Origin of the sequence: Rhizobium sp. PvP014, assembly GCF_017876855.1 — a bacterium.
Taxonomy (GTDB): Bacteria; Pseudomonadota; Alphaproteobacteria; order Rhizobiales; family Rhizobiaceae; genus Neorhizobium; species Neorhizobium soli.
The window spans coordinates 2,334,172-2,388,679 of the sequence record NZ_JAGIOT010000002.1 but is presented as its reverse complement, the minus strand read 5'-3'; the positions used below and the strand labels follow the sequence as shown (position 1 = coordinate 2,388,679).

The window sequence follows — 54,508 nt, the reverse complement described above, 5'->3', positions numbered from 1 at the left end:
GGAACGGCAACGGTCGTGCCCTGCGCTGTCTGAACGGTCGGCGTTGCAGCCTGTGGTGCCGGCGCCGATGGAACGCTGGCGGTCTGGGCGCCACGCAACTGCGTATTGGCAATCGAGCCGGTCGTCGTTGCAGGCAGGCGGTCCTGCTTTACCATCATACGCTCGTTGATCGAGGCTGTACGGGCAGACGTCGGGCTAGCGGAGGCAAGCACGGTGGTCGCCGGCTTCTCGCCGCCCGAGGCCATGCGCTTTTCCATCATCTGCTTGAATTCCGACTGGCTCAGCAGCTTGCCGGCTTCCAGCGAGGTGCCTGTCGGCGCATAGGCGAGTTCACGGCCCTTGCGCTTGCCGGCAACGACGGCCTTGCGCTCGGCTTCCGTCGGTTCGTACCAGACCTTGCCGTCATACTTGTCCATCGCCTTCTGATAGGCGAGTTCGTAGGTCTTGGAATAGGACGACAGTGCGGATACCAGCGTCGGCGGCGTCGACATGGTCGGGCAGGCGGCGGCCGGTGCGAACTTGCCGTTGCTGTCCGCCTGCTGGTTGAAGACGTATTTCTTTTCGCAGACGTTCACTTCCGGCGGGCGCTTCGTCACTTCGAAATTGTCGTAGCCGGTCTTGATCATCTTCCAGAAGTCATAGTTCTGGTTGTCGCGGTGGCGCACCATGTTTTCCGCGCTCATGCGGAAGGGAAGCGCCTGCAGCTGGATCGAGGTCTGGCCGCCCTTAAAGGCGTCGCGTGCAAAGGCGTAGATTTCCAGAACCTGTTCGTCGGTCATGGAGTAGCAACCCGACGACGAGCAGGCGCCGTGGATCATCAGATTGGTGCCGCTGCGGCCGTTGGCGGCGTCGTAGCGGTTTGGGAAGCCGGTGTTGATGGCGAGGTAATACTGCGAATTGGGGTTCAGGTGCGCAGGGGTCAGGCTGTAGAAGCCTTCCGGCGCCTGACGGTCGCCTTCCTTCACCTTCGGTCCGAGCTTTCCGGACCAGGCGCAGATGTCATAGCTCTTGATGACGTCGAAGCGGTTGTCGGCCTTCGCCTTCCAGATCTCGAGCTTACCCTCTTCCTTGAGGATGCGGATCATGATCGGCGACTGGCGCGGCATGTTCCTCTTTTGCATCTCGGCAACGATGCTGGAAGGAAGAGGCTGCTCCTTCTTGTTCTTGACGGTCGAGAGATCGATCTTTGCAGAGTCCAGCGTATCGTTACAGCCGGTCAGGGCCGTTGCGACAAGAAGGGCGAAGGCGATGTGTTTCAGGCGCATCGAGACAAACCACATATCAGGAATGGCGAACAAAACCGTACGAGACACGATCAATAAGACGGTAAGCTTTACATCTTCTTAAACGCTTGCACGCGGCTGTCTAGCGAAACCGCCGCGGTTTTCACCGCACACCGGCAATTGCCAAAGTCCTATACCGGCGATTTTGGCAATTTCAGGGGCAGACGATCGGTTTTACGCCTAATCCTACAGGTTGCGGCCGATATCGAGGAATTTCTGCCGGCGCTGGTTGCGCAACTCGATGCCGGAGAGCTTTCCAAGTTCTTCCAGAGCCGAAGCAATCACCTTGCCGGTGGCAGCAATAACGGTTTCCGGGTCGCGATGCGCGCCGCCGATCGGCTCCGGAATGATCTCGTCGATGATGCCGAGACCCTTCAGGTCGTCGGAGGTGATCTTCATGTTAGTCGCAGCTTCACGGGCGCGGGTCGAATCGCGCCACAGGATCGAAGCTGCACCTTCAGGCGAAATCACCGAATAGATCGAGTGCTCGAGCATGTAGACTCGGTTGCCGGTGGCGATGGCAATCGCACCGCCGGAGCCGCCTTCGCCGATGACGATCGAGATCAACGGGACTTTCACGCCAAGGCACATTTCCGTCGAGCGGGCGATGGCTTCCGCCTGGCCGCGCTCTTCCGCGCCGACGCCCGGATAGGCGCCTGCCGTATCAATCAGGGAAATGATCGGAAGACCGAAGCGGTCGGCCATTTCCATGATGCGGATCGCCTTGCGATAGCCTTCAGGACGCGGGCTGCCGAAATTGTGCTTCAGGCGGCTCTTGGTGTCGTGACCCTTTTCCTGGCCCATCAGCGCGACAGGCATACCGTTGAAACGGGCAAGGCCTGCCTGGATCGCCGCGTCCTCACCGAAATTGCGGTCGCCGGCAAGCGGCGTGAAATCGGTAAACAGCTTTTCGGCATAATCGACGAAGTGCGGGCGCTGCGGATGGCGGGCAACCTGCGTCTTCTCCCAGGCGCCGAGCTTGGAATAGATGTCCTTGACCGCTTCCTTCACCCGGCCTTCAAGGCGGGTGATCTCGTCGGTCGTGTCGATGCTTTCATTCTCGTCCGTGAGCTTCTTGAGCTCGTGGATCTTGCCCTCGAGGTCAGAGATTGGCTTTTCGAAGTCGAGATACGTTTGCATGAGATCCGGTTTCCGGTTGTTTTTCTCTTGAGGAACGTAGCGTTCCAATTTTCGATTGGCGCTTCTAATCCCGGTTTTTGGCCTGTTTTGCAAGAGGGTGATGTGTTTGCACCGTCTGGCGAAGCCGTTCTTCCAGGACATGGGTGTATATTTGAGTGGTGGAAATGTCTGAATGTCCAAGCAGTTCCTGTACCACTCGAAGGTCGGCGCCGTTTGCCAAAAGATGGCTTGCAAAGGCGTGACGCATCACATGCGGCGAGATCGCAGCGGTTTTTAAGCCCGCCCGCGCCGCCAGTCCCTTGAGGTCGCGGGCAAAAACCTGGCGGGGAAGATAACCTTCCTTGCTGCTGGAAGGGAAGAGCCAGATGCTCTCCGCATCTTTTTCGCGGCTGGCACGCATTTCGCCATAAACCTTCATCGCGGCGATCGCCGAGCGGGACAGCGGTACCAAGCGTTCCTTGTTGCCCTTGCCGCGCACCATCAGGAACCGACCTTCCTGGTCCAGCACCTTTGCCGGCAGTGAGACGAGTTCGCTCACCCGCATCCCTGTTGCATACAGAAGCTCGAGTAGCGCCAGCATGCGGGCGCGGGAAATCTGATCGGGTCCCGGCTGTGCCGCTTCCTCGATGGCAAGACTTAAGAGACGTGTCACGTCTGCCTCGGTCATGATCTTGGGCAGCGAACGGCCCTTCTTCGGGGCGTCCAGAATGGATGTCGGATCGTCGGTCCGAAGGCCTTCGGCATAGAGGAACTTGTAGAATTGCCGCATGGCAGAAAGGCGCCTTGCCTGCGAGGACGCGGCAAAGCCCTGCTTGCCGAGATGGCCGAGATAGGCCGACAGATCGCCGCTTTGCGCAGACGACGGCGTCGATTTGCGGGTTGCGAGGAAGGAATGCATGTCCTCCAGATCGCGTTCATAGGAGGAGAGCGTGTTCATCGCCGCACCGCGTTCGGCGCTCATCATTTCCAGAAAGGCTTCGATGTGAGCGCGAGACAGGTCGGCCATTGGTTCGTCCTATCCTTGTCAGGCGGTCAGGGCTTCTGGGCGGGCGGGTTCAGCCGTTCGGAGGGCACGCGCACGGTGACATCGCGTTCGCGCGGCTCCACCAGAAAGACCAGTGCCACCATGCTTCCGTAGATGATGCCAGCGATCACCGCGAGCACGAATAGAAACCGGAACAGGGTAGGCATCGAGAACTCCGCTTCGTTGCGCTGCACTATATCCGTAAATGTTTATAGATCGACAAGAAGAAACGGTGAGGGCGGTGTTTCAGGCGCCGCGCGGCTTGACGCCCATCCCGCATTTGTCGATACCGTTTCGCAAACGGACGAGACGATGAACGAAGTTGCATCCATTGCGGAACAGTCGCTCAAGCAGCGGGCGAGCGCGGCACTCGGTGGCCGCAACCTGACCCTTGTCGGCCTGATGGGAGCGGGCAAGTCGGTGATCGGAAAGCTGGTCGCCCAGGCTCTCAACGTGCCCTTCGTCGATACCGACGCGGAAATCGAAAAAGTCTCCCGCATGACGATCTCGGAGCTTTTTGCCGCATACGGCGAAACGGAATTCCGGGCGCTGGAAACGCGGGTTATCGAGCGGTTGCTGAAGCAGGGACCGCGGGTGGTCTCCACCGGCGGCGGTGCCTTCATCAACGAGGCGACCCGCGCGCAGATCAAGGCCGGCGGCGTTTCGCTGTGGCTGAAGGCGGATCTGGATGTTCTGTGGGAGCGCGTCAACCGGCGCGATCACCGCCCGCTTCTGAAAACCGAAAACCCGAAGCAGACGCTGGAGAACCTGATGATCCAGCGCTACCCGATCTATGCCGAAGCCGATCTCACCGTGCTGTCGCATAATGTCCGCAAGGACGTGATGGTCAACGAGGTGCTAAAAGCGCTGGCCGGGCTTCCCAAGGCCGGCCTTGCAAAGACAGGTGACATGCCATGAACGAAACCTCCCGTGCTTCCGAACGCCTGGTGCATGTGCCGCTCCAAGGGCGCGCCTACGATATTCTGATCGGCCCCGGCCTCATCGAGCGCGCCGGCGGCGAGATCACCTCGCGGCTGAAAGGTCGCCGTGCAGCCATCGTCACGGACGAAAATGTGGCGCCGCTCTATCTCGAAGCGCTGATGGACAGTCTGCAGACCGACGGTATCGAAGCCGTGTCGCTGACGCTGCCGGCCGGCGAAAAGACCAAGAGCCTCGAACACCTGTCAACCGTCTGCGACATGGTTCTGTCGGCGCGGATCGAACGTAACGATGCGGTGATCGCGCTTGGCGGCGGCGTGATCGGCGATCTCGCGGGTTTTGCGGCAGGCATCGTGCGGCGCGGCGTGCGCTTCGTGCAGATCCCGACCTCGCTTCTGGCGCAGGTGGATTCGTCCGTCGGCGGCAAGACGGGCATCAACACCCGTCACGGCAAGAACCTGCTCGGCGTCTTCCACCAGCCGGATCTGGTTCTCGCCGATACCGCAGCACTCGACACGCTGTCCGAGCGAGAGTTTCGCGCAGGTTATGCCGAGGTCGCCAAATACGGGCTGATCGACCAGCCGGATTTCTTCGAATGGCTGGAAAAGAACTGGAAGGCCGTGTTCTCAGGCGAGCCCGAGCGGATCGAGGCGATTGCCAGAAGCTGCCAGTCGAAATCCGATGTGGTGGTCGAAGACGAGCGCGAGACCGGCCGTCGCGCGCTTCTCAATCTCGGTCACACATTTGGCCATGCGCTGGAAGCCGCCGTCGACTATGACGGGAAGCGCCTCGTTCATGGCGAAGGCGTCGCGATCGGCATGGTGCTGGCCTACCAGTTTTCGGCCCGCATGAACCTTGCAAGCCCTGATGATGCCAGCCGGGTCGAGGCGCATCTGAAAGCCGTCGGCCTGCCGACCCGGATCAGCGACATTCCAGGCGAATTGCCGCCGACGCAGAGGCTTCTCGATGCGATTGCGCAGGACAAGAAGGTGAAGAGCGGCAAGCTCACCTTCATCCTCACCCACGGGATCGGCCAGTCCTTTGTTGCCGACGATGTACCGTCTTCCGAAGTGCTGAGCTTTCTTGACGAAAAGCGGAGCCGATGAGCGCGAAACGCAGCCTGCCATCGCGCTTGCTGAACGCGGTCATCCGCCGCCTGCTTCGCATGTCCCGCCTGACCCTGTCGCCGGAAACGCTCATTTTTGCGGACCGGGACGATCTGCATTCGGCCCTCGAAGCACGCCACCGGGACCGCGATCCGGTGCAGCGGGACCGTAACCGGCTGAGCGGTCTGTTCGAGCTTCAGGAGCTCGAAGTCTCCGACGTGATGCGGCACCGCACCGTCATGCGCGCCTTGAACGCCGACGATCCGCCTGAGGTTCTGGTGCGCACCGTGCTGGAAAGCCCCTATACCCGCATGCCGGTGTGGCGCAATTCGACCGAAAACATTATCGGTGTGCTGCATGCCAAGGACCTGTTGCGCACACTTGCCGACGTGGAGGCCGACGGGGCCCCTGTCGATGTTGTGAAGATCGCCCAGCGGCCGTGGTTTGTGCCCGATAGTACCAGCCTCAAGGACCAGCTTGCCGCATTCCTGAAGCGAAAGGTGCATTTCGCCGTCGTGGTCGACGAATATGGCGAGGTGCAGGGCATCGTCACGCTGGAGGATATTCTCGAGGAAATCGTCGGCGATATCGCAGACGAGCATGATATCGAGGTCCGTGGCGTGCGCCAGGAAGCCGACGGCTCGATCCTGGTCGATGGCTCGGTGCCGATCCGAGATCTCAACCGGGCGCTCGGCTGGAGCCTGCCGGATCAGGAAGCGACGACCATCGCCGGTCTCGTCATCCACGAATCAAAGCTGATCCCCGAAGAGCGTCAGGCCTTCACCTTCCACGGCAAGCGCTTCATCGTCCTGAAGCGCGAGAAGAACCGCATCACGCGGCTCAGAATCCGCCCGGCAGTTGAGACGGCTCTACCAGGCGAATAGGTCTCCGCTACCAGCGCGTCGCTTCGCCCGGTGCCGCGGCTTCCACCGCCAGCGCGTGCAGGCCTGCGTCGAGTTCGGGCTTCAGCAGGGCATTCACCGCCCGGTGCCGGTCGAGACGGCTCTTTCCCGCAAATGCCGGAGACACGATCCGCACCCGCATATGGGTCTCGCCTGTCCCTGTAATATCCGGCTGATGTCCGGCGTGATGCTGGCTCTCGTCGATCACCTCGAGCCGGTCGGGGGCAAGGTTGTCGCGAAGCGTGGCTTCGATGCGGGCTCTTACGGTCATGTTCGGCTTCCTTTGATGGCAGACAGGGCGACGCAGAAGGGCATCTCAGAAACCAGCAACAAACCGGTTTGTCAATTCTTGTCCCGTCTTCTCGGCGGCCCCATAATAGGAGCCTTATGAAACTCGATTCCAAATATTTCGACCGTATCCGGACGCGCCGGAACAGGCAGCAGGAAACGGCTGCGCAGGCTCCGACCTGCCAGTGGGACGGGTGTAACAATCCCGGCGTCCACCGTGCGCCCGTGGGTCGAAATGCGGAAGGACAGTTCTTCCTGTTCTGCTTCGAGCATGTGAAGGAATACAACAAGGGTTACAACTATTTCTCCGGCCTGTCGGATGGCGAGATTGCGCGCTACCAGAAGGAAGCGATCACCGGTCATCGCCCCACCTGGACGGTTGGCGTCAACAAGGCGGCGAAAGACGGGCCATTGCATTCGAGCGCGCGCTCCAGTGCAGGCGGCGCCAGCGGAACTGCTTACGCGCAGCAGCGTTTCAAAGATCCGTTCGGCTTTGTTTCCCAGGCCCGTGCGGGCACCGGCGGACGGTTCGAAACGCAGGGACGAAAGCTGAAAACGCTGGAAGCCAAGGCTTTCGATACGCTGGAACTGGCGGCAAACTCGAATTCGACCGATATCAAGCGGCGCTACAAGGAACTGGTCAAGAAGCACCACCCGGATGCCAATGGCGGAGACCGCGGTTCTGAAGACCGTTTTCGCGCTGTCATTCAAGCATACCAGTTGTTGAAGCAGGCGGGTTTCTGCTAAGCCGTAAAAACATATGGCAGCGAGGATGAAGGCCGGGCATTTGCCCGTGCCCTGGAGTTATGATGAGCAAGATCGACTTAGACATTTCCAACCTTCCCGACACCACAGTATCTGTCCGGGATGTTTTCGGCATTGATACCGATTTGAGGGTTCCGGCCTACAGCCACGGCGACCCTTACGTTCCGGACCTCGATCCGGACTACCTGTTCGACCGCGACACGACGCTCGCTATCCTCGCAGGCTTTGCCCATAACCGCCGCGTCATGGTGTCCGGTTTCCACGGGACCGGCAAATCAACCCATATCGAGCAGGTTGCCGCCCGCCTCAACTGGCCTTGCGTGCGCGTCAACCTCGACAGCCACGTCAGCCGTATCGATCTCGTCGGCAAGGACGCGATCGTCCTGAAGGACGGCAAGCAGGTTACCGAATTCAAGGACGGCATCCTGCCCTGGGCCTACCAGCACAATGTCGCACTTGTGTTCGATGAGTACGATGCAGGCCGTCCCGACGTGATGTTCGTCATTCAGCGCGTGCTGGAATCGTCGGGCCGCCTGACGCTTCTCGACCAGAGCCGCGTCATCCGTCCTCACCCGGCATTCCGCATCTTCTCGACCGCCAACACGGTTGGTCTGGGCGATACGACCGGCCTTTATCACGGCACCCAGCAGATCAACCAGGCACAGATGGACCGCTGGTCGATCGTGACAACGTTGAACTACCTGCCGCACCAGAAGGAAGTCGATATCGTTGCCGCGAAGGTGAAGTCGTTCGGCAAGACGGCGGAAGGTCGCGAAACCGTATCAAAAATGGTGCGCGTCGCCGATCTGACCCGCTCGGCCTTTATCAACGGCGACCTGTCGACCGTGATGAGCCCGCGTACGGTCATCACCTGGGCCGAGAACGCTGAGATTTTCGGTGATGTCGCCTTTGCCTTCCGCATCACCTTCCTCAACAAGTGCGACGAGCTCGAGCGTACGCTGGTGGCTGAACAGTATCAGCGCGCCTTCGGTGTCGAGCTCAAGGAAAGCGCCGCCAACATGGTTCTCGGCGCTTAACGTCGTCAGGGGCGTGACCTAACGCGCCAAGCGAAGGAAATGCAGGCCATGTCAGGTCGAGGAGACAATCTAAAGCCCAAGTCCAGCGGCATGGTCGATACCGAGCCATTGCGCCGGGCGATCACCGGTTGCGTCCGGTCGATTGCCGGCAATGGCGAGGTCGAGGTGTCGTTCGCCAACGAGCGGCCCGGCCTTGCCGGAGATCGCATTCGTCTGCCTGAGATCTCCAGGCGCCCGACGGCCCATGAACTGGCCGTCACCCGTGGCCTCGGCGATTCCATGGCGCTGCGGATTGCCTGCCACGACACGGCCATGCATGCCAATCTGGCGCCGCAGGGGTCTGATGCGCGCACCGTGTTTGATGCGGTCGAACAGGCCCGGATCGAATCGATCGGCGCGCTGCGGATGACCGGCGTTGCCTCCAACCTCAACTCGATGCATCAGGAAAAATACGCCAAGGCGAATTTTACTGGCATTGAGCGTCAGGAAGACGCACCGATCGGCGAGGCGATCGCCATGCTGGTGCGCGAGAAACTGACCGGCGTTAAGCCGCCCGAAAGCGCCGGCAAGGTGCTCGACCTCTGGCGTCCGTTCATCGAAGACAAGGCGTCCGGCGATCTCGACAATCTGAGAAATGTCATCGAGGACCAGCAGGCCTTCTCCAAGGTCGTGCGCCGCATGCTGTCATCCATGCAGATGGCCGAGGATCTCGCGAGCGACGACAGCGAGCCGGAGGAAATCGACAACCAGAACGACGAGGAACAGCCGAGCAGCGGCGAGACCGAGAACGAGGAGGTCGAGGAAGAAGCCGGCTCTGATGCCGCGCCCGCCGAACAGAGCGATGTTGCCGACGACGACATGAACGAAGGCGAGATGGACGGCGCCGAAATGTCGGACGAGGAGATGTCCGACGAAAGCGACGATCACTCCGAGACCCCAGGCGAGACCCGCCGCCCGAACAGCCCGTTCGACGATTTCAACGAGAAGGTGGATTATCACATCTTCACGCAGGAGTTCGACGAGGAGATCACCGCCGAAGAGCTGTGTGACGAAGCGGAACTCGACCGGCTGCGCGCTTTCCTCGACAAGCAGCTCGCGCATCTGCAGGGCGCCGTCGGCCGTCTGGCCAACCGGCTGCAGCGTCGCCTGATGGCGCAGCAGAACCGCTCCTGGGATTTCGACCTGGAGGAGGGCTATCTCGACCCGGCCCGCCTCGTGCGCCTGATCATCGACCCAATGCAGCCGCTTTCCTTCAAGAAGGAACGCGATACGCAGTTCCGCGATACGGTCGTGACGCTGGTGATCGACAATTCCGGCTCCATGCGCGGCCGTCCGATCACGGTTGCGGCAACCTGCGCCGACATTCTTGCGCGCACGCTGGAACGCTGCGGTGTGAAGGTGGAGATCCTCGGCTTCACCACCAAAGCCTGGAAGGGCGGCCAGAGCCGCGAGAACTGGCTTGCGAACGGCAAGCCGGCGACACCCGGCCGTCTCAACGATCTGCGCCATATCGTCTACAAGTCCGCCGATGCTCCGTGGCGCCGCTCGCGCCGCAATCTCGGACTGATGATGCGCGAAGGCCTGCTTAAGGAAAACATCGACGGCGAAGCGCTGATGTGGGCGCATAACCGTCTCATCGCGCGGCCGGAACAGCGCAAGATCCTGATGATGATCTCGGATGGTGCGCCGGTCGATGATTCGACTCTGTCGGTCAATCCGGGCAACTATCTGGAGCGGCACCTGCGCGCCGTCATCGAACAGGTCGAGACCAAGTCGCCTGTCGAGCTTCTGGCGATCGGCATTGGCCATGATGTGACGCGCTACTATCGCAATGCCGTGACCATCGTCGACGCAGACGAGTTGGCAGGTGCGATGACCGAGCAGTTGGCCGAACTCTTTGCCGATAAGTCGTCGGCACAGGGCGCCCGTGGCGCGCGTGGCGCCCGCATGCGACGAGCAGGCTGAGGGCTTCGGTGAAGTCCTTGCGCGTGGCCGTTGCTGCGGCACTGATGTCGACCGTAGTGTTCGCTCTGCCGGCCGGTGCCGCAGGTCCTGATATAGAGGCGAGCGTCCATACCATCTCCCGTTTCAAGACGGGCTCTGACGCCACCCGTTTCGGCAAGCTCGAATTTCTGGGCGGGCTGCAGTTCTCCTCAAACGACAGCATGCTGCAATCGCTTTCGGCGATCCGATTCCGGCCGGACGGTAAGAGTTTTGTTTCGGTGCTCGATACCGGTCACTGGCTGACCGGGCAGATCGAACGGGATGCGGAGGGCCGTCTCTCGGGTCTCAGCCGCCTGCAGGTGTCGCCACTGCTCTACAGAGGCGGGCGGCCGGGGTCGAAGTTCCATTCGGATGCGGAGGGTCTTGCCCTGCGTAAGGGCGAGGCGGTGGTGAGCTTCGAGCAGCTGCACCGGATCGAGACCTATCCGGATCCTGGTTTCGAGGCTTCAGGCCCGACGCGCACCATAGACTTCGTCTTTCCCCGTAGGGAATTGCGGATGAATGCCGGCATGGAAACGCTGGCACTCTCGCCTGAAGACAGCCCGCTCAAGGGCTCGCTCGTGACGGTCACGGAACACAGCCTCGATCAGAACGGCAACATGTTTGCGGCCATTCTCGAAGGACCGCTGAAGGGCGTTTTCAAGATCGTCCGTCACGACCCCTATGACGCGACCGATGGCGCATTTCTGCCTGACGGCGACTTTCTGCTGCTGGAGCGCCGTTTCAGCTTCCTCGGCGGCCTCGGCATGCGCATCCGCCGCTTCGATGGCGCGCAGATCCGTCCGGGTGCCCTAATCGACGGCGAAGTCCTGCTGGAAGCGGACATGACCTACGCGGTCGACAATATGGAGGGGCTGGACGTGATCACAGCGCCGGACGGCCGCCCGCATCTCATCCTCGTCTCGGACGACAACGGCAACTTCCTGCAGCGCAACCTGATGCTGGAATTTCGGCTCGCGGAATAAGAAAGGGAAGCTTCAGGCTCCCCTTGATTATGTCACACGGTCTTTGCAGTGACCTGCGGCATCGGCCGCAACACGGTCATCAGCGCGCCATAGGGCAGCAACAGCACGATTCCGACGAGGATCTTGACCACGAGGTCGCCGAGCGCCCAGGAAACCCAGCGCGGGGCTTCGGTCGAGAGTGCGCCCAGAATCGGAGACCAGCCGACGGCGAAGTCGTCATTGGCGCCGAGGAAGGCGAAAACAGGGGCAAAGGCCAGCGAGAAGAACAGCAGCGTATCAAGCGCCGATCCGAGCAGGGAGCCTGCCAGCGGCGCCTGCCACCAGGACTGGCGACGCAGGCGGTTGAACACCGAGATGTCCAGAAGCTGGCCGACCAGATAGGCGGTGCCCGAGGCGATGGCGATGCGCGGAGCGGATGCCCAGAGCGACAACGTTACGCCGAAGATAAAGCCGACCAGAACCACACGGCGTGCGATTGTCGTCCCGAACTGGCGGTTGGTCAGGTCAGTGACGAGGAAGGCGAAGGGATAGGTGAAAGCGCCCCAGGTCAGGAGATCGCCAAGGGCTACTCCGAAAAGGCTTCCTGTGACAGGGAACTGTACGAGGAAGTTCGAGGCGACGACGACCGCTGCCATCAGCAGGGCATAGATAAGGGTATAGCGTTTCGCTTGCATTTTTTTATCCTGGGGTATGCCACCAGTTGCGGATATGACCATGAGAAAGGGCTTGTCCCGTTATCCGGTCAAGCCCTCTTCAAAGCCGGTGATGTCGAAGGTGCTGATTAAGCAGCAGCAGTCGCTGCTTCTGCAGTCTTCTTGGCAATCTGGCGACGCAGAAGACGAGCGCGCATGGACAGCTCAGTCTCGCTGGACTTCAGAAGGAAAGCGTCAAGACCGCCGCGATGCTCAACGGAGCGAAGCGCGTGAGCGGAAACCCGCAGACGGAAGCGCTGGCCGAGCGAATCGGAGATCAGAGTGACCTGGCACAGGTTCGGCAGGAACCGACGACGGGTCTTGTTGTTGGCATGGCTGACGTTATTGCCGGTCATTACGCCCTTGCCGGTCAGTTCGCATACACGAGACATGGGATACACCTTTGTTCTATTCTGCAATCGGAAGCAATTTCCGGGCAATGCCCGACATGCCGATCCAATTGGTCCTGATTGGAAAGTTGCGGTTCTATAGTCAGTGAGGTCCGGCGCGTCAAGCCAAAACCTTGCGTTTCGGACTCTCAAGGCGTCGCTTGGTGCTTTTGCGGCTGGCGCGTCGCTGTTTTCTTGCCATTATGGTCAGTCACACTCGTCAGGCAAGTCGCTTCCATCTCATCCGTCAGGGCCGTTCATGCTTTCTCGCACATATCTAGCCGTCGCCCTGTCCTCTCTTGTGAGTTTCGGTGCAGCAACGCCTTCGATGGCGGCCGAAACGCGGCAGGTCAGCCAATACAGTATCACGCTCGGGATATTGCCGATCGCGACGGCGAGCTTTTCGAGCGAATTCGACGGCGGGCAGTACAAGATCAACGGCACGTTCAAATCCGCCGGTATCGCCGATATCATCAGCAAGGTTTCTGCGGAAACCAGCGTGACGGGTCGCATCGAGGGCCAGAAGCTTCAGGCCGACCGCTACAATCTTGTCTACAATGTCGGAAAGCGGAAGCGCGTCTACGATATCTCCTACAGCAACGGCAATGTGACGGATACGAAGATCACCCCGCCGCCGCGTCGCAACCGGGAAAACTGGGTGCCCGTGACGGACAAGGATCTTCGCGCCGTGCTCGACCCGTTGAGCGGGCTGATCTTTCCGGCGGATGCCAAGATCTGCCCGAACCGGTTGCCGATCTATGACGGTGAATCGCGCATGGATCTGGTGCTGTCACCGATGGGCACCAAGCCGTTTGCGGCGGAAGGGTTCAAGGGAGAGGCCATCGTCTGTTCGATCCGCTACACGCCGAAATCCGGGTTCCGTCGCGGACGCACAGATATCGAGTATCTGCGCAAGACGCCGATGGAAATCTGGTTTGCCAAGGCCGAGGGAGCAAATGTATATGCTCCCGTCTATGCCCGTATCCCGACCAGGATGGGGCCGCTTTACGTGACGGCCGTGAAGATCGGCGATTAGAAGATCGGCTTATGCCGAAGGAGGCATAGTGAAGATCCGGGGGACGCTGATCGGTTTTACGGCCATTCTCATGTGGTCGCTTTTGGCGCTGATGACGGCGGCGTCCGGCAAGGTTCCGCCTTTCCAGATGAACGCTATGACGTTTGCGATCGGCAGTCTGCCGGGGCTGATCCTGTTCGCCTTCAGGCCGCAGCGCATCCGGTTGCTCAAACAGCCCGCCAAGGTGTGGATCATCGGGATCGGCGGATTATTCGGCTACCACTTTCTGTACTTCACGGCGCTGCGCAATGCGCCGGCCGTCGAGGCGGGACTGATCGCCTATCTCTGGCCGCTGCTCATCGTCGTCGGCTCGGCGCTCCTGCCGGGCGAGCGGCTGCGCTGGTACCACGTCGCCGGTGCGGTTGCCGGGCTTTGCGGCACGATTGCCATCGTCTCGCGCAACGGCCTGTCGTTCGACGGTGCCTATACGCTGGGTTATGGCACAGCCTTCATCTGCGCCTTCACCTGGGCGGGGTACTCGCTGCTGACCCGCAGCTTCGATCGTGTCTCGACCGACGTGGTGACGGGGTTCTGCCTCGCCACATCGCTTTTGTCGCTTGTGTGCCATCTGGCGCTGGAGATCACGATATGGCCGGCGGACACCAGCCAGTGGGCGGCGGTCGTCGGCCTTGGCCTGCTGCCGGTTGGCGCTGCCTTCTACGCTTGGGATTACGGCGTGAAGAACGGCGATATACAGGTGATCGGCGCCGCAAGTTATGCCGCGCCTCTGCTCTCGACCTTGATCCTGGTGCTTTCCGGCTTTGCCGAACCGGACTGGCGTATTCTCGCGGCCTGCGTACTGATCACCGGTGGAGCGGTGCTTGCTGCACGTGATATGCTGCGGCCGAGGAAACCAGTTCGGCTTCCGGTGGAGTAAGGTATGTCGGCGGCAGACAACGAACGCGTGAAGTATGTCGCCAACGCATTTGATCGTGCGTCAACGTCCTCCCTGACAGTCGGCGTCTTCGCGCCTATCGCTGCGGCGATCTATGCGCCGGCAAGCTCGGTCGGGAACTTATGGGTGCTTTCAATCGCCGGCCCCTGTTGGCTTTTCACGGCAGGCATACTACATTTCGTAGGAAGGTTCATTTTACGGAGGCTGCTATGACTGGCTTGCAGATCTATGCATTCATCGTTTTGCCGCTCTCGATCGCGGCGGTTGGATCTGCCTACGCGTATTTTTTCGTGAAGAGTGAAGAGCGCAAACGCAAGATTCCTCCTGCTGAATAAGCCGATCCTTTCCCGGCGCCCTTAACCCGGCTCCCAGCCAAGCGCTGCCATCTCGAAGCTCGCGAATTCGAATCCTGGCGCGACCGTGCAGCCCACCAGCGTATAGGCGCCGAGGGGTTCTGCTGCCTGCCAGACATCGGCCGGCACTACCGCCTGTGGCGCTCTCCGTTCAATAGATCCACACCGAGCCGGATTTCCTCGACGGTCTTTCCATCCGAGATCTTCAGAAGCAACGGATCGCCGGCATAATAGTGCCAGACTTCCGCTGCGTCGCGCACCCGATGCCAGTGCGATTTTTCGCCGGCCTGCAGCAGATAGTAGATCGCCGTCGAGGCACCGCGCCCGGTGCCGTCTCCATCGCGAAACGTTTCCGCATACCAGCCGCCTTCCGGGTGGCGCTGCATGCCGAGCGTGGTGATGATCTCTTGTGGCGACATCGCTTTAGAAATTGTCCTTGCGCTTGCGGATTTCGGCAAACACTTCCTCGTTGGTTTTGCCTTCCATGATCAGGTTGCGGCGGATCGCGGGATCGGCGGGGCGCAGGAACGGGTTGGTTTCCTTTTCCAGGCCCATCATCGTCGGAATGGTGAACTTTCCGTCGGCGCGCAGTTCTTCGATCTCGGCGGCGCGGGTCTTCAGCCGCTCGTTGTCCGGATCGATCGTCAGCGCGAAGCGGGCGTTGGAGAGCGTGTATTCATGGCCGAAATAGATCGCCGTCTCATCGGGCAGAACCGCGAGCTTCTGCAGTGAAGACCACATGTCGCTGGCGGAGCGTTCGAACAGGCGGCCGCAGCCGAGCGCAAACAGCGTGTCGGCGGCAAACAGGATCTTGTCGTCCGGAAAATGGAAGCAGATATGGCCGGCCGTGTGGCCTGGCGTTTCGATGACGCGAACGAGATGGTCGCCGAAATGGAACTCGTCGCCATCTGCGACTGTCCGGTCGAGGCCGGGGATCGCCACCGCCTCGTTGACGGGGCCGATGATCTCCAGTCCGAACTTCTGCTTCAGCACAAGGTTTGCTTCCACATGGTCGGTGTGGTGATGGGTGGTGAAGATGTGGGTGATCGTCCAGCCGCGACGGGCGGCGGCGTCGATGATCGGCTTTTCTTCCGGCGCATCGATTGACGCAGTCAGTCCGCTTTCCGGATCGTGCACGAGAACGCCGAAATTATCGCTCCGGCAGGGAAAAACTTCGAGTTCCAACGGCTTCATTCTGCCTCACCTCTTGCTCAATTCCACTTGGCAGACAATGTAGAGACTGGTGCCTTGAAGTCCAACCACCTTCAGCGAGCAATTAATCTTGTCCGTCGATATCGTCGATCTGCGTGAGTTCTATCATTCTGCTCTTGGCCGGTTTGCCGAGCAGTCGATCGTCGTGGCCTTGTCGTCGCTCTGGGCGCGCCTGCCGGAGGAGCGTCTGGTCGGGCTTGGATACGCGGTACCCTATCTCGATCACTTCCGGGCCGATACCGAGCGCACCTTCGCTTTCATGCCGGCCGGGCAGGGGGCGGTGAACTGGCCGCCGGGCGAGCTTTCGAGCACGGCTTTGGTGTTCGACGAGGAATTGCCGCTGCCGGACAGTTCGGTCGATCGCGTGCTGCTGGTGCATTCGCTGGAATTTGCCGAAAATCCGCGTGAGACGCTGAAGGAAATCTGGCGGGTGCTGGCGCCAGGCGGGCGCCTGGTGATCGTCGTTCCCAACCGTCGCGGCGTCTGGGCCCGCATGGAACATACGCCCTTCGGCTCCGGTCGCCCCTATTCGCGCGGGCAGTTGACGACGCTGATGCGCGAGACGAACTTCACGCCAGGCGCCAGCGCAGAGGCACTGTTTTTCCCGCCGTCGAAGGCGCGGACGATCATGAAGATGCGGCAGGTGTTCGATCGTATCGGTCGCCGCTTCTGGCCGGTGTTTTCCGGCGTCATAGTGCTGGAGGCGCAAAAGCGGCTGTATCAGGGTCTGCCGGTGGCAGCCCGCGCGTCGAGACGTGTGTTCGTGCCGGTCATGGCACCGCGCGGCGTGCCGACGACGCGGACGCAGCCCGAGACACCCAAAGGCTCTTAAAACCGGCTCGACATTGGGCCTTTTGAGCTTTAATGCCTGAGCATACCCTGCCCACAGACATTACCGAGAAGGTCCAATCGATGAGCATCGTTGCGAGTGAGCCCGTTCCGCGTCCAGGCATTCTGGATATCGCCGCCTATGTGCCCGGCAAGGATCATGCTCCCGGCGTTGCGCGCGTGTTCAAGCTCTCGTCCAACGAAACGCCGCTTGGTGCGAGCCCCGCTGCGATCGAAGCCTTTCGCGAGGCAGCCGGTCACCTCGAACTCTATCCGGATGGCCAGGCCTTGGCGCTGCGCGAAGCGATCGGCTCGGTGCACGGGTTGAACGCTGCCAACATCATCTGCGGCAATGGTTCGGATGAACTGCTCGGCCTGCTGTGCCATGTCTATCTCGGTGCCGGCGACGAGGCGATCATCACCCAGCACGGGTTCCTGGTCTACAAGATCCAGATCACCGGTGCCGGCGCCAAGGCGATCGAAGTGCCGGAGAAGGATTGCACCGTCGATGTCGACGCGATCCTCGCGGCTGTGACGGAAAACACGAAGATGGTGTTCATCGCCAATCCGGGCAATCCGACCGGCACCTATGTCCCGGTTTCCGACATCCGCCGCCTGCATGCCGGCCTGCCGAAAAACGTCATCCTCGTTCTCGACGCGGCCTATGCGGAATACGTGAAGAAGAACGATTACGAGGCCGGTCTTGAGCTCGTTTCGAACAGCAAGAACGTCGTGATGTGCCGGACCTTCTCGAAGGCCTATGGTCTTGCGGCGCTGCGGATCGGCTGGATGTACGGCCCGGCCGCCATTCTCGATGCGCTCAACCGCGTCCGCGGACCGTTCAACCTGAATGCGCCGGCGATTGCCGCAGGTGCTGCGGCCATCCGCGATCGGGCTTTCGTCGAAAAGGCCGTCGAGCACAACACGCTCTGGCTCGACAAGCTGACCCACGCATTCGAAACGCTCGGGCTCAAGGTGACGCCGTCGGTCACCAATTTCGTGCTGATCCATTTCCCCGATGTGGACGGCAAGCGTGCGCCGGATGCCGATGCGTTCCTCACCAGCCGTGGCTATATCCTGCGGGTCGTCAAGGGCTATGGCCTGCCAAACGCGCTGCGCATGACGATCGGCTCGGAAGAGGCCAATCGCGGCGTCATCGAAACGCTCGGCGAATTTCTGGCACGCTGACAGCAACGGGACCGACATCATGACCCATCCGCAGTTCGATCGGATCGCTCTGATCGGCATCGGCCTGATCGGCTCATCTATTGCGCGCGACGTGAAGGAGCTCGGGCTCGCCAATCACGTCGTCATCTCGACACGCAGTAGCGAGACGCTGAAGCGGGCGGAAGAGCTGGAGCTTGGCACGGAATACACAGCCTCTGCAGCCGATGCGGTGAAGGATGCCGACCTCGTCATCGTCTCCGTTCCTGTCGGTGCGTCTGAAGCGGTCGCCAAGCAGATCGCGGGCAGCCTCAAGCCGGGCGCGATCGTCACCGATGTCGGCTCGACCAAGGCGTCTGTCATCGCGCAGATGGCGCCGCATATGCCTGATGGCGTGCATTTCATTCCCGGTCACCCGCTGGCCGGTACCGAAAAGTCCGGTCCGGATGCGGGCTTTCCGGGTCTGTTTCGCGATCGCTGGTGCATCTTCACGCCGCTTCCCGAAACAGATCAGGCGGCGCTCGATCAGTTGAAGGCCTTCTGGGTGGCGCTCGGTTCGCGCATCGACGAGATGGATCCCGAACACCACGACAAGGTGCTCGCGATCGTTTCGCATCTGCCCCATATCATCGCCTATAATATCGTCGGCACGGCGGATGATCTGGAAACGGTCACCGAATCGGAAGTCATCAAGTATTCCGCCTCCGGTTTCCGCGATTTCACGCGTCTTGCGGCCTCCGATCCCACCATGTGGCGGGACGTCTGCCTGCACAACAAGGATGCGATCCTGGAAATGCTGGCCCGGTTTTCGGAAGATCTGGCCTACCTGCAGCGCGCGATCCGCTGGGGCGAGGGCGACAAGCTGTTCGAACTGTTCAGCCGCACCCGCACCATCCGCCGCTCCATCGTTCAGGCCGGCCAGGATGTGGACGCGCCGGACTTTGGCCGGCACGCACTGGATGTGAGGAAATAAGCAGGCCGATTGTCTTAGATCCGCGGAATTTCGCCGATCTCGATCAGCCCGCCGGCCAGAACCTTGCCGCGCCGGATGGTGATGTCGAGTGAGGCATTTTCACCACCGCCGAGCGCTGCCAGCATGTTTGCCGCGGTCTTGATGGTCGATGCGAGATCCGGAAACACTTCGCCGAGGCTCTGCTGCCACGCGTCGATCTTTTCCACGCGCAGTTTGAGCTTGCCTGACATGCGCCCTTCGTCATCGAAGGAGAAGGGGCCGGAGATAGTGGCAACCCGTCCCTCGCCAAGATCGGCCTTCAGGGAACGAAGCTCGCCCTTGGTATTGTAGAGTGCCGTGCCGTTCGGATCGCTGCCGTCGATCATGCCGGCGCGACCGGCAAGCGTCACGTCCACGAGAGCGTTGAGCTTGGGCAGAAGCTCTGCCACGCCCTCGGCTGTCGTCGAGGTGCCGTCGAGCGAGATCGCGGCATCGAGATCGTCGCCGTTCTGGCGCAGATGGATTTCCGTCCGGTCGGTGGTGATGTCGAAGGGCTGGGTGTTCGTCGCGGAAACGACGCTTGCGCGCGAGCCCTCGATGACCATCGACGCCCGCTCGACGCCTTTCAGCTTGGCAGCGATACTGGATTGCAGCGATTTCCAGGTGGTGGATACGGAGAAGCCATGGCTGGTGCGGACTTCAGAGGGTGCGTCGAGTTCCCAGACGATGTGACCAGGCGCATAGACCTGGGCTGCCGAGCGCAAAGCGCCGAACGTGCCCGAAATGCCGTTTTCACGGTCATCCACCGTCACCTTGGAGCAGAACAGGCCTATCCGGAAAGGATAGCCGCGATATTCGGCATCGGTGCATTCGGCGACGATGCCGCGCTTCTGCTGGCTGCCCAGGAGCGCCAGCGTGTTCTGCTTCAGGACCGATGCGGCATAGAACCAGCCTGCCGTATAAAGGGCTATCGCCAGAATGACGGCACTCGCCAGGATCCATAGTTTTCTGCTGACGCCGCTTCGGCTTGACGCTGCCATGTTGTTCTCCCAAAGGTCTTTTCGCAAATCTCGATGACGGCATGGCGTGCGATATGGACGAATTTTGGGTGTTTGGCTACGGATCGCTGATGTGGAACCCGGGCTTTCCGTTCGAAGAGAAGGCGCAGGCCCGCGTTTACGGCTTTCGCCGGTCGCTGTGCATCTGGTCGACAGTGCACCGTGGAACGCCGGATCGTCCGGGTCTGGTCATGGGGCTCGATCGTGGCGGATCGTGCAGGGGTGCGGCCTTCCGGGTGGCAGGTGACGCATGGGACGATGCGATCGAGTATCTGCGTCGTCGCGAACTTGTCACCAATGTCTATCTCGAAAAGATCGTGCCGATCACGCTGATGGACGGGCGGCAGGTGAAGGCCGTCACCTATGTGGTCGATCGTTCGCACCGGCAATATGCCGGTGCGATGGATGTCGAGAAAGCAGCTGGCATCGTGCGTCAGGCGGCCGGCCAGTCCGGCCCAAACGATGCCTATGTGTTCAACACCGTCGAGCATCTCGCCCAGATCGGTATTCGCGACCTGTGGCTGGAAGGGGTTGCCGCAGCGCTTGCGGGCTGAAGTTCCCCGCTCAAACCGGCGTTTGTTGCGCTTTCAGTTCCGCCAGACGTTTCGACGCCGTCGGCGGCAGCGGCAGATGCGGGTTCGCCGCCACGGTTTCGACCAGCAACTGGTCGCTTGCGGTTTCCAGCGTTTCGATCAGGTGCTTGTAGAAGGCATCCGGCTCCATTCCAGGCGGGATGGCCGGAAGGATGCGGACTTTGAAATGGCCCGGATATTTTACCAGCTTGCGGCGTCCCCAGAACAGGCCCCAATGGGCAACGACCGGGACGACCGGAACCTTCGCATCGCGATAGATGCGGGCGATGCCGTAACGATAGTCCGGCTCGGCGCCAGGCGAGCGACGGGTTCCCTCAGGGTAGATGATCAGCTGGCGGCCGCTCGCCATCTCTTCCTTGGTGCGCTTCATCACCTCGACCATGACCTTGCCGCGGGCGCCGCGATTGACCGGGATCATCCGCTGCCTGGCCAGGTACCATCCGAACAACGGGATCCACAGAAGCTCGCGCTTCAGGATATAGACCGGGTCGGGATAGTGGGGCATCAGCGCAAAGGTGTCCCACACAGACTGGTGCTTGGGCGTAAAGATGCAGCCGCCTTCCGGAATGTTCTCGAGGCCCTCGATTTCGAAAGTGGTACCGACGATCTTGCCCATCAGCCAGTTGCTGGACGAAGCCCAGCCCTTGGGAACGCTGAATGCGGCCTTGCGCGATGCGAGGAAATAATAGGGAGCAAACACGATCATCCGCAGGATCATGTTGGCGTAGAAGGCGGTATTGAACACGACGGAGCGGATGAGAAGCATGGAACGGGCTTTCTTGCAGACTGCCCGTTGCCTACACGAGAACTCGAGCGGACAAAAGCGCGAGATCGACGGCCTGCTCAGATCAGGGAGATTTTTTCGGCACCGACCCGGTCGGATCGCCGTCGGTTCGAAGCCCGCTGCCCTTCTGCATGCCCACCCAGTCGCGAATGGTTGCCAGCACCACCTTGACGTATTCCGACAGCATCGTGCGCAGAGTATCCGGCTCGGCGAACCAGGCGCGGCGGGCGAGATCTGCATTGATGACCGGATAGGGAATGAATTCCGTCGCGGGATCGGCGCGGCGCAGTTCGTGCAGACTGCGCAGCATGTGGTAGTTGTTGGTCACGACGAGCACGGATTTGTAGTCTTTGTCGTGGATCCAGCGGGAGATCTCGTTGGCATTGCCGATCGTATCGATCGCATCATAACCGATATCGACGCAGCACTTGAAAAGGTCGGGCGAGGCCTGCGTGACCTTGCGGATCTGCGTTGGCGTGGTGGATGGATGCGCGCCGGAAATCAGAAGCCGCCTGCCGGCCCCGTCGCGCAGCAGACCGAGCGCCTGTTCTATGCGCAGATATCCACCTGTCAGAACAACGATTGCATCGGCCTTGACGCCATCGGGCGCTCGCAACGATGTGACCGCGTCCGCGAACCAGAGGAAACCGCCGACGACGATCGCAACGCAGATGAACGCCACCATGACGATCCGTCTTGCTATTCGTCTAAACGTGCTCCGGCGCGAGAGCAAAGCCCTTCGTCTCCGGTCCGAAGTCCGGTCGTCCGTCACATCGGGAGGGGTCTGGCCGAGTGTCATGATTTCGTTGATAGACCTAGATTTCGTTGTCGCCTAGCCCCACAACGGGTTCACTTCAAAAAACACGTGCGGGTTATGATTTCGGCGCGCCATCCGCCCGTGCCGGATCGGAGCGGATCAGGTCGATCTCGTCGATGGTTTTCATCACCGTCAGGCGGGCGGTCAGCGTCGTCAGAAGGGCGATCACCAGGATCGTCGCGAAGATCCCGAGATAGCCGCCGAAGCCGATCGTGAAGGATCCGAACAAGGCGGTCGCCTGCTCGCTCTGGGGCGTCGCGCGCGAATTCGACTGCCACAGATTGGCGGCCGCAAACAGCAGTGCGGCCAGCGCGCCGCCGGCTGCCGATCCCTTGATGCTGATCTTCAGGAAATGCTTCTGGAATTCGCGGGCGACGAAACCGCTTTCGGCGCCGACGAAATGCAGGACTTCGATGATATGCCGGTTGCCGGACAGGGCGCCGCGGGTGGCAAACACGACGGTCAGGATCATCGCGGTAAAGACGAGGATCAGCACACCCATGCCGATCAGCACCGTGGTGCGCGCCATCGAAACCAGCCGGTCCACCCAGGTACGGTGGTCATCGAGAAAGGCTTGCGGCACTTCGGTCTTCAGGAGGTCGCGCATGGCTGCGAAATCGGGCGGGTTCTGCTCGTCGATCGTGATGATCACCAGCCGCGGCACGGGCAGGTCGGCAAGGTCGAGGCCGGTGCCGAGCCAAGGTTCCAGCAGCCGCGCGGTGGCGCTGTCATCCATGATCGTGCCGTCCCGGGTGCCGACAAAGGTCAGTGCGACATCGCGCGCCTTCTTCAGCGCCGCATCCATGTCGAGGCCATCGTCCGGCTTGATCTGGATGGTGATTTCGCGGGCGATCTCGCTCTGCCAGCCGGCCGCGGTGGCGCGCACCATGCTGACCCCGCCGAGCGTCAGGCATGCGAGGAAGGCCATGATGGCGATCACCACCATCAGCGCATTGCCCTGGATATTGGAGGGAGGCAGGATCGGGGCTGTCGGGCGCACGCGCATCGAGGCGCGGCGCGGACCCTGGTCGGTCGCTGTCTCGGCGCCTTTCTCCTGCCAAGCGTTTGCCGGTGCCGGTGCTTTCTCCGTCTTAGCCGGTTTGGTCTTCTTGGGAGGGCGCGGCTCATTCATAGATATCAAGCCGCCCTTCGGTGAGGATCATCCGCCGTGCATCGACCTGATCCATCAGCGCCAGATCGTGCGTCGCGATGACGACGGCGGTGCCGAGCCGGTTGAGCTCGAGGAACAGGCTGAGCAGCCGGCGGGCCATGGGCGGGTCGACATTGCCGGTAGGTTCGTCGGCGAGCAGTATTTCCGGACGGTCCATCAGCGCACGGGCAATCGCCGCACGCTGCTTCTCGCCGCCGGACAGGACGGCCGGCAGCACATTGATGCGCTCGCCGAGGCCGACCCATTTGAGGAGCTCGATCACGTCATTGCGATAGGACGCCTCGTCCTTGCCGCGCACCCGAAGCGGCAGGGCGACGTTCTCATAGGTGGTCAGATGGTCGAGCAGGCGAAAGTCCTGATAGACGATGCCGATTCGCCGGCGCAGCATCGGCAGCTCGCTGCGAGGGATCTGCGACAGCTCACGGCCGAACATGCGGATGATGCCGCGGGTGGGGTAGAGCGAGGTGAAAAGCAGGCGCAGAAGCGTCGTCTTGCCGGCACCCGATGGGCCGGTCAGGAACTGAAATGACCGTTTCGGGATGTCGAACGTCATGTCCCGGAGAATCTCCGGGCCCATGCCGTATCGCAATCCAACATTTTCGAAATGAATCAACGGAAGACCAAATCCCTGAACCCTTCAGATTCGCACCTGACCATCTCTTAACGATGAAGGTAAACGAAAGGTAAGCGCCGGTCAAAAAGGGCTTATTTCGGGCGCTGTTTGCAAACGGTTAACCAATCTAATTTACGACTAGGGGGGATTCGTTTCAATGGCCGCCTCTTTCGATATCGGGGGACAAGCGGCGCCGAAGAGGTCCGATGAACACGTTCAGCAGCCGCGCCGGCAAGACGATTGTCCGCATGGACATCCTGCCGCCCGAAATCACAACAGGCCCCAAGGGCCGGGTGAAGGCGCGTGGTCCCGTGGTGGATGCGCAGTTCGTGCCCGTGACTGATGGCGGGTGGCAGCGGTCCAGACCGCGTTCGCACAACGACAATTCAGACAACAGGACCAAGAACCGGGCGACCGGCAAGCCTGCAGAGAGGGTGAGATCCGGTGCTCCGGCCTCGGTGCCGAATGGCTTCGTCGGCAAGGTCGAGCGCGTGCTGAATACGCTTTCGGCCGATCTGTTCTGCGCTCTTGTGGCTGCCGCTTTCGTGCTGGTCTTTGCGAGTGCCGGTGGCTTCTCGTTCCTGTTCAACGACAGCGGAGAAGCCCAAGCCGAGCCATCGCTCGATATCACTCACATCACCATGACGCCACGCGATGCGGATGGCATGCGGGTTCTACTGATCAACGGAATCGTCGAGAACCGGACCAGTGACGCAAAGACCATGCCCGCGATCCGGGCCGAATTCATGGCTGGCGACACGCTGGTCGCCTCGACATTGATTGCCCCGCCGGCTTCCGCCATTGCTGCCGGCCACAGCCGCGGGTTTTCTGCGCGGGTGCCGCATCCCGGCGGAAAACTCCCGGATTTGCGCCTGACCTTTGCGGAACGGGATGCGTCCCGCCTCTGATTGTGCTATCGCGGCGCTTCCGATCTATCAGGAGTATCCGTATGCCCGTCGTCCGCGGCAAAAACATCGAGCCGCTTTTCACTGCCGAACAGATCGCCGAGCGCAATCACCAAATCGCAGCGCAGATCGCGACCGGTCCCACGAAGGATCTGCTCGTCATCGCCGTCCTCAAGGGCTCGTTCATTTTCGCAGCGGATCTTCTGCGCGCGCTGCATGAGACGGGCCTTGCACCGGAAGTGGAGTTCATCACACTTTCGAGCTACGGCACCGGCACGGTCTCGCAGGGCGTTCGCATCGTCAAGGATATCGACAGCGACGTGAAGGACCGCGATGTTCTTCTGATCGACGACATCCTGGAATCCGGCCGCACGCTGAAATTCGCTAAGGAACTGCTCTATGAGCGCGGCGCCCGCCATGTTTCGCTGGCCGTTCTTCTCGACAAGAAGGTGAAGCGCAAGGAAGAGCTTGAGGCGGATTACGTCGGCTTCGAATGCCCCGACTACTTCGTCGTCGGCTACGGCATGGACGTCGCCTACGCGTTCCGCGAACTGCCTTTCGTCGGCGTCGTGACTGGCGACGCGTGAGTTGATTTTGGTTCGGATGGGGGCAGAAATCTGCCGCCATCCGGTCGCAAGGTGTTAACCATGGCGCGGTTTGAGCCTCGCCTGTTTACTCCTCGACAACCAAACTCTGGTGAATTGCTCCCGGATTGATACACAAAATGGGAGCGATGATCGCTATGGCCAAGATCCTTATTACCGAGGATGAACACACGTTGCGCATGTTTGTTGCGCGCGCTCTCCGGATGGATGGCCATGAGACGCATGAGGCCGGCGATGGCGCCGAAGGCCTCGAAAAGCTCGAGCAGGGCGCGTTCGATCTTCTGCTTTCCGACATACGCATGCCTGTCATGGATGGCATTGCGCTGGCGCACGAAGCCGCCGCCCAGTATCCCGACATGAAGATCCTGCTGATGACCGGCTATGCCGAACAGCGCGAACGCGCCGATGACCTGTCGTCGAAGATCGTCGATGTGGTGCAGAAGCCTTTCGCATTGCCAGAAATCCGCAAGGCTGTCGCCATGGCGCTTGCCGTGCAGACTTCCTGCGCGGCCTGATCTCTCGCAGGTGGATTTAGCGGATCTCGAGCAGCCGCTCGAGATACTGCCGCTCGGCATCGCCGGACAGGGCGTTGCCCAGCTTCTCGCGGATCGCATCAAGGATCTCGCGGGCGCGCTGCACGTCGATTTCGTCGGGCACCTTCACCTGATCGCCGAAGTCCGGACCTGACGTTGCGCGGGGGCGACCCAGGGGATCGCGACCGTTCTGGCCGCCCTGGTTGGCCATGCCCTGTCCCTGGCCGTCCTGCTGGCCTTCGCCTTGGCCCTGACCCTGCTGCATCGCCTGCATCATCTGCTGCATCATGCTCTGGGCGCCTTGGCGAAGCGCGTTAAGTGCGTTGCCCTGGCCTTCGACGGCCTGTTCGCCCTGGCCGTCACCGAGCGCCTTGCCGGCGCTGCCCATTTCACTCTGGGCCTCCCCGAAGCCTTGGCCTGGGTCCATGCCCATGCCCTTCAGCGCCTGCTGTAGCTCGCCGAGCTGTTTTCCGAGGCCTTCCTGCTGGGCACGCAGGTTCTTCAGCGCCTCACGCAGCTGTTCGGCTGTCATCTGGTCGGTGTTCTGTTCGCCGCCCTGGCCGTTCTGACCCTGACCTTGCTGGCCCTGCTGCCCGCGCTGTGCCTGCTGGCCTTGCTGACCCGGTTGGCCCTGCTGACCCTGTTGGCCGTTCTGGCCCTGCTGCTGCTCGCCCTGTTCGCCGCTCTGCGGATCGGGGTCGCCGCGCTGCATGCGATCGCGCAATGCCTGGTCCAGCTTGAATGTCTGGTCCATCAGCCGCTGCTGTTCCTGCATGATCTGGCCGAGCTTGTCGATCTGCTGGCGCATCTGACTGTTTTGCTGCTGCTGACCCTGCTGACCGCGCTGCGGGCGTCCGGCCTGCAGGTTGTTCATCATCCGCTGCATCTGCGACAGCATTTCCTTGGCCGCGTCACGATTGCCGGATCGAGCGAGGTTTTCGATCTGGTCCATCATGTTCTGCAGGTCGCGCTGGCGAATGACATTCTGCGCCTGCATGTTCTGCTGGCCCGGCGGTGCGTTTTGCATGCGCTGCGCGAGCTCGTTCATAAACTGCTGCATCGCCTCGCGCAGTTCCTTCATGAGGGCAGCGATTTCCTGATCCCCGGCACCTTTTTCGAGCGCTTCGGAGAGATTGCGCTGGGCATCGCGCAACCGGCGTTCGGCGGCCGAAAGATCGCCGTCCTCGATGCCGAGCGCGATTTCCCACAGGTAGTCTGCTGCGTCCTTCAGCTGTTCCTCGTTGCGGGCAATCTTCATGCGCTCACGGGCCGAGCGGATTGCCAGGAAGTGGCCAAGGTTCGGAATGGTCTCGTCGGGACGGATCGCCAGCGCGTCGTTGAGCTCGATCGCGCGCGGCACCTGGCGGGTGTCGAGCGCGAAAACCTGGCGCTGTTCGGCAACGGCGGCCGCCAGCGGTTCCGAGAAGCCGCGGCCCGGCATTACCATTTCATGGGCGGGGCTGCGGCCGGTCTGGCCCGCGCCGTCCTTGGCAATCAACGTAATCCTGACGCGCTTTCCGGCCAGCGGATGCTCGATCAGGCTGCGGCTGGTCAGGGCCTTCACCTCCTGGCCGCGGTTCTGGCGCGGCAGGTCGAGGCGGTATTCCGGCGCCGGGTAGAGCGGCGTGGCGGCCGGGTCAACCGGTCCGACGGGCTCGATCAGCGCATGGGCTTCACGGATGCCGTAATCGTCCTTGCCGCGGAAACCGATTTCGAGCGCGCCATTGACCGACCGCTTCGGCTGGCCATCGAAAGCGATTTCCGGGGGCCGGTCGGGAATGACGTCGAACGTCCATGTTTGGCCGTTGACGGTGAGTTCGCCGCTTTCGTCCACATTGAAGGCGTAGCTGCGCGGCGGCACTGTCTGTGCGGTCTGCGGCTGTTTGACGGGTGGCTGCGGCTTGGCCTGCTGGCCCTCGGGCAATGGCGTGCCTGGTGCCTTACCTTGTGCCTGCTTGCTTGCGTCTTCAGCCGCCTTGCGCGCTTCCTCGGTGATCAGCGTCAGCGGCTCTCCGCCGGATTTCGGCGTGAAGACGACCGCTTCCTCGCCCTCGCCACCGGTTACGCGCACGGTCAGGCCGGAATTCTGCGGCACAGATGCCGTGTTGCCGGCCGTATCGCCCGCGGCTGCGGGCGCCGTGTCGCGGCCGGTCAGGAATATCGGGGCGCGGCCGGTGTAGGATGGCGGCGTCAGCCAGGCGTCGATGCGCAGGTCCGGGTTGGTGCTTGCAGCCAGCGGAGCCGGGCGGAATGCGTCGGCTGGCGAACCGCCACCGTTCGAGAAGGAATAGCCGAGCGCCACGGCAAACACGAGCGCCGGTACGGCGCGCAGCGCGAAACGGTCATGGCTGGCAATATCCGGGCGCGGCATGCCCGTATCGAGCGCTGCGATCCGCTCGGCCATGCGGATCTGGTGTTCCTTCCACAGTGCTCGCGCAAACGGCGTCTCGAACGCCGGCTGGTCTTCCTGCACGGCGACAGGCTGGTGCGGCAGGCCGTTACGATCTTCCAGCAACCGGTCCGCATCGGCGGCATCGGGCCAGCGAAGTCTCGCCAAGGGAAGGAGAGAGGTCAGGAACGCGAAGGTAAAAAAGCCGAGCAGGATCCAGCGCAGCAGATCGGGCGTGACGCGAAAAAGGCCGAACCAGGAGACGGAGAAGAACAGGGCGACGACCGCGAGCGGGGCCAGAAGCTTCGGCAGAAGGCGTTCGGAAAACAGCACGAAACGGGCAAACGACCGTTTCAGCGCAACGCGTCTTGCGAGCGCCGGATGTGTTTCGAATGCACCTTTGCGGATCAAGCTCATGCGGTCCGTCTCCGATCGTGGCGGCCCAAATCAAGCTATCAACATAACAATGTTTGTGGCGAAGACGAGGGCGGCGACATGCCGGCCCCGATATTTCCAGGCGGTTTGCCGCAAAAGTGAACGTTTCTGCGCGGGGCTAGCCGAGCCATGCAGGCACGGAATCCAGTCCGATCAGGTCATCATAGGAGCCGCGCGGGCGGATCACGTGGAACTCGGAGCCCTTCACCAGCACTTCCGGCACCAGCAGGCGGGAATTGTAGGTGCCGGCCTGCACGGCGCCATAGGCACCGGCAGAACCGACGGCGATCAGGTCACCGGGCTTCGGTTCCGCCATCTCGCGGTCGAGCGCCAGATAGTCTCCGGTCTCGCAGACGGGACCGACAACGTCGCCCTTGATCCGCGGCGCATCGGCCGGCGGTACCACGACGGGGCGGATCGAATGATAGGCTTCGTAGAGTGTCGGGCGGATCAGATCGTTCATCGCGCCATCGACGATCACGAAGGTCTTTTCGCCGCCATCCTTCACATAGATGACCTCGGTCACCAGAATGCCGGCATTGCCGACGATCAGGCGGCCGGGTTCGGTGACGATCTTGCAGTCGAGCGTGCGCAGCTGCCGCTTGATCGTTTCCGCATAGGCATCCGGCAGCGGCGGCGGGGTGTTGTCGTCCTTGTAGGGAATGCCGAGACCGCCGCCGACATCGACGTGGCTGATCGTGTGGCCATCGCCGCGCAGGACATCGACGAGTTCGCGCAGGAGCCGGTAGGCATCCTCGAACGGCTGGAGCTCGGTGATCTGGCTGCCGATATGCATGTCGATGCCGGTGACTTCGATGCCGGGAAGCGTTGCCGCATGGGCATAGACGTCACGGGCCCGGTCGTAAGCGATGCCGAACTTGTTTTCCTTCTTCCCCGTCGAAATCTTGGCATGGGTGCCCGCATCCACATCCGGGTTGATGCGGAAGGAGACATGCGCGCGCTTGCCGACTTTGAGAGCGCGAAGGTTCAGCACTTCCAGTTCCGGCTCGGATTCGACGTTGAAGCAGTAGATCCCGGCCTCGAGCGCCAGATCCATTTCGGCAACGGTCTTGCCGACGCCCGAAAACATGATGCGGGATGCGGGAATGCCGGCCGCCAGCGCGCGCCGCAACTCGCCGCCCGAGACGACGTCGACGCCGGCGCCGAGCTTTGCCAGGGTTTTGAGGACTGCCTGGTTGGAGTTCGCCTTCATGGCGTAGCAGACCATCGCATCCACATCGGAAAACGCCTGCGCGAACACCTTGTAATGGCGCTCCAGCGTGGCTGTCGAATAGACGTAGAATGGCGTGCCGACGGCTTTTGCGATTTCCGGGATGGCGACGTTTTCGGCGTGAAGGACGCCGTCGATGTAGTGGAAATGATTCACGTCAAAACTCGGAAAACTGAAGGGGTCTGGGAACTACAGAAGCGGGTCGAGGACGAACGGCCGCTCGGCAACCGGTTCCTTGTTGGCGTCACCGGGTTTGCTGCTCTTGCGGATGTTCTGCTGTTCGACGGGCGTGCTGGGGCGGTCGAGGTCGCCCTTGCGGCCGCAACCGGCGACAACGAGGCTGACGACGCCCAGGATCAGGCTGACATGGGCGATTTTCACCAGGGATTTCGACATTCTCTTCCTTCTCCGGCACGGTCACGCAGACTTCATAGCGAAGTTCCGCACGCTTGTGCAGTATCCTTGCCGCTTCATTCGTCGTGCAGGCGTCAGTTTCTCTCGCGCCACCAGGCGATCTGCTTGCGCACCTCGGAGGGAGCCGTTCCGCCGAAACTGACGCGGCTTGCGACCGATGCATCTACCGAGAGAACGTCGAAGACCTTGTCGGTGATGGCAGGATTGATTGCCTGCAGTTCTTCAAGCGTGAGGTCGGAGAGGTCGCATCCCTTTTTCTCCGCCAGCGCCACGGCATGGCCGGTGGCATGGTGCGCTTCGCGGAAGGGCAGGCCGACTTCGCGAACCAGCCAGTCGGCAAGGTCGGTCGCGGTGGAGAAGCCGGCACCGGCAGCGGCGCGCATCTTGTCGGCGCGGATGGTCATGTCGCGCATCATGCCGGTCATGGCGGCAATCGCCAGTTCCAGGTTCTCGGCGCAGTCAAATACCTGCTCCTTGTCTTCCTGCATGTCCTTGGAATAGGCGAGCGGCAAACCCTTCATGACGGTCAGCAGCGCGACCAGCGAACCGTTGATGCGGCCGGTCTTGGCGCGCACCAGTTCGGCGGCATCCGGGTTCTTCTTCTGCGGCATGATCGAGGAGCCTGTCGAAAACGCGTCAGACAAGCGCACAAAGCCGAATTGCGGCGTCGACCAGATGACGATTTCTTCCGCAAGACGCGACAGATGCACGGCGCAGATGGCAGCCAGCGACAGGAATTCCAGCGCGAAATCGCGGTCGGAGACGGTGTCGATGGAATTGCGGGTCGGCTCTCGGAAGCCGAGGGCCTTCGCCGTCATGTGGCGGTCGATCGGGTAGGGCGTGCCGGCAAGCGCCGCAGCACCGATCGGGCTTTCGTCGAGATGCTCGATCGCATGGCGAACGCGGGCGCGGTCACGGCCGAACATTTCGACATAGGCCATGCAGTGATGGCCAAAGGTGACGGGCTGTGCCGTCTGCAGATGGGTGAAGCCAGGCATCACAGTATCCGCATGCTCTTCGGCGCGGTCGAGAAACGCGGCGATCAGGGCCGTCAGCATCTTCTCGGTCTTGACGAGCTCTTCCTTGACCCAGAGGCGGAAATCGAGCGCGACCTGGTCGTTGCGGGAACGGGCGGTGTGGAGGCGACCGGCGGCTGGACCGATCAGGTCTGCCAGCCGGGCCTCGATGTTCATGTGAATGTCCTCAAGCTTGCGCGAGAACTGGAACTGTCCGTTTTCGATCTCTGACATGATCGTGTTCAGGCCGGAAACGATCTTGTCTTTATCTTCGTGCGAAATAATGCCTTGTTCCGCCAGCATCGTCGCATGGGCGATCGAACCGCGGATATCCTGGGCGAACAGCTTCTTGTCGAAACCGATCGAGGCATTTATCTCCTCCATGATCGCATCCGGCCCGGAAGCGAAGCGTCCGCCCCACATCTGGTTGGAAGATGTCGCGTCCTTCGTGTCGGCCATGAATTCAGTCCTGGAGTAGTTGATGACGTCCAAAAGACCGCTTGGCCTTCCGTCTGTCCGATTGATCCTGATTGCCGCCGTCCTCGGGATCGTCGCCGGCACCGTCGCCGTATACGTGACGAACATGGGGTCTGGCAATGGTTCGGGTGGGGGTTTGGATGGGGCGGCAGAGGCCTCACTCTCCCCGTCGGCCGGCCAATGCGAGGGCTCGGCCGAACTGGCGAAGTCCGTCGGTGCCTTTTCCAAGGGCCAGGTTGCCGCCATGGTCGAGGCGCAGCCGCCGCGTCCGCTATCTTTGTCCTTCAAGGGACCGGCGGGACAGGACATGACCACGGCCGATCTTGCCGGAAAAACGGTGCTGCTCAACCTCTGGGCCACCTGGTGCGTACCCTGCCGCGAAGAGATGCCGGCGCTGAACGGGTTGCAGGCGGCAATGGGCGGCGATAATTTCGAAGTCGTCGCCATCAACATCGACACGGGCACCGACGAGAAGCCGAAGACCTTTCTTGAAGAGTACAAGATCGACAAGCTCGGCTTTTACCGCGACAGTTCGATGGGCACTTTCAACTCCCTGAAAAAAGAAGGCCTCGCCTTCGGCCTGCCGGCGACGCTGATCCTCGACAAGAAGGGATGCCTGATCGGCGCCATGAACGGCCCCGCGGCCTGGGACAGCGACGATGCGAAGGCGCTGGTGACAGCCGCCAAGGGCGCTTGAGGGGTGCGGATGAATGTGTTGCCCTTCGCCTCAGCCGACCGCTTCTAGCGTGCAGTCAAGCGGGTGAGGAGCGGACCGCCACAAGGCTGATACTTACCGCGTTGGGACTGGAACCTCGCCGCGATAGTCGTAGAAGCCGCGGCCGGATTTGCGGCCGAGCCAGCCGGCTTCGACGTATTTCACGAGAAGGGGGCAGGGGCGGTATTTGCTGTCGGCGAGGCCGTCATGCAGAACCTGCATGATCGACAGGCAGGTGTCGAGGCCGATGAAATCGGCGAGCTGCAGCGGTCCCATCGGGTGGTTGGCGCCAAGCCTCATGGCGGTATCGATCGCCTCGACCGAGCCGACGCCTTCATACAGCGTATAGATCGCCTCGTTGATCATCGGCAGCAGGATGCGATTGACGATGAAGGCGGGGAAGTCTTCGGCAACGGTGGCGGTCTTTTCGAGGGCGACCACGTATTCCTTGGCGGCCCGGAAGGTCGGCTCGTCGGTGGCGATACCGCGCACCAGTTCCACCAGCTTCATCAGCGGCACCGGGTTCATGAAATGTATGCCCATGAAGCGTTCCGGACGGTCGGTCGCGGCGGCGAGCCTGGTGATGGACAGCGACGAAGTGTTGGTGGCGAGAAGCGCCTCGGGCTTCAGAACCGGACAGACCTGCGCATAGATCTTGCGCTTGACGCTTTCATCTTCGGTCGCGGCTTCGATGACCATGTCCATCGGTGCGAGGTCGTTGACGTCGGCGGAGCCGGTGATGCGGGACAGGGCCGCGTTACGATCGTCGTCGGAAAGCTTGTTGCTGGAAACCTGGCGGGCGAGGTTGCCATTGATCGTTGCAAGTGCGCCTTCGATCCGGTCCTTGGAGAGATCATAGATATGCACGTGATAGCCGGCGAGCGCCGAAACATGTGCAATTCCGCAGCCCATCTGGCCTGCGCCGATGACGCCGATATTCTTCATGATCTCACTCGCTCCCTGGGTGCGGTTTTCGCCCGCGTCTCGCATTCATCATAACCGTACGGCGTCTCACAGCAAAATGCCGGGTTGCGTGAGACAGCCCGGCATTTTTCTAGTCTGCTAGCGTGTTTTTTGCCAGCATTTTCGCGTCGCCGAACTGCGGTGCGAAAAAGCCGGTCGCCCTCACAGGGCCTTTTCGAGCTGCGGCAGGATCTCGAAGAGATCGCCGACGAGACCGAAGTCGGCCACCTGGAAGATCGGTGCCTCCTCGTCCTTGTTGATCGCAACGATGACCTTGGAATCCTTCATGCCGGCCAGATGCTGGATGGCACCGGAAATGCCGACCGCGATGTAGAGCTGCGGTGCAACCACCTTGCCGGTCTGGCCGACCTGCCAGTCGTTCGGCGCATAGCCTGCGTCGACCGCTGCGCGCGATGCGCCAACGGCCGCACCCAGCTTGTCGGCGACGGGCAGGATGACTTCCTGGAATTTCTCCGAGGACCCGAGTGCGCGGCCACCGGAGATGATGATCTTGGCGGATGCGAGTTCAGGACGGTCCGAGGAGGCAAGAGCATCGGAGACGAAGGACGAGACGTTAGGGTTTGCTGCGGCTGCCACGGTTTCCACGGAAGCAGAACCACCTTCGCCGGCTGCCGCAAAGGATGCCGTGCGCACGGTGATCACCTTCTTGGCATCGGTTGCCTGGACGGTCTGGATGGCGTTGCCGGCATAGATCGGGCGACGGAACGTATCCGGCGAAATCACCTCGATGATCTCGGAAACCTGCGCAACATCGAGCAGCGCAGCAACGCGCGGCATGACGTTCTTGGCGGACGCTGTCGCCGAGGACATGATGACATCGTAGGATCCGGCCAGCGACACGATCAGTGCTGCAAGCGGTTCGGCAAGGCTGTTGGCAAGGCTTGCGTCGTCGGCAAGCAGAACCTTGGAAACGCCGGAGAGTTTCGCTGCCGCATCGGCTGCGGCCTGCGCGCCCGAACCGGCGACCAGAACGTGGACCTCGCCACCGATCTGCGAAGCTGCCGTCAGCGCCTTGGCGGTCTGGTCGTTTAGGCTGGCATTGTCGTGTTCTGCCAGAAGAAGAATGGCCATGAGTTTATCTCCCTAAAATCAGATCACGCCGGCGGTCTTCAAGGCGCCGACCAGTTCCTCGACGGACTTTACCTTGATGCCTGCCTTGCGGCCGCCCGGCTCCTCGGTCTTCAGAACCTTGAGGCGAGGGGCGATATCGACGCCGAAATCCGCTGCCGTCTTCTTGTCGAGCGGCTTCTTCTTCGCCTTCATGATGTTCGGCAAGGACGCATAGCGCGGCTCGTTGAGGCGCAGGTCGGTGGTGACGACGGCTGGAAGCTTGACCTCGACGGTCTGCAGGCCGCCATCAACTTCGCGGGTAACCACAGCCTTGTCGGCGGAAAGCTCGATCTTCGAGGCAAAGGTTGCCTGTCCGGTGCCGAGCAGGGCTGCCAGCATCTGGCCGGTCTGGTTGGAATCGTCGTCGATCGCCTGCTTGCCGACGATGATCAGGCCCGGCTGTTCGGCGTCGACGACACCTTTCAGGAGCTTCGCAACGGCAAGCGGTTCGACCGTTTCGTCAGTCTCGATCAGGATCGCCCGATCGGCGCCCATCGCAAGGGCGGTGCGCAGCGTTTCTTCGGCCTTTGCCGGACCGATCGACACGACGATCACTTCCTCGGCCTTGCCGGCCTCTTTCAGGCGCAGGGCTTCCTCGACGGAAATCTCGTCGAACGGGTTCATCGACATCTTGACGTTGGCAAGCTCGACACCGGATCCATCCGGCTTGACGCGGATCTTCACGTTGTAGTCGACGACGCGCTTTACAGGCACCAGGATCTTCATGGGGTCCTTCCTTGACTTTTCTCCAGCCGCAGATTGCGACATCTGCGGCGTATCCATTTGTCAGTGGGCGACATGGATACCCATTTTTGCCCTGATGACAACGTGGATTATCCCATCCGGGTTGCGGTTTTCTCATAGGCCTATTCGGCCGGTCGCGTCTCTTGCGATATGCTCTGCCTGTGCAGCACCGCCTTCGGCGTGACGATCTCGCGGTCGAACAGAGGTACGCCCCGGCGCCGCATCACGATGACGAGTGCGGCGCCCGCCAGAATTCCGCCGACATGCGCACCCCAGGACACCGCACTATCGGCTTCGAGCCAAAGCATCACGAATTGCTGAACGATCCACAGGGTCAGCGGCACGAAGGCTGGCAGCGGCAGCGGTATTCGAAACAGAACAAGCACCCATACCCGGACGCGCGGATGCAGCAGGAAATAGGCGGCGACGACACCGGAGATCGCGCCCGATGCGCCGATCAGCGGCCCCTCGGACATCGGGCCGACGAGGCCGTGCACAAGCGCGCCGGCTGCGGCACAAAGCAGGTAGAATATCAGGAAGCGTACATGCCCCAGCGCGTCCTCGACATTGTCGCCGAACACCCAAAGAAACAGCATGTTCGATGCAAGGTGCCAGAAATCCAGATGCAGGAAGGCGTAGGTGACGAAGGTCGCGTCTTCGGGGACGAGGATGGCAGAGGGGTCTAGCACCGCATAGTCGAAGATGATCGCCGGAATGAAGCCGAGACCCAGCGAGGCGATCTCCGTCGTTTCCGAAGGCGCAAGCGTCGTGAATACCCACATGAGTATGTTGGCGGCGATCAGCGAGATCGTCACCCATTGCACACGGATGTATTTTAGCGCGACGGCATCATGCAGCGGAATGAACATGCGTCGCTTCCTCCCCTCCCGTCCGTCGCGCCTTGGTCGCGTTTTCGCCTACCGGTTCTTGCCGGGTACCCACAGAATGTCTGTCCTGCCATTCTCGTTGGCGACGCGGGCGGCGACAAACAGGAAATCCGACAGGCGGTTGATATATTTGAGCGCAGCCGGGCCGATCGCCTCATGCCGCGAAAGCTCGACCATCAGCCGTTCGGCACGCCGCGATACGGTGCGGGCGAGATGCAGATAGGCGGATGCCGGCGAGCCACCGGGCAGCACGAAGGATTTCAGCGGTTCGAGATCGGCGTTCAGCGTGTCGATCTCGGTTTCCAGGCGTGTGGCCTGCGCTTCGATGATCCGCAGAGGCTCGTATTCGGGCTTTTCGCCGGTGTCGGGCGTGGCAAGATCGGCACCCAGATCGAACAGGTCGTTCTGGATGCGGAACAGCATCTGATCGACTTCGCCCATGCCTGCCGTATGAAGCCGCGCCATGCCGATCGTCGAGTTGACCTCGTCGACCGTGCCATAGGCCTCGACCCTGATGTCGTGCTTGTCGCGCCGCGGGCCGGATACCAGTGCTGTCGTCCCGTCGTCGCCGGTGCGCGTGTAGATCTTGTTGAGCTTGACCATGAAGACTGTAATTTCCTTAGTTCGGCATTTGCTCTAGCTCGGCCGGCCGCCGCCGGTCAGCCAGAGCGTGAACATGATGAGGATGACGGCCACGGCCTGGAGCAGCAGACGCAGTTGCATCAGCTTGTTCGACCGGTTGGCATCGGTGCCCTTCACCATGTTGAACAGGCCCTTGATCAAAACGAGCACGACCAGGCCGATGACGATCACGGTCAGAACGGTGGTAAAGGTGGCCATTGAGATTTTGCTTTCCGCTTGCGGGCGATCAGTCGATCCGTTGCATCAATTTGTAGAAGAGCGCTGCCGGCAGGATACGTTTCAGAAACGCGCCCTGCTTGGCCGGCTTCGTCACCAGATAATGTGGCTTCGGGTTGTCGGCGGTCAAGGCATGCTTCAGTACCGTGTGAACGGCGTCCGGACCCAGCTTGTGGCGGTTGACCGGCCCGCTCCCGTCCAGCCGCTGCAATTGCCGCTTGTATTGTTCGGCATGCGGCGAATTGACCAGGTCGATATTCTCTTTGACCTTGGCGAGCGCGTTGGCCGTGAACTGCGTGTCGATCGGTCCGGGCTCGATCAGGCTCACATGGATGCCGCTTCCGTAAAGCTCCATCCGCATCGTCACGGTCAGACCTTCCAGCGCGAATTTCGAGGCGGTGTAGGCGCCTCGGTAGCGATAGGGAACGATGCCGAGAATGGAGGAGCAGTTGACGATGCGTCCATGACCCTGTCGCCGCATGACAGGGATGATGCGGGTCGTCAGGTCATGCCAGCCGAACAGATTGGTCTCGAACTGGATCCTGAGCACGTCGGTCGAAAGGTCTTCCACAGCACCTGGCTGGCCATAGGCGCCGTTGTTGAAGAGCGCATCAATGCGGCCGCCGGTGCGGGCGAGAACGGTGTCGACCAACGCCGCGATCGTTTCAGGCTTGGTGTAGTCCATCACCAGGGCTTCGATGCCGGCCTCATCCAGCGCTGCCAGATCGGCCTCTTTGCGCACGGTCGCGAACACCCGCCATCCCTCGGATTTCAGCGCGCGGGCACAATGAGCGCCGATCCCTGAGGAACAGCCTGTCACGATAATCGTTCTTCCGTCTGTCATGCCGATTGCATACCGTTAAGGTCTCTCTGTACAAGTTGCCGCCTACCTTCCATATTTTGTCATAAGCCTCAACTCATCCTCCACCGAAGCCCTCAGGGAGATGCCGCCTTTGGAAGAAAACTCCCCGGTCAGGTGGCCGAGACTGGCGTTCAAGGTGCTCTGGGATGCCTATTGGCATTTCTCGGAGGATGATGGGTGGGCCATGGCGAGCCACGTGGCGCTGTCGGGCCTTCTGGCGCTGTTCCCCTTCCTGATCTTCGGCACGGCACTTGCCGGCTTTCTCGGTGCAGGCGGGTTTTCGCAGACGACTGTACATCTCCTGTTCGATACATGGCCGGCCGATGTCGCCGATCCGATCGCGTCTGAACTGCAGCGGGTGCTGGAAATACCGCGCGGCGGGTTGCTGACCGTGTCGGTGCTGGCCGCTGCATACTTTGCGTCGAACGGCGTCGAGGCCCTGCGCATCTCGCTCAACCGCGCCTACCGGGTCACCGAGACGCGGCCCTGGTATGTGACGCGTCTTGCCAGTTTGGGTTATGTCATCCTGGCGGTGGTGATCTTTGCGGTCATCAGCATTCTTCTGCTGGCAGTGCCCGTCGCATCGCGGTTTGCCCAGACCCGTTTCCCCTGGCTGATCAGCGATCTCAACGCGGCTGCCAACTGGGGTCTCGTCGGCACGGCGTTTCTCCTGATGATCGGCCTGCTCGGGTCGCACAAATACCTTCCGGCGGGAGATCGCCGGCTGATCGACATCATGCCGGGCGTGGCGCTGACGGTGCTTCTGTGGACATGCTTTGGGTTCGGTTTCGCGGCCTATCTTTCGACCTTCGCCAATTACGCAGCGACCTATGCGGGTCTGGCGTCGATCATGATCGTGCTGATCTTCCTTTATATGGTGGGCGTGATCTTCATGCTGGGAGCGGAGTTCAATGCGGCGCTGATGAAGTACCGGATCTATTCGGTCTTCTCCCGCGTCCGGAAAGAGCGTCGCCGCCGTGGCGATGCTTCGGCTCTAGCCCTTAAGGCCGAGGAGGCCGCGAATGTTGAGCGGGCTGAGACCCGCGTCGCGCAGGGCCGCAAGCCCGGTTGATCCCTCGCTTTTCGACAGTTTTCGCCCGTCTGTGCCAAGGATCAGCCGATGATGGTGGTAGATCGGCTGCGGCAGGCCGAGCAGTTCCTGCAGAAGCCTGTGAACCGAGGTTGCGTGATAGAGATCCATGCCGCGCACCACGTGGGTAATGCCCTGCGCCGCGTCGTCGACGGTGACGGAGAGATGGTAGCTCGACGGAGCATCGGAGCGCGACAGGACGACATCGCCCCAGGCTGCCGGATCGGCCGGAACGAGCTTTTCGGCGCCGTCGCTTATCTCCCGCCATGTCAAAGCGTCCGAAACTCTCGCCAGCGCCTTGTCCATGTCGAGCCGCCAGCTGTGGCGGATGCCGCTTTCGATCAGCGTCTTTCGTTTGGTCTCGCTCAGGTACCGGTCATGATCAGGATAGAGCGCTGACCCATCCGGGTCGCGCGGCCATGTCGCGCCATCGGCCTCGAAATCTGCGACCCTTGCCTTCACCTCGCCGCGCGTCATGAAGGCCGGATAGACGAGACCCATCTCCATCAATTCAGCAAGTGCTTCACGGTAGGTCTCGAAATGCTCGGACTGGCGGCGCGGCGGTTCTTCCCAGGAAAGGCCAAGCCAGTGAAGGTCGCGGTAGATGGCGTCCTCGTAGTTAGGCGTCGAGCGAGCAAGGTCGATATCCTCGATCCGCAGCAGGAAGCGGCCATTCATGTCCCGGGCCATTTCGTGGTTGAGGACCGCCGAAAGCGCATGTCCGAGATGCAGCAGTCCGTTCGGGCTTGGCGCGAAACGCAAGATTGGTCTATCAGGATCGGTGGCGATTTGGGCGGCTGGCATGCCTCCTTCTGCCATGATTTGTGATGCGCAACCATGGAGAAAACCGTGCGGATCATCCGCGACCGATCGGATATCAATGAGGGGCTCGCCGAACTGGTGATCGCCGATCCGCGCCTTGCCCCCATCATCGAGATGTCCGGCGAGCTGCCACTGCGGCTGATCGAACCGGGTTTTGCCGGCCTTGCCTCCATCATCGTCTCGCAAGTGGTTTCGCGGGCGAGCGCCGACGCGATCTGGAAGCGCATGGCGGCTGTTCGTGCCACCGAAGCCGAGGCTTTTGCAGCGCTTGATCCAGAGGTTGTCGCGAGCTTCGGTCTATCGCGGGCAAAGGCTGCGACGCTCACGCATCTTGCGACGGCGATTGCGCAGAAGGGCTTCGATCTCGATGCGATCGCGGGACTGGAGGCATCCGAGGCGACACGGCAGCTGATCGCACTTCCCGGCATCGGTCCCTGGACGGCAGAGTGCTACATGATGTTTTCCGCGGGCCACGCGGATTTCTTCCCCGCTGGCGACGTGGCGCTGCAGGCAGCGGTTGCCGACGGGCTTGGCATGGAAGCGCGCCCGACCGAAAAGCAGCTCGCCGCCATCGCGCTCATCTGGCGTCCCTGGCGCTCGGTCGCGACGAGGCTTTTCTGGTCCTATTACGGGGTGAGGACCAAGCGCGACGTCTCGCCGATTTTGTGAAGTTTGAGTGACGGAGCCGCCTGTATTTAAAGGGCTTCACAATCCTGTAACAACGGTCCTAATATAGAGGTGATAGATGCCGAATCCGTTAGGAGCGTCATTTGACGATTGCAGTCTCCCCGCAGGCCTTACCGGCGCTCGTGTTGAACGCTGACTATCGGCCACTGAGCTATTATCCCTTGTCGTTGTGGTCCTGGCAGGACGCGATCAAGGCGGTTTTCCTCGACCGTGTGAACATCATTGCCGAATATGATCATTCGGTTTGTTCACCGAGCTTCTCGATGAAACTGCCAAGCGTTGTCAGCCTGAAGACCTATATCCAGCCGACCCGCAATCCCGCCTTTACCCGCTTCAACGTGTTCCTGCGCGACAAGTTCGAGTGCCAGTATTGCGGCGATCATGACGATCTGACCTTCGATCACGTCATTCCGCGGGCCCATGGCGGCGAAACGACCTGGCAGAATGTTGTCGCGGCATGTTCACCCTGCAATTTGCGCAAGGGCAGCAAGCTTCCCACGCAGGCCGGCATGTTCCCGCACCAGAAGCCTTACGCGCCGACCGTGCAGGACCTGCACAACAACGGCCGGCTGTTTCCGCCCAATTATCTGCACGAAAGCTGGATGGACTATCTCTACTGGGATTCCGAGCTGCAGCCGTAAGAGTTACAGCTCACGCGGCTTTCTTGGCACCGATGAAGGCGACGGCCGCGAGGATGACGCTGGCGATCACGTTCCAGCCTGCAAAGGACAGACCGAGCACGCGGAGTGCTGCTTCCGTGCAGGATGGTCCGTGCACCGTGTTGAGATCGGAGAGAAGGCTGCCGGCATTGGTCGTGACACCCGCGCCGCCGCCGCAGCTTGCGGGACCTTCCCAGAAGGCCCATTCGACGCCCGCGTGATAGACGCCCATTCCGGCGCCGACCAGCATCATCAGGCCGACCAGGATCAGAAGCGTGCGGCCGATCCAGGCGGGCATGCCGAACGCCAGAGCGCCCATGGCAAGAATGCCGACCGGAATTGCGTAGTAATAGGGTTCGCGCTGCAGCAGGCACATCGCACAGGGAATATAGCCGCCGAGATACTGGAAGCCGAGCGCCGTGCCGACGGTTGCCGCCATGCCGAGCGTGACGATGACCGCATGGCCGAGACCCTTGCGGGCATGGGTGGTGGAAGCTGTCAGCGCCATCGGCTTATCCTTGTATTCCCGACGAGATTTCGCGCGCAGCTGTAAATCAGAACCGGCCATCCTGTAAACCGTGCGCCCCTTGTCAGGCAGGCCCTGTGCGGCACATTGCCGTGATGGCCCTATCCGATTTCCCATTTCTTACGAAAAGGTGCCTTCTTACTAAAAGTTACTATGGATGATATTGAAGCGCATCAGCAGCATTGGAGAATGCAAATGGATTTCACGAAAGCAACAATCCTGATCACCGGCGGCAATTCCGGCATCGGCCGCGGTCTCGCCATCGCCCTTTCCGAACACGGCGCGAAGGTGATCGTCACCGGGCGCAACGAGGCGAGTCTGAATGAAACGCTGAAGGACAATCCGGCGCTTTCCGGATACCAGCTCGATGTCACGGACAAGGACGGCCTGAACGCATTTGCCGCATCGGTCGTGAAGGATCATCCGGATCTCAACGTCGTCATCCACAATGCGGGCATCATGGAGCGTGAGAACGTGCTCGCTGACGTTTACGACGTCGATGTCGCCGAGCGCACCATCACCACCAATCTTCTCGCGCCGATCTGGCTCACCTCGGCCCTGCTTCCGCATCTGCGCCAGAAGCCGGAAGCTGCGATCGTCACCGTCTCCTCCGGCCTCGCCTTCGTGCCGCGCACCGATTCCATGACCTACAGCGCCACCAAGGCGGCTATTCACTCGTGGACGACAAGCCTGCGGCACGAGTTGCGCAGCACCAAGATCGCCGTGGTGGAGCTTGCCCCACCGCAGGTGGCGACGGAGCTGACGCCCGGCCAGTCGAAATTCGCGACAGCCATGCCGCTTGCCGATTTCGTGTCTGAGTCCGTCGGGCTGCTCTGCGCCGATCCGACGCCGTCAGAAGTGATGGTTCAGCGGGTGATGCGGCAGCGCACGGCCGAAGCCACCGGCAATTTCGACCAGGTCTTTGCGATGATCAACCCGAGCTGACGGCTGCAATCTCTGGAGGCGCCGGTATCGTTGGCGCCTTCAGCCTTCGCCGTCGAACTCCGTCCTCGCCTTCGCCACCGCATCGTGGTTCTCGACCGCCCAGATCCACACATTGCAAAAGGCAGCCCCGAGCGTCAGGCCGAGCGGCGAGAGGCTGTATTCCACCTTGGGCGGCACGCAGGCATAGGTCTTCCGGATGACAAGACCGTCGCGCTCCATGCGCCGAAGCGTTTGGGTCAGCATTTTCTGACTGATGCCGGTGACGCGGCGGGCTAGGTCGGAAAACCTTAAAACACCCTCGTCCCACAGCGTATCCAGGATGACCACCGTCCACTTGTCCGCAAAGCCCGAGATCATCTGGCGGACGAGGTCTTCCACCTTCGGATCGACATTGTCAGGATAGTCGCGCGCCTTGTAGCTCTCTGCCCGCGCCACGTCGTCGGCCGTGAAGACCGGCTTCTGTTGGGTGCTCATGGTGGCGTATCCCCTGCTGTCGAACCTTGAGTGCGTTTGTATCGAAAAGAGAGTTATGCAGCAAGACGAGGGTCTTCGATCCATCCACCGTGCGTTGTGGAACCATTGCGCCGGTGGGACATTCGGACTCCCTAGCCGTGCCGGGAGCGTTCCATGTCCGATACTCTTTCAACCTACCGCAGCAAGCGTGATTTCAAGAAGACCAAGGAGCCGAGCGGCGCCGCCGAAGTGCGGCCGTCCAAGCGTGGCCGCTTCGTCATCCAGAAACACGATGCGACGCGGCTGCATTACGATCTGCGGCTGGAAATGGATGGCGTGTTCAAGTCCTGGGCGGTCACCCGTGGACCCTCGCTCGATCCCCAGGACAAGCGCCTTGCGGTCGAGGTCGAGGATCATCCGCTCGATTACGGCGATTTCGAAGGGACCATTCCGAAAGGCGAGTATGGCGGCGGAACTGTCATGCTCTGGGATCGGGGATACTGGGAAGTCGACGGCGCGCTTCCACTCGAAAAGGCGCTCGCCAAGGGCGATTTCAAGTTCATCCTGGATGGCGAAAGGCTGCAGGGCGGCTTCGTGCTGGTGCGGATGAAAAAGGACCGCGATGGCGGCAAGCGCACCAACTGGCTGCTGATCAAGCACCACGACGATCACTCGGTCGACAAGGACGGCGATGCGGTTCTGAAGGAGGCCGAAACGTCGGTCGCGTCCGGTCGCGACATGGCAACGATCGCTGCGGGCAAGGGACGCAAGCCGAAGCCTTTCATGCTGACCAGCGGCGCGGTCGATGCGGATGCGGTGTGGGACAGTAGCGAAGGACTGGCGGCTGACGAACGGCGCGGCAAGGCGGAGGACAAGGCCGCAGATAAGGGCAAGAGTGCAGATAAGGCGAAGCCTGCTTCGGTGAAGATGCCGGATTTCATCGCGCCGCAACTCTGCCAGATCCGCGACCGTCCACCGTCGGCAGCCGGTTGGCTGCACGAGATCAAGTTCGATGGATATCGGGTTCAGATGCGCGTGCAGGACGGCAAAACCATCTTAAGGACCCGCAAGGGGCTCGACTGGACGGATCGGTTCTCGCAGATCGGCAAGGGTGCCGCAGTTCTGCCGGATACGGTGATCGACGGCGAGATCTGCGCGCTCGATCATGACGGCGCGCCTGACTTCGCAGCGCTGCAGGCAGCACTTTCGGAAGACAAGACAGACGACCTCGTCTATTTCGCCTTCGATCTCCTTTTCCACGAGGGGCAGGACCTGCGCGACATGCCGCTGGACGAGCGCAAATCGCGGCTGTCGCAGGTGATTGCCGAAGCGGAACCCGGTGCACGGATCCGCTATGTCGACCATTTCGAAACCGGTGGCGATGCGGTTCTGCGTTCCGCCTGCCGTCTCTCGCTCGAAGGCATCGTCTCGAAACAGGCGGACGCGCCGTACCGGTCGGGGCGAAGCGACACCTGGGTCAAGGCCAAGTGCCGGGCCGGCCACGAAGTGGTGATCGGCGGCTATGCGACAACCGAAGGCAAGTTCCGCTCGCTTCTCGCCGGGGTCTATCGCGACAACCATTTCGTCTATGTCGGACGCGTCGGAACCGGTTTTGGTGCGGGCAGGGCTGCGGATCTGATGTCCAAGCTCGAACCACTTTCAGCCGAGAAAAGTCCGTTTACCGGTATCGGAGCGCCGAAGAAGACCAAGGACATGCATTGGGTGAAACCGGAGCTGGTTGCCGAGATCCAGTTCGCGGGCTGGACCAATGATGGTCAGGTGCGCCAGGCGGCATTCAAGGGCCTGCGCGAAGACAAGCCGGCTGATGAAGTTGAGGCGGAAAAGCCGGCTTCACCGGATCAGGAGACGCCGCAGCCAAAGGCGGAAAAGACCGCCAGCGGCGCGAAACCCACGAAGGTGCCGCGCGGCAGGGGCGGCAAGGCGGAAGTGATGGGCGTGATGCTCTCCAATCCCGACAAGCCGCTCTGGCCAAGCGATGCCCAGAACGGTGACACGCCTGTTACCAAGGAGGATCTCGGCCATTACTACGAATCGGTCGCGGGCTGGATGATAGAGCACATCAAGGGTCGGCCCTGCTCGGTCATCCGCGCGCCCGACGGGATCGGCGGCGAGCAGTTCTTCCAGCGGCATGCCATGCAGGGCACATCGAACCTTCTGGAACTGGTCAAGGTCCATGGCGACAAGAAGGCCTATCTGCAGGTCGATCGCATCGAGGGACTGGCAGCTCTCGCGCAGGTCGGATCGCTGGAACTGCACCCATGGAACTGCCAGCCGAACAAGCCCGAGGTTCCCGGAAGGCTCGTCTTCGACCTCGATCCCGCTCCCGATGTCGCCTTTCCGAAGGTAGTCGAGGCGGCGCGGGAAATCCGCGATCGGCTCGACGAACTGGGGCTGATGAGCTTTTGCAAGACGACGGGCGGCAAGGGCCTGCACGTGGTCGTGCCGCTGAAGACGGGCGGCCGCAAGGAACTAACCTGGGATGAAGCCAAGGATTTCGCGCACCGGGTTTCCAACCTGATGGCGCAGGACGATCCCGATCTCTATCTCACCAAGATGTCGAAGAAGCTGCGTGAAGGCCGCATCTTCATCGACTATCTGCGAAACGACCGCATGGCGACAGCCGTCGCGCCGCTTTCGCCGCGTGCGCGCGAGGGTGCGACGGTCTCCATGCCGCTCACCTGGACCCAGGTCAAAGCCGACCTCGACCCGCAGCGCTTCACCATTCATACGGTGCCGGCGCTGATTGCGAAAACCGAGGCGTGGAAGGACTATTGCGACGCCGAACGGCCGCTTGCCGAGGCGATCAAGCGATTGAAGAAGGTTGAGGCTCGGGGCTGAGGGGGACGATAGGTCGGCGGTAGGCGGTCGGTCGCAGGTTGCTAAGAACGCTTTATCGAACAACTCTGCAGTCACTTGGGAAATTGAGGCCAGTCCCAAACTCCCCTCATCCTCGCCCTTGTGGCGGGGATCCAGTCAGCTCAAGTCCTTGAGCTGAAGAGAGTCTTTGACCCGACGGACGTCGGGTCGCTGTATCCCCGCCACAAGGGCGAGGATGAGGAAGGTTGGGGTACCGCTCCGGTCAAACAAACTTCTTAAGCGTTCGCGAGCAGTCCAAGGCTGCCGTTCCCCACCAGCCGTCGCCTTACTTGCTCTTCCGCTTGTCTGCCGCCAGCGAGCGTTTCAGCGCATCCATGATGTCGATGACGTTGCTCGGCTTCTCCGACTCTTCCTTTTCGGCCTTCTTCGGTGCCGGGCGGCGTTGCTTCTTCTTCGACTTGATGATGTCGAGCAGATTGTCCTGCACCGGATCTGTCACGAATTTCGCGTCCCAGGGGCGGGTCTGCTGTTCGATCAGCTTGCGGATCAGCGGCAGCGTTTCTTTCTCGGGCTCGGCCTTGTCCAGTCCGTCGAAATAGTCCTTGGCTTCGCGCACCTCGTCGCCGAAGCGTAGAGTCCAGAGAACGATGCCCTTGCCGCGGGGCTCGATCATCACGGCCCGCTCGCGCCGTCCGAGCACCAGTCGCGAAATGCCGACCATCTCCTGGCTGTCCATCGCGGCGCGGATCACCGAGAATGCCTCTTCGCTGACCTTCTCGTTGGGCGTTAGATAGTAGGGGGTATCAAGCCAGATCCAGTCGATTTCGGCGCGAGGCGTGAAGGTCGAGATGTCGATCGTCTTGGTGCTTTCAAGCGCGACATTGTCGAGCTCTTCGTCTTCCAGCATCACGTAGTCGTCTTCGCCGCGCTGATAGCCTTTGACTTCATCGTCATCACGCACGGGCTTGCCGGTCACCGAGTCCACGTAGTGGCTCTGCACCCGGTTGCCGGTTTCGCGGTTAAGCGTGTGGAAGCGCACCTTCTCGCTTTCCGAGGTCGCCGGTGTCATCTCGACGGAGCAGGTGACGAGCGAAAGCTTCAGATAGCCTTTCCAGTAGGGACGTATCGCCATGGCTGTCGTTTCCCTTAACCGGCCTTGCGGCGCGTGCTTGTCGAGGATGATGGTGCTGACTTGGCAGTCTTGCGCGGCGTCTTGTTGGTGTTGGCGGATTTCGGCTTGGCGCTCGCCTTGGTCTTTGCCTTCGGCTTGTCCGTTGATCCGGACTTGCCGCCCATGCCGGCGCTTTCACGCAGGGCCTGCAGAAGATCGGATGGTTTGGAGGCTGTCGGGGCCTTCCGCTTCGGGATCTTCTTGCCCTCGAGCTTCGCCTTCACCAGTTCGGCCAGCGCTTCTTCATACCGGTCGTCGAACTTGGTCGGGTCGTAGCTACCCTTCTTGGTGCCGATGATATGGGAGGCGAGTTCGAGCATCTCCTTGTCGATCTTGACCTCTGTCACGTCTTCGAAGGCCTTGTCCGTCGAGCGGACCTCGTAATCGAAATTGAGCGTGGTGCCGATCAGCCCGTCGCCGTGGGGACGGATCAGCACTGTCCGCAACCGCCGGAAAAGCACGGTGCTGGCGATCGCTGCGACGCCCGCCTCCTTCATGCCGTCGCGCAGAAGCGCAAAGGCTTCCTCGCCGAGCTTTTGGGGCGCGAGATAATAGGGCTTGTCGAAATAGATGTCGTCGATTTCCGAGCATGGAATGAACGCGTCGATATCGAGTGTCTTGTCGCTCTCGGGGATAGCGGCGGCGATTTCCTCGGGTTCCAGCACCACGTATTTGCCGCTGCCGGTCTCGTAGCCCTTCACCTGGTCGTCGTGCTCGACGGGGTCACCTGTCTCGCTGTCCACAAACTCGCGGCGCACGCGATTTCCGGTCTTGCGATTGAGGATGTTGAAGCTGATCCGGTCCGACGATGAAACCGCTGTGTAGAGCGCGACAGGGCAGCTCACCTCGCCGAACTTGATATGACCTTTCCAGTTGGCACGTGGTGCACTCATATCAACCTGCTCCCTTGCTTGACGGCGGGATCGTCAACGAAGATGACGTAACGGAGCCAGAGGGCGATAGTTCCTTTTCGCGAGCGGTTGTCATGAAGTTCGATGCGACGCGGCCCTTAACGCTTATCGTTTCCACCGGGTAAAAAAATTTCGTTTGGGGTGGGAACAAAATTAGAAGTCATGCATTGCGCCTGTTCGAGCCGGGGGTGAAGAGCAGAATGAACGATGACCGCGTGACCGGCGACAGCCGGCCAACCCGATCTCAAACCTATTTCGACGATGTCATCGTCCGCGCCCTTCTGCCTGCGGCGAAAGCAGTCCTTTCCCTAATTCTCCTCTGTCCGCTGATGGTTTCCTGCTCCGGCGTGCAGTCGGTGCTTGATCCCGCGGGACGGGAAGCCGCGGGTGTCGCGACACTGTTCTTCGCGATGCTGATCGGCGGCGCGGTAATCTGGGTCGGCGTCGTGGCGCTTCTGTTTTATGCGGCGCGCAAGAAGAACGCCCATTCCGAACAGGGGGCGGGAAAGCTGATCCTCTGGGGCGGCGCCGTGATGCCCTGCATCGTTCTCGGCGCGCTGTTATCCTACGCCATGTGGCTGATGCCGAATGTCCGTCCGTTTTTCTCGGGAGGCGGTGAGGGGCTGCAACAGATCGATGTTACCGGCGAGCAGTACTGGTGGCGGGTCCGTTATCTCGATCCGGACGGCTCTGTCGCCTTCGAGACCGCCAACGAGATCCGCATGCCTGTCGGCGAGCGGGTGGCGTTTCAGCTGACCTCGCCCGATGTCATCCATTCGTTCTGGATCCCGGTGCTCGGCGGCAAGATGGACATGATCCCCGGCCGTCGCAACGTGTTGACGCTGGAGGGCAACAAGCCCGGCTCCTATCGCGGAGTCTGCGCCGAATTCTGCGGCACCTCGCATGCGCTGATGGGCTTTACCGTGGAGGTGATGGAAAAGCCGGCCTATGACGCCTGGCTCGCATCCCGCCGCAGCGCGTCCGGTGGCGGGGATGCCGAGGGGTTGGCACTGTTTCTGAAAAACGGCTGTTCAGCCTGCCATGCGATTTCAGGCACCGAGGCGCGCGGCGTCATCGGCCCGGATCTGACTGCATTCGGCGAGCGCGGTTCGGTCGGTGCCGGCACGCTTGGCAATTCCACCGCCGATATCGCCCGCTTCCTGCGCGATCCCGCCGGCGTCAAGCCGGGCGTGCGGATGCCGCATTACAATATGTTGCCCGAAGCCGAAACCGATCGCATTGCACAGTATCTGAAGGGGCTTCGATGAGCGTTGAACTCGGAAATTTCTCGCCCGAGGAGCGCGCCGCCCAGGAAAAGAGGCTGCGCGACACCTGGGAAACGCCCAAAGGCTGGCGCTACTGGACGTCGGTCAACAACAGCGAGATCGGGCTCTGGTACGGCGTCACCGCATTCGTTTTCATGCTGTTTGCCGGCGTTCTCGGACTGCTGATTCGGATGCAGCTCGTCGTTCCCAACAACGATTTCATGTCGGCCGAGCTGTTCAACCAGGTCTTCACCCTGCATGGCACGGTCATGATGTTCCTGTTCGCGGTGCCGATCTTCGAGGCGATCGCGATCTTTCTTCTGCCGTCCATGCTCGGCGCACGCGAACTGCCGTTCCCGCGGCTGTCGGCCTTCGGCTACTGGAGTTTCCTTCTCGGCGGCATCTTCGTCTGCGGCTCGATCTTCTTCAACGCGGCACCCAATGCCGGCTGGTTCATGTATCCGCCGCTTGCCACCGACAAGGAATATGCCGGCATCGGCGCCGACATCTGGCTGCTCGGCCTCTCCTTCATCGAGGTGGCATCGATTGCCGCAGCCGTCGAGATCATCGTCGGCATCATGAAATGCCGCGCGCCCGGCATGCGCATCAACATGATGCCGATGTTTGCCTGGTATCTGCTGATCGTCGCGGGGATGATCCTGTTTGCCTTCCCGCCGCTGATTGCCGGCGACATCCTGTTCGAGATGGAGCGGATGTTCAACTGGCCGTTCTTCGATCCATCGCGCGGCGGCGATCCCTTGCTCTGGCAGCATCTGTTCTGGATCTTTGGCCACCCGGAAGTCTACATCGTCTTCCTGCCGGCCATCGCGCTGATGGCGATGATCGTGCCGACATTTTCGCAGCGTCCGATCGTTGGCTATTCCTGGATCGTGTTGGCGGCTGTCGGTACGGGTTTCCTGAGTTTCGGGCTGTGGGTCCACCACATGTTTGCGACCGGCCTGCCGCAGATTTCGCTCGCCTTCTTCTCGGCGGCATCGGAAGCGGTGGCGATCCCGACCGGGGTGCAGATCTTCGTATTCATCGCCACCATGCTTGCGGGCCGGGTGATCTTTTCGGTGCCGATGCTGTTTGGCGCGGGCGGGCTGATCATCTTCGTGATCGGCGGGCTGACCGGCGTCATGGTGGCCCTCGTTCCGTTCGACTGGCAGGCGCATGACACCTATTTCATCGTGGCCCACCTGCATTACGTGCTGATCGGCGGCATGTTCTTCCCGATCGTCGCCGGCATCTACTATTACTTCCCCTTCGTGACCGGCAAAAAGCTGTCGGATACCTGGGGCAAGGTGTCGTTCTGGCTGATGTTCACAGGCTTCAACACCGCGTTCTTCCCGATGCATTTTTCCGGGCTGCGGGGCATGCCGCGACGCGTCTTCACCTACCCGGAAGAATTCGGCTGGGATATTTTCAACCTCGTCTCGACCATCGGCGCCTTCATCTTTGCAGCCGGTGTCGCCACCTTCGTGATCGACATCTTCCGCCCGAAACCCAAGCCGGCAGAGCGCAATCTCAACCCGTGGAATTCCGGCACGCTGGAATGGACCAACGATCCGGATGAGAGCTGGGGCATGCGCTCCGTGCCCATCATCACCAGCCGCTATCCGCTATGGGACCAGCCCAACCTGCAGGCCGATATCGAGGCTGGCCGGTTCTATCTGCCGGATGCGAAATCCGGCAGGCGTGAGACGCTGGTCACGTCGGTGCTCGATGCCAAGCCGCTGCAGTGCCTGCGCGTCGGCGGTGTGTCCTATGTCACCATCATAGCCGCCCTGTCGCTGGGTGGCGTGTTTATCGCGCTCACCTTCCACTGGTGGATCCCCACCATCATCTGCGCCATCATCACCTTTATCGCAATCATCTACTGGCTGTGGACGGGCACGGCACAGATTCCGGAGACGGCTGAAACCGATGTCGGGCTGGGCCTCAGCCTGCCGGTCTATGTTTCAGGCCCCGCGTCCGTCGGATGGTGGGCGATGTTCATCACTATGGTCGGTGACGGTACCGCCTTTGCCAGCCTGATCTTCGGCTATTTCTTCTACTGGACGGTGCATGACGATTATACCGGCGTCAGTGCCGGGCCCGGCGTGTTCTGGCCGATGGTGGCACTACTGCTTTATCTAGCGGCCTGGGGCCTGACGATGCTGGCCCGGCAGCTGAACGAGAAGGGCCCAACGGGTTGCCGCTTTGCCCTCGTTGCAGCCGCAGCCGTTACCATCGCCGCCTCGCTTGCCGGTCTCGCCGGTCCATATCTTACCGGCATGGACCCGACTTCCAACGTCTATCCGGCCACCGTCTGGGTGATTGCCCTCTGGACCGTCATCCACGGCGTGGTCGGCGTCGTGATGCAGCTCTACTGCCTTGCCCGCAGCCTCACCGGCAACATGACAGGCGAATACGATCAGGATATCCGCAACGTCACGCTCTACTGGCATTTCATGGCGTTTACCGCCGTCGTCACGTTCGGCGTGCTCGGTCTCTTTCCGCTGGTGGCATCATGAAGAGCGTTATCCCCCGCGAGGTCGAAACTCTCTGGACCCTGTTTACGGCGCCCGTGGTTTGGGCGCTGCATTTCATCATCTGCTATGCGACGGTCGCGGTTTTCTGCGCCAAGCGTCTGCCGGCGTCGTTCAGCTTCGATACGGTCCGGATCGTGCTTGTCGTCGTGACACTCGCCGCGCTCGCGATGATCGTGCTTTCGGCCTATCTCGCCTGGCGCCAGTGGGGGTTCGGTGCCAAGGACGCGCCGCATGACGAACCGACGCGCTCGTCGCGCACGCTGTTCCAAGGGTTTGCAACGCTGCTTCTGTCGGGCCTGAGCTTCGTGTCGGTCGTCTATGCGGCCATTCCGCTGATCTTCATTGCGGAGTGCCAGCCATGAAACGCCTTGCGCTGATCTCGGGAGCGCTGGTCCTCGGTCTGCTGTGGTTCGGCATCCTGCCGTTTTCCGATCGTGGCTCGTTCTCGGTGCACATGGTCGCGCATATGGGTGTGGTTGCCATCGCGTCGCCGTTGATCGCGTTTGGCATGTCCGGAAGCCGCTTCGATTTCACGGCCGGTCATCTCTGGCTCACACCGATGCTCGCCTCGGTGCTGGAACTGTTTGCCGTCTGGGGCTGGCATATTCCGGCCATGCGCGAGCTATCGGAAGGGTCGGTCCCGTTCGCCGCTCTCGAGCAGATGGTATTTCTCACGGCCGGGCTGACGCTGTGGCTCTCCTGTCTCGGCGGTGCGGCATCGGGACGCGAGGCGCGTCGACTTGCCGGCACGTTCGGCCTCTTGTTTACCTCGATGCATATGACGCTGCTCGGCGCGCTCCTGTCGCTTTCGCCGCGGCCGCTTTACGGCGCGGGCGAGGTGAGCTGTTTCGGTATACCGCTCACCGCACTCGCCGATCAGCAGACAGGCGGTGTGGTGATGCTGCTGGTTGGTGCTATCGTCTATCTTGCAGGCGGCGTGGCGCTGCTCGCCGGCATGCTGAGGCATGATCCGGCTCCTGAGCTTGAGGGGAACGCATGATGACGATCCGCTGGAAGCATCTGATCATTCTTGCCATCCTTGCGCCTATCCTCGGCCTCGGCGTCGCGTGGTCGGGCCTGATCAGCGTGCGCGCCTCGACGGGACACTGGGCGGCGACCGACTGGTTCCTGCATTGGGTTATGCGCAATTCGGTCAGCACTGCCTCAATGTCCGTCGATCCGCCACCGCTCGACAATCCGGCTTTGGTGCCGGCCGCTGCCGGCCATTTCGAAAGCGGATGCGCCACCTGTCACGGGTCGCCGGCACAGGGCCGGTCCGATGCCGTGCTGTCGATGCTTCCGCCGCCGCCGGATCTGAAAGTAGTCGTGCCGACCTGGACCGACGCGCAGTTGTTCGAGATCGTCAAGCACGGCGTTCGCTTTACCGGCATGCCGGCCTGGCCGGTGCAGACGCGTGACGACGAAGTCTGGGCGATGGTGGCGTTTCTGCGCAAACTGCCTGAGATGGACGGCAAGGCCTATATCGCAGCATCAGGTCTGCACGGCATGGGAACCGCGGGCGAAGTGTCGCCGCTGCCGATCACCTGCGAAAGCTGTCATGCGGAAGCAAAGCTCAACGATGGCAGCATAATCCCGCGTCTCGCAGGACAGTCGGAGACCTATCTGCTGGAAAGCCTCAAGGCCTATCACGACAACAGGCGGCCAAGCGGCATCATGGGTGTCGCAGTCGGCACGCTCCCGGAAGAAAGCCTGCCGGAACTGGCGCGCTACTATGCCGGTCAGCAAAGTCCGAAACGCGATATGCCGCCGAAGGACCAGGCGCTTGTGGAAAGAGGCCGCGAGCTTGCCGAAAAGGGACGGTCAGCGGACAAGATCCCCGTCTGTCTCGGCTGTCATGACAAGGACGGTGCGAACCCTGCCTATCCGAAATTGTCGGGTCAGAATGCCGCCTATCTGAAGCAGCAGCTCGATCTGTTTCGAGGCGGCGCTCGTGGCGGCACGGCATCGAGCCATCTGATGGTGAATGCTGCAAAATATCTTCAGGACGACGATATCGATGCTCTCTCGGCTTTCTTCAGCCAGCGCTGACGCCTGAAAGAGATCGGCCGGGCGCAACGGGTGGTGCGTCCGGCCGGTTTGTTTTTAGGCGCGCAGGTCGAAACGGTCTGCGTTCATCACCTTCACCCATGCGGCCACGAAATCCTTGACGAACTTCATCTTGGCATCGGCCTGGGCATAGATCTCGGCAATCGCGCGCAGCTGCGAATGCGAGCCGAAGATGAGGTCGGCGCGGGTGGCAGTCCACTTCTGCGCGCTGGTGCTGCGGTCGCGACCTTCATAGACGCCACGCTCGCCGGCAACAGGTGCCCAGACGGTGCCCATGTCGAGGAGGTTGACGAAGAAGTCGTTCGTCAGCGTTTCCTTGGCATTCG

57 protein-coding genes and 2 pseudogenes (2 of these 59 running past the window's edge) are annotated in these 54,508 nt (G+C 61.4%); 28 read left to right on the top strand and 31 right to left on the bottom strand.

The window, feature by feature from the left end; all coding sequences use genetic code 11:
• From J3A65_RS16180 to J3A65_RS16165, 4 genes are all read right to left on the bottom strand, one after another.
• Positions 1-1,265: the 5' portion of a murein L,D-transpeptidase family protein gene (locus J3A65_RS16180; RefSeq protein WP_209902260.1), read on the bottom strand. 94 nt of this gene lie to the left of the window's left edge; only the first 1,265 of its 1,359 coding nucleotides appear in the window; the start codon lies at positions 1,263-1,265; its stop codon lies off the left edge, out of view.
• 204 nt (positions 1,266-1,469) lie between these two features.
• A complete protein-coding gene (locus J3A65_RS16175; RefSeq protein ID WP_209902258.1) occupies positions 1,470-2,423 on the bottom strand; it encodes an acetyl-CoA carboxylase carboxyltransferase subunit alpha in 954 nt (317 codons plus the stop codon).
• 64 nt (positions 2,424-2,487) lie between these two features.
• Positions 2,488-3,429: a site-specific tyrosine recombinase XerD gene (xerD, locus tag J3A65_RS16170; protein ID WP_209902256.1), complete on the bottom strand. Its 942-nt coding sequence runs from the start codon at positions 3,427-3,429 to the stop codon at positions 2,488-2,490.
• Positions 3,430-3,455: 26 nt separating this feature from the next.
• Positions 3,456-3,614 carry a hypothetical protein gene (locus J3A65_RS16165; protein WP_092660944.1) on the bottom strand — a complete coding sequence of 53 codons (159 nt, stop codon included), beginning with the start codon at positions 3,612-3,614 and terminating at the stop codon, positions 3,456-3,458.
• A 145-nt stretch (positions 3,615-3,759) separates the two neighbouring features.
• On the opposite strand from J3A65_RS16165, the gene J3A65_RS16160 reads away from it, so the two are divergent.
• The 3 genes and pseudogenes from J3A65_RS16160 to J3A65_RS16150 form a co-directional block, all read left to right on the top strand.
• Positions 3,760-4,365 (top strand): shikimate kinase, encoded by a 606-nt coding sequence (locus J3A65_RS16160; RefSeq protein WP_209902254.1) that lies wholly within the window; start codon positions 3,760-3,762, stop codon positions 4,363-4,365.
• The gene (gene aroB / locus J3A65_RS16155; RefSeq protein WP_209902252.1) at positions 4,362-5,492 is read left to right on the top strand and encodes a 3-dehydroquinate synthase; all 1,131 of its coding nucleotides are present in this window, start codon (positions 4,362-4,364) and stop codon (positions 5,490-5,492) included. Before J3A65_RS16160 ends, aroB begins: the two co-directional genes overlap by 4 nt.
• A 29-nt stretch (positions 5,493-5,521) precedes the next feature.
• Positions 5,522-6,376 (top strand): annotated as a pseudogene (locus tag J3A65_RS16150) (transporter associated domain-containing protein); the annotation flags it as partial.
• Between the two features lie 7 nt (positions 6,377-6,383).
• Here J3A65_RS16150 and J3A65_RS16145 read toward each other — a convergent pair.
• A complete protein-coding gene (locus J3A65_RS16145) occupies positions 6,384-6,665 on the bottom strand; it encodes a BolA family transcriptional regulator (protein ID WP_113111775.1) in 282 nt (93 codons plus the stop codon).
• A gap of 116 nt (positions 6,666-6,781) precedes the next feature.
• Between J3A65_RS16145 and J3A65_RS16140 the strand changes: the two genes are divergently transcribed.
• The 4 genes from J3A65_RS16140 to J3A65_RS16125 all read left to right on the top strand — a co-directional run bounded on the left by J3A65_RS16140 (position 6,782) and on the right by J3A65_RS16125 (position 11,453).
• Positions 6,782-7,429, top strand: a complete 648-nt coding sequence (locus J3A65_RS16140; protein WP_113111776.1) for a J domain-containing protein — start codon at positions 6,782-6,784, stop codon at positions 7,427-7,429.
• A gap of 62 nt (positions 7,430-7,491) precedes the next feature.
• Positions 7,492-8,484 (top strand): cobaltochelatase subunit CobS, encoded by a 993-nt coding sequence (gene cobS, locus J3A65_RS16135; RefSeq protein ID WP_092660946.1) that lies wholly within the window; start codon positions 7,492-7,494, stop codon positions 8,482-8,484.
• Between the two features lie 48 nt (positions 8,485-8,532).
• On the top strand, positions 8,533-10,449 hold the full coding sequence (gene cobT, locus J3A65_RS16130; RefSeq protein WP_209902248.1) for a cobaltochelatase subunit CobT: 1,917 nt from the start codon (positions 8,533-8,535) through the stop codon (positions 10,447-10,449).
• A 23-nt stretch (positions 10,450-10,472) separates the two neighbouring features.
• A complete protein-coding gene (locus tag J3A65_RS16125) occupies positions 10,473-11,453 on the top strand; it encodes an esterase-like activity of phytase family protein (protein WP_348635820.1) in 981 nt (326 codons plus the stop codon).
• Between the two features lie 32 nt (positions 11,454-11,485).
• Here J3A65_RS16125 and J3A65_RS16120 read toward each other — a convergent pair whose 3' ends face one another.
• Positions 11,486-12,127 (bottom strand): queuosine precursor transporter, encoded by a 642-nt coding sequence (locus J3A65_RS16120; RefSeq protein WP_209902246.1) that lies wholly within the window; start codon positions 12,125-12,127, stop codon positions 11,486-11,488.
• A gap of 107 nt (positions 12,128-12,234) precedes the next feature.
• Positions 12,235-12,537 carry a 50S ribosomal protein L28 gene (gene rpmB, locus J3A65_RS16115; RefSeq protein WP_062461777.1) on the bottom strand — a complete coding sequence of 101 codons (303 nt, stop codon included), beginning with the start codon at positions 12,535-12,537 and terminating at the stop codon, positions 12,235-12,237.
• A gap of 256 nt (positions 12,538-12,793) precedes the next feature.
• On the opposite strand from rpmB, the gene J3A65_RS16110 reads away from it, so the two are divergent.
• The 3 genes from J3A65_RS16110 to J3A65_RS23505 all read left to right on the top strand — a co-directional run bounded on the left by J3A65_RS16110 (position 12,794) and on the right by J3A65_RS23505 (position 14,839).
• The gene (locus J3A65_RS16110) at positions 12,794-13,570 is read left to right on the top strand and encodes a DUF3108 domain-containing protein (RefSeq protein WP_209902244.1); all 777 of its coding nucleotides are present in this window, start codon (positions 12,794-12,796) and stop codon (positions 13,568-13,570) included.
• A gap of 28 nt (positions 13,571-13,598) precedes the next feature.
• Complete coding sequence (locus J3A65_RS16105; RefSeq protein WP_209902242.1) at positions 13,599-14,486, top strand: EamA family transporter; 888 nt, start codon at positions 13,599-13,601, stop codon at positions 14,484-14,486.
• Between the two features lie 227 nt (positions 14,487-14,713).
• On the top strand, positions 14,714-14,839 hold the full coding sequence (locus J3A65_RS23505) for a hypothetical protein (RefSeq protein ID WP_280141276.1): 126 nt from the start codon (positions 14,714-14,716) through the stop codon (positions 14,837-14,839).
• Between the two features lie 21 nt (positions 14,840-14,860).
• Here J3A65_RS23505 and J3A65_RS16100 read toward each other — a convergent pair.
• Positions 14,861-15,276, bottom strand: a pseudogene (locus tag J3A65_RS16100) (cupin domain-containing protein).
• A 4-nt stretch (positions 15,277-15,280) separates the two neighbouring features.
• On the bottom strand, positions 15,281-16,051 hold the full coding sequence (gene gloB / locus J3A65_RS16095; protein ID WP_209902240.1) for a hydroxyacylglutathione hydrolase: 771 nt from the start codon (positions 16,049-16,051) through the stop codon (positions 15,281-15,283).
• An 88-nt stretch (positions 16,052-16,139) separates the two neighbouring features.
• Here gloB and J3A65_RS16090 point away from each other — a divergent pair, with 88 nt between their 5' ends.
• The 3 genes from J3A65_RS16090 (at position 16,140) to J3A65_RS16080 (ending at position 19,034) form a co-directional block, all read left to right on the top strand.
• Positions 16,140-16,901: a class I SAM-dependent methyltransferase gene (locus tag J3A65_RS16090; protein WP_113111785.1), complete on the top strand. Its 762-nt coding sequence runs from the start codon at positions 16,140-16,142 to the stop codon at positions 16,899-16,901.
• A gap of 80 nt (positions 16,902-16,981) precedes the next feature.
• Positions 16,982-18,085, top strand: a complete 1,104-nt coding sequence (hisC, locus tag J3A65_RS16085; protein WP_062581772.1) for a histidinol-phosphate transaminase — start codon at positions 16,982-16,984, stop codon at positions 18,083-18,085.
• Between the two features lie 16 nt (positions 18,086-18,101).
• Entirely contained in the window at positions 18,102-19,034 is a 933-nt protein-coding gene (locus tag J3A65_RS16080; RefSeq protein WP_348635229.1) for a prephenate/arogenate dehydrogenase family protein, read from the top strand.
• Positions 19,035-19,048: 14 nt separating this feature from the next.
• Here the strand turns inward: J3A65_RS16080 and J3A65_RS16075 are convergent, their stop codons facing one another.
• Entirely contained in the window at positions 19,049-20,053 is a 1,005-nt protein-coding gene (locus J3A65_RS16075; RefSeq protein ID WP_113111788.1) for a DUF2125 domain-containing protein, read from the bottom strand.
• A 53-nt stretch (positions 20,054-20,106) separates the two neighbouring features.
• On the opposite strand from J3A65_RS16075, the gene J3A65_RS16070 reads away from it, so the two are divergent.
• Positions 20,107-20,625 (top strand): gamma-glutamylcyclotransferase, encoded by a 519-nt coding sequence (locus tag J3A65_RS16070; protein ID WP_209902236.1) that lies wholly within the window; start codon positions 20,107-20,109, stop codon positions 20,623-20,625.
• Positions 20,626-20,635: 10 nt separating this feature from the next.
• Here the strand turns inward: J3A65_RS16070 and J3A65_RS16065 are convergent, their stop codons facing one another.
• The 4 genes from J3A65_RS16065 to ftsE form a co-directional block, all read right to left on the bottom strand.
• Positions 20,636-21,430, bottom strand: coding sequence for a 1-acyl-sn-glycerol-3-phosphate acyltransferase (locus J3A65_RS16065; RefSeq protein ID WP_209902234.1), 795 nt, complete (start codon positions 21,428-21,430; stop codon positions 20,636-20,638).
• Positions 21,431-21,512: 82 nt separating this feature from the next.
• The gene (locus tag J3A65_RS16060) at positions 21,513-22,247 is read right to left on the bottom strand and encodes a YdcF family protein (protein ID WP_209902231.1); all 735 of its coding nucleotides are present in this window, start codon (positions 22,245-22,247) and stop codon (positions 21,513-21,515) included.
• 73 nt (positions 22,248-22,320) lie between these two features.
• Positions 22,321-23,271 (bottom strand): ABC transporter permease, encoded by a 951-nt coding sequence (locus tag J3A65_RS16055; protein WP_062583035.1) that lies wholly within the window; start codon positions 23,269-23,271, stop codon positions 22,321-22,323.
• 118 nt (positions 23,272-23,389) lie between these two features.
• Positions 23,390-24,049, bottom strand: a complete 660-nt coding sequence (gene ftsE, locus J3A65_RS16050) for a cell division ATP-binding protein FtsE (protein WP_062461741.1) — start codon at positions 24,047-24,049, stop codon at positions 23,390-23,392.
• Between the two features lie 206 nt (positions 24,050-24,255).
• On the opposite strand from ftsE, the gene J3A65_RS16045 reads away from it, so the two are divergent.
• From J3A65_RS16045 to J3A65_RS16035, 3 genes are all read left to right on the top strand, one after another.
• Complete coding sequence (locus J3A65_RS16045; protein WP_062581784.1) at positions 24,256-24,957, top strand: hypothetical protein; 702 nt, start codon at positions 24,256-24,258, stop codon at positions 24,955-24,957.
• 41 nt (positions 24,958-24,998) lie between these two features.
• Positions 24,999-25,541 carry a hypoxanthine phosphoribosyltransferase gene (gene hpt / locus J3A65_RS16040; RefSeq protein WP_062461735.1) on the top strand — a complete coding sequence of 181 codons (543 nt, stop codon included), beginning with the start codon at positions 24,999-25,001 and terminating at the stop codon, positions 25,539-25,541.
• 155 nt (positions 25,542-25,696) lie between these two features.
• Positions 25,697-26,074, top strand: a complete 378-nt coding sequence (locus J3A65_RS16035; RefSeq protein ID WP_062462002.1) for a response regulator — start codon at positions 25,697-25,699, stop codon at positions 26,072-26,074.
• A 16-nt stretch (positions 26,075-26,090) separates the two neighbouring features.
• Here J3A65_RS16035 and J3A65_RS16030 read toward each other — a convergent pair whose 3' ends face one another.
• The 4 genes from J3A65_RS16030 to argH all read right to left on the bottom strand — a co-directional run bounded on the left by J3A65_RS16030 (position 26,091) and on the right by argH (position 32,036).
• The gene (locus J3A65_RS16030) at positions 26,091-28,898 is read right to left on the bottom strand and encodes a TIGR02302 family protein (RefSeq protein ID WP_209902230.1); all 2,808 of its coding nucleotides are present in this window, start codon (positions 28,896-28,898) and stop codon (positions 26,091-26,093) included.
• 136 nt (positions 28,899-29,034) lie between these two features.
• Positions 29,035-30,303, bottom strand: a complete 1,269-nt coding sequence (lysA, locus tag J3A65_RS16025; RefSeq protein WP_113166417.1) for a diaminopimelate decarboxylase — start codon at positions 30,301-30,303, stop codon at positions 29,035-29,037.
• A gap of 33 nt (positions 30,304-30,336) precedes the next feature.
• Entirely contained in the window at positions 30,337-30,543 is a 207-nt protein-coding gene (locus J3A65_RS16020; protein WP_062581790.1) for a lipoprotein, read from the bottom strand.
• A 92-nt stretch (positions 30,544-30,635) separates the two neighbouring features.
• Positions 30,636-32,036 carry an argininosuccinate lyase gene (gene argH, locus J3A65_RS16015; RefSeq protein WP_209902227.1) on the bottom strand — a complete coding sequence of 467 codons (1,401 nt, stop codon included), beginning with the start codon at positions 32,034-32,036 and terminating at the stop codon, positions 30,636-30,638.
• Between the two features lie 22 nt (positions 32,037-32,058).
• On the opposite strand from argH, the gene J3A65_RS16010 reads away from it, so the two are divergent.
• Positions 32,059-32,751 carry a TlpA disulfide reductase family protein gene (locus tag J3A65_RS16010; protein ID WP_209902225.1) on the top strand — a complete coding sequence of 231 codons (693 nt, stop codon included), beginning with the start codon at positions 32,059-32,061 and terminating at the stop codon, positions 32,749-32,751.
• 93 nt (positions 32,752-32,844) lie between these two features.
• Here the strand turns inward: J3A65_RS16010 and J3A65_RS16005 are convergent, their stop codons facing one another.
• The 7 genes from J3A65_RS16005 to J3A65_RS15975 all read right to left on the bottom strand — a co-directional run bounded on the left by J3A65_RS16005 (position 32,845) and on the right by J3A65_RS15975 (position 38,196).
• Positions 32,845-33,714, bottom strand: a complete 870-nt coding sequence (locus tag J3A65_RS16005) for a 3-hydroxybutyryl-CoA dehydrogenase (RefSeq protein ID WP_245341564.1) — start codon at positions 33,712-33,714, stop codon at positions 32,845-32,847.
• A gap of 180 nt (positions 33,715-33,894) precedes the next feature.
• Positions 33,895-34,824: an electron transfer flavoprotein subunit alpha/FixB family protein gene (locus J3A65_RS16000; RefSeq protein WP_209902221.1), complete on the bottom strand. Its 930-nt coding sequence runs from the start codon at positions 34,822-34,824 to the stop codon at positions 33,895-33,897.
• A gap of 18 nt (positions 34,825-34,842) precedes the next feature.
• The gene (locus J3A65_RS15995; RefSeq protein WP_062461709.1) at positions 34,843-35,589 is read right to left on the bottom strand and encodes an electron transfer flavoprotein subunit beta/FixA family protein; all 747 of its coding nucleotides are present in this window, start codon (positions 35,587-35,589) and stop codon (positions 34,843-34,845) included.
• 140 nt (positions 35,590-35,729) lie between these two features.
• A complete protein-coding gene (locus J3A65_RS15990; protein ID WP_209902219.1) occupies positions 35,730-36,476 on the bottom strand; it encodes a rhomboid family intramembrane serine protease in 747 nt (248 codons plus the stop codon).
• Between the two features lie 48 nt (positions 36,477-36,524).
• Positions 36,525-37,097, bottom strand: coding sequence for a cob(I)yrinic acid a,c-diamide adenosyltransferase (locus J3A65_RS15985; RefSeq protein WP_062461703.1), 573 nt, complete (start codon positions 37,095-37,097; stop codon positions 36,525-36,527).
• Between the two features lie 33 nt (positions 37,098-37,130).
• Positions 37,131-37,334 carry a twin transmembrane helix small protein gene (locus J3A65_RS15980; protein ID WP_062461700.1) on the bottom strand — a complete coding sequence of 68 codons (204 nt, stop codon included), beginning with the start codon at positions 37,332-37,334 and terminating at the stop codon, positions 37,131-37,133.
• 28 nt (positions 37,335-37,362) lie between these two features.
• Positions 37,363-38,196 carry an SDR family oxidoreductase gene (locus J3A65_RS15975; protein WP_092659416.1) on the bottom strand — a complete coding sequence of 278 codons (834 nt, stop codon included), beginning with the start codon at positions 38,194-38,196 and terminating at the stop codon, positions 37,363-37,365.
• Between the two features lie 109 nt (positions 38,197-38,305).
• On the opposite strand from J3A65_RS15975, the gene J3A65_RS15970 reads away from it, so the two are divergent.
• Positions 38,306-39,286 carry a YihY/virulence factor BrkB family protein gene (locus J3A65_RS15970; protein WP_244476240.1) on the top strand — a complete coding sequence of 327 codons (981 nt, stop codon included), beginning with the start codon at positions 38,306-38,308 and terminating at the stop codon, positions 39,284-39,286.
• On the opposite strand, the gene gluQRS is transcribed toward J3A65_RS15970, so the two are convergent.
• Complete coding sequence (gene gluQRS, locus J3A65_RS15965; protein WP_209902217.1) at positions 39,209-40,108, bottom strand: tRNA glutamyl-Q(34) synthetase GluQRS; 900 nt, start codon at positions 40,106-40,108, stop codon at positions 39,209-39,211. The two genes, J3A65_RS15970 and gluQRS, sit on opposite strands and share 78 nt — an antisense overlap.
• Positions 40,109-40,141: 33 nt before the next feature.
• On the opposite strand from gluQRS, the gene J3A65_RS15960 reads away from it, so the two are divergent.
• Together J3A65_RS15960 and J3A65_RS15955 are read left to right on the top strand one after the other, a co-directional pair.
• Positions 40,142-40,795 (top strand): DNA-3-methyladenine glycosylase 2 family protein, encoded by a 654-nt coding sequence (locus J3A65_RS15960; protein WP_209902215.1) that lies wholly within the window; start codon positions 40,142-40,144, stop codon positions 40,793-40,795.
• A 101-nt stretch (positions 40,796-40,896) separates the two neighbouring features.
• The gene (locus J3A65_RS15955) at positions 40,897-41,454 is read left to right on the top strand and encodes an HNH endonuclease (RefSeq protein WP_209902213.1); all 558 of its coding nucleotides are present in this window, start codon (positions 40,897-40,899) and stop codon (positions 41,452-41,454) included.
• A 10-nt stretch (positions 41,455-41,464) separates the two neighbouring features.
• Here the strand turns inward: J3A65_RS15955 and J3A65_RS15950 are convergent, their stop codons facing one another.
• Positions 41,465-41,974 carry a disulfide bond formation protein B gene (locus J3A65_RS15950; RefSeq protein ID WP_209903564.1) on the bottom strand — a complete coding sequence of 170 codons (510 nt, stop codon included), beginning with the start codon at positions 41,972-41,974 and terminating at the stop codon, positions 41,465-41,467.
• Positions 41,975-42,193: 219 nt separating this feature from the next.
• On the opposite strand from J3A65_RS15950, the gene J3A65_RS15945 reads away from it, so the two are divergent.
• On the top strand, positions 42,194-42,943 hold the full coding sequence (locus J3A65_RS15945; protein ID WP_209902211.1) for an SDR family oxidoreductase: 750 nt from the start codon (positions 42,194-42,196) through the stop codon (positions 42,941-42,943).
• A gap of 39 nt (positions 42,944-42,982) precedes the next feature.
• Here J3A65_RS15945 and J3A65_RS15940 read toward each other — a convergent pair whose 3' ends face one another.
• Positions 42,983-43,417: a helix-turn-helix domain-containing protein gene (locus tag J3A65_RS15940; RefSeq protein WP_209902208.1), complete on the bottom strand. Its 435-nt coding sequence runs from the start codon at positions 43,415-43,417 to the stop codon at positions 42,983-42,985.
• 153 nt (positions 43,418-43,570) lie between these two features.
• On the opposite strand from J3A65_RS15940, the gene ligD reads away from it, so the two are divergent.
• The gene (gene ligD, locus J3A65_RS15935; RefSeq protein ID WP_209902206.1) at positions 43,571-46,255 is read left to right on the top strand and encodes a DNA ligase D; all 2,685 of its coding nucleotides are present in this window, start codon (positions 43,571-43,573) and stop codon (positions 46,253-46,255) included.
• Positions 46,256-46,559: 304 nt separating this feature from the next.
• On the opposite strand, the gene J3A65_RS15930 is transcribed toward ligD, so the two are convergent.
• Both J3A65_RS15930 and J3A65_RS15925 read right to left on the bottom strand, forming a co-directional pair.
• Complete coding sequence (locus J3A65_RS15930; protein WP_209902204.1) at positions 46,560-47,366, bottom strand: Ku protein; 807 nt, start codon at positions 47,364-47,366, stop codon at positions 46,560-46,562.
• A 14-nt stretch (positions 47,367-47,380) separates the two neighbouring features.
• Positions 47,381-48,298 carry a Ku protein gene (locus tag J3A65_RS15925; RefSeq protein ID WP_209902201.1) on the bottom strand — a complete coding sequence of 306 codons (918 nt, stop codon included), beginning with the start codon at positions 48,296-48,298 and terminating at the stop codon, positions 47,381-47,383.
• Positions 48,299-48,516: 218 nt separating this feature from the next.
• Between J3A65_RS15925 and coxB the strand changes: the two genes are divergently transcribed.
• Genes coxB through J3A65_RS15900 form a run of 5 tightly spaced genes read left to right on the top strand, consistent with a single transcriptional unit; the run spans position 48,517 to position 54,164 of the window.
• Complete coding sequence (coxB, locus tag J3A65_RS15920; protein ID WP_209902199.1) at positions 48,517-49,584, top strand: cytochrome c oxidase subunit II; 1,068 nt, start codon at positions 48,517-48,519, stop codon at positions 49,582-49,584.
• Positions 49,581-52,097, top strand: coding sequence for a cytochrome c oxidase subunit I (gene ctaD, locus J3A65_RS15915; protein ID WP_209902196.1), 2,517 nt, complete (start codon positions 49,581-49,583; stop codon positions 52,095-52,097). The genes coxB and ctaD overlap by 4 nt, the downstream gene beginning before the upstream one ends.
• Positions 52,094-52,477 (top strand): hypothetical protein, encoded by a 384-nt coding sequence (locus J3A65_RS15910; RefSeq protein WP_062461668.1) that lies wholly within the window; start codon positions 52,094-52,096, stop codon positions 52,475-52,477. Before ctaD ends, J3A65_RS15910 begins: the two co-directional genes overlap by 4 nt.
• Positions 52,474-53,115, top strand: coding sequence for a cytochrome c oxidase assembly protein (locus tag J3A65_RS15905; RefSeq protein ID WP_209902193.1), 642 nt, complete (start codon positions 52,474-52,476; stop codon positions 53,113-53,115). Before J3A65_RS15910 ends, J3A65_RS15905 begins: the two co-directional genes overlap by 4 nt.
• Positions 53,112-54,164, top strand: coding sequence for a c-type cytochrome (locus J3A65_RS15900; RefSeq protein ID WP_245341563.1), 1,053 nt, complete (start codon positions 53,112-53,114; stop codon positions 54,162-54,164). The genes J3A65_RS15905 and J3A65_RS15900 overlap by 4 nt, the downstream gene beginning before the upstream one ends.
• Before the next feature lie 54 nt (positions 54,165-54,218).
• On the opposite strand, the gene katG is transcribed toward J3A65_RS15900, so the two are convergent.
• Positions 54,219-54,508, bottom strand: partial view of a catalase/peroxidase HPI gene (katG, locus tag J3A65_RS15895; protein WP_209902191.1) — the end only. 1,915 nt of this gene lie beyond the right edge of the window; 290 of the gene's 2,205 nt are visible here — the last part of the coding sequence; the start codon falls outside the window, past its right edge — the gene reads right to left on this strand; the stop codon is at positions 54,219-54,221.

What these genes read in the sequence shown, in the direction of transcription:
- hpt (WP_062461735.1), top strand. Translation starts at nt 24,999, where the DNA reads ATGCCCGTCGTCCGCGGCAAAAACATCGAGCCGCTTTTCACTGCCGAA.
- J3A65_RS15940 (WP_209902208.1), bottom strand. Translation starts at nt 43,417, where the DNA reads ATGAGCACCCAACAGAAGCCGGTCTTCACGGCCGACGACGTGGCGCGG.
- argH (WP_209902227.1), bottom strand. Translation starts at nt 32,036, where the DNA reads ATGGCCGACACGAAGGACGCGACATCTTCCAACCAGATGTGGGGCGGA.
- J3A65_RS15905 (WP_209902193.1), top strand. Translation starts at nt 52,474, where the DNA reads ATGAAACGCCTTGCGCTGATCTCGGGAGCGCTGGTCCTCGGTCTGCTG.
- J3A65_RS16005 (WP_245341564.1), bottom strand. Translation starts at nt 33,714, where the DNA reads ATGAAGAATATCGGCGTCATCGGCGCAGGCCAGATGGGCTGCGGAATT.
- J3A65_RS16010 (WP_209902225.1), top strand. Translation starts at nt 32,059, where the DNA reads ATGACGTCCAAAAGACCGCTTGGCCTTCCGTCTGTCCGATTGATCCTG.
- J3A65_RS16175 (WP_209902258.1), bottom strand. Translation starts at nt 2,423, where the DNA reads ATGCAAACGTATCTCGACTTCGAAAAGCCAATCTCTGACCTCGAGGGC.
- gluQRS (WP_209902217.1), bottom strand. Translation starts at nt 40,108, where the DNA reads ATGCCAGCCGCCCAAATCGCCACCGATCCTGATAGACCAATCTTGCGT.
- J3A65_RS16020 (WP_062581790.1), bottom strand. Translation starts at nt 30,543, where the DNA reads ATGTCGAAATCCCTGGTGAAAATCGCCCATGTCAGCCTGATCCTGGGC.
- J3A65_RS15925 (WP_209902201.1), bottom strand. Translation starts at nt 48,298, where the DNA reads ATGAGTGCACCACGTGCCAACTGGAAAGGTCATATCAAGTTCGGCGAG.
- J3A65_RS15930 (WP_209902204.1), bottom strand. Translation starts at nt 47,366, where the DNA reads ATGGCGATACGTCCCTACTGGAAAGGCTATCTGAAGCTTTCGCTCGTC.
- aroB (WP_209902252.1), top strand. Translation starts at nt 4,362, where the DNA reads ATGAACGAAACCTCCCGTGCTTCCGAACGCCTGGTGCATGTGCCGCTC.
- J3A65_RS16060 (WP_209902231.1), bottom strand. Translation starts at nt 22,247, where the DNA reads ATGACACTCGGCCAGACCCCTCCCGATGTGACGGACGACCGGACTTCG.
- J3A65_RS16055 (WP_062583035.1), bottom strand. Translation starts at nt 23,271, where the DNA reads ATGCGCGTGCGCCCGACAGCCCCGATCCTGCCTCCCTCCAATATCCAG.
- J3A65_RS15995 (WP_062461709.1), bottom strand. Translation starts at nt 35,589, where the DNA reads ATGAAGATCCTGGTGCCTGTAAAGCGCGTCGTCGACTACAACGTGAAG.
- J3A65_RS15985 (WP_062461703.1), bottom strand. Translation starts at nt 37,097, where the DNA reads ATGGTCAAGCTCAACAAGATCTACACGCGCACCGGCGACGACGGGACG.
- J3A65_RS16000 (WP_209902221.1), bottom strand. Translation starts at nt 34,824, where the DNA reads ATGGCCATTCTTCTTCTGGCAGAACACGACAATGCCAGCCTAAACGAC.
- J3A65_RS16035 (WP_062462002.1), top strand. Translation starts at nt 25,697, where the DNA reads ATGGCCAAGATCCTTATTACCGAGGATGAACACACGTTGCGCATGTTT.
- J3A65_RS16070 (WP_209902236.1), top strand. Translation starts at nt 20,107, where the DNA reads ATGGACGAATTTTGGGTGTTTGGCTACGGATCGCTGATGTGGAACCCG.
- J3A65_RS15960 (WP_209902215.1), top strand. Translation starts at nt 40,142, where the DNA reads ATGGAGAAAACCGTGCGGATCATCCGCGACCGATCGGATATCAATGAG.
- J3A65_RS16160 (WP_209902254.1), top strand. Translation starts at nt 3,760, where the DNA reads ATGAACGAAGTTGCATCCATTGCGGAACAGTCGCTCAAGCAGCGGGCG.
- J3A65_RS16165 (WP_092660944.1), bottom strand. Translation starts at nt 3,614, where the DNA reads ATGCCTACCCTGTTCCGGTTTCTATTCGTGCTCGCGGTGATCGCTGGC.
- J3A65_RS16030 (WP_209902230.1), bottom strand. Translation starts at nt 28,898, where the DNA reads ATGAGCTTGATCCGCAAAGGTGCATTCGAAACACATCCGGCGCTCGCA.
- ctaD (WP_209902196.1), top strand. Translation starts at nt 49,581, where the DNA reads ATGAGCGTTGAACTCGGAAATTTCTCGCCCGAGGAGCGCGCCGCCCAG.
- J3A65_RS16075 (WP_113111788.1), bottom strand. Translation starts at nt 20,053, where the DNA reads ATGGCAGCGTCAAGCCGAAGCGGCGTCAGCAGAAAACTATGGATCCTG.
- J3A65_RS23505 (WP_280141276.1), top strand. Translation starts at nt 14,714, where the DNA reads ATGACTGGCTTGCAGATCTATGCATTCATCGTTTTGCCGCTCTCGATC.
- xerD (WP_209902256.1), bottom strand. Translation starts at nt 3,429, where the DNA reads ATGGCCGACCTGTCTCGCGCTCACATCGAAGCCTTTCTGGAAATGATG.
- J3A65_RS15945 (WP_209902211.1), top strand. Translation starts at nt 42,194, where the DNA reads ATGGATTTCACGAAAGCAACAATCCTGATCACCGGCGGCAATTCCGGC.
- J3A65_RS15900 (WP_245341563.1), top strand. Translation starts at nt 53,112, where the DNA reads ATGATGACGATCCGCTGGAAGCATCTGATCATTCTTGCCATCCTTGCG.
- J3A65_RS15990 (WP_209902219.1), bottom strand. Translation starts at nt 36,476, where the DNA reads ATGTTCATTCCGCTGCATGATGCCGTCGCGCTAAAATACATCCGTGTG.
- J3A65_RS16065 (WP_209902234.1), bottom strand. Translation starts at nt 21,430, where the DNA reads ATGCTTCTCATCCGCTCCGTCGTGTTCAATACCGCCTTCTACGCCAAC.
- ligD (WP_209902206.1), top strand. Translation starts at nt 43,571, where the DNA reads ATGTCCGATACTCTTTCAACCTACCGCAGCAAGCGTGATTTCAAGAAG.
- J3A65_RS16045 (WP_062581784.1), top strand. Translation starts at nt 24,256, where the DNA reads ATGAACACGTTCAGCAGCCGCGCCGGCAAGACGATTGTCCGCATGGAC.
- J3A65_RS16110 (WP_209902244.1), top strand. Translation starts at nt 12,794, where the DNA reads ATGCTTTCTCGCACATATCTAGCCGTCGCCCTGTCCTCTCTTGTGAGT.
- rpmB (WP_062461777.1), bottom strand. Translation starts at nt 12,537, where the DNA reads ATGTCTCGTGTATGCGAACTGACCGGCAAGGGCGTAATGACCGGCAAT.
- J3A65_RS16145 (WP_113111775.1), bottom strand. Translation starts at nt 6,665, where the DNA reads ATGACCGTAAGAGCCCGCATCGAAGCCACGCTTCGCGACAACCTTGCC.
- hisC (WP_062581772.1), top strand. Translation starts at nt 16,982, where the DNA reads ATGAGCATCGTTGCGAGTGAGCCCGTTCCGCGTCCAGGCATTCTGGAT.
- cobT (WP_209902248.1), top strand. Translation starts at nt 8,533, where the DNA reads ATGTCAGGTCGAGGAGACAATCTAAAGCCCAAGTCCAGCGGCATGGTC.
- J3A65_RS16140 (WP_113111776.1), top strand. Translation starts at nt 6,782, where the DNA reads ATGAAACTCGATTCCAAATATTTCGACCGTATCCGGACGCGCCGGAAC.
- coxB (WP_209902199.1), top strand. Translation starts at nt 48,517, where the DNA reads ATGAACGATGACCGCGTGACCGGCGACAGCCGGCCAACCCGATCTCAA.
- J3A65_RS15910 (WP_062461668.1), top strand. Translation starts at nt 52,094, where the DNA reads ATGAAGAGCGTTATCCCCCGCGAGGTCGAAACTCTCTGGACCCTGTTT.
- gloB (WP_209902240.1), bottom strand. Translation starts at nt 16,051, where the DNA reads ATGAAGCCGTTGGAACTCGAAGTTTTTCCCTGCCGGAGCGATAATTTC.
- J3A65_RS15980 (WP_062461700.1), bottom strand. Translation starts at nt 37,334, where the DNA reads ATGGCCACCTTTACCACCGTTCTGACCGTGATCGTCATCGGCCTGGTC.
- J3A65_RS16120 (WP_209902246.1), bottom strand. Translation starts at nt 12,127, where the DNA reads ATGCAAGCGAAACGCTATACCCTTATCTATGCCCTGCTGATGGCAGCG.
- J3A65_RS15975 (WP_092659416.1), bottom strand. Translation starts at nt 38,196, where the DNA reads ATGACAGACGGAAGAACGATTATCGTGACAGGCTGTTCCTCAGGGATC.
- cobS (WP_092660946.1), top strand. Translation starts at nt 7,492, where the DNA reads ATGAGCAAGATCGACTTAGACATTTCCAACCTTCCCGACACCACAGTA.